Annotated in this window: 55 protein-coding genes (1 of these 55 cut by a window edge); 38 read left to right on the forward strand and 17 right to left on the reverse strand. The window is 68.3% G+C overall.

Annotation, left to right across the window (positions count from 1 at the left end):
• On the reverse strand, positions 1–464 hold a 464-nt coding region (locus BN976_RS34470; RefSeq protein ID WP_036373980.1), incomplete at its 3' end, for a DUF222 domain-containing protein.
• A gap of 145 nt (positions 465–609) precedes the next feature.
• Between BN976_RS34470 and BN976_RS22245 the strand changes: the two genes are divergently transcribed.
• The 9 genes from BN976_RS22245 to BN976_RS22285 all read left to right on the forward strand — a co-directional run bounded on the left by BN976_RS22245 (position 610) and on the right by BN976_RS22285 (position 9,304).
• A complete protein-coding gene (locus BN976_RS22245) occupies positions 610–1,701 on the forward strand; it encodes a homogentisate 1,2-dioxygenase (protein ID WP_011779136.1) in 1,092 nt (363 codons plus the stop codon).
• A gap of 2 nt (positions 1,702–1,703) precedes the next feature.
• The gene (locus BN976_RS22250) at positions 1,704–2,912 is read left to right on the forward strand and encodes an alpha/beta hydrolase (protein ID WP_036373992.1); all 1,209 of its coding nucleotides are present in this window, start codon (positions 1,704–1,706) and stop codon (positions 2,910–2,912) included.
• Positions 2,909–4,111: a CaiB/BaiF CoA transferase family protein gene (locus BN976_RS22255; RefSeq protein WP_011779134.1), complete on the forward strand. Its 1,203-nt coding sequence runs from the start codon at positions 2,909–2,911 to the stop codon at positions 4,109–4,111. The genes BN976_RS22250 and BN976_RS22255 overlap by 4 nt, the downstream gene beginning before the upstream one ends.
• Positions 4,108–5,013, forward strand: a complete 906-nt coding sequence (locus BN976_RS22260; RefSeq protein ID WP_036373995.1) for a hydroxymethylglutaryl-CoA lyase — start codon at positions 4,108–4,110, stop codon at positions 5,011–5,013. The genes BN976_RS22255 and BN976_RS22260 overlap by 4 nt, the downstream gene beginning before the upstream one ends.
• A gap of 6 nt (positions 5,014–5,019) precedes the next feature.
• The gene (locus BN976_RS22265) at positions 5,020–5,640 is read left to right on the forward strand and encodes a TetR/AcrR family transcriptional regulator (RefSeq protein WP_036373998.1); all 621 of its coding nucleotides are present in this window, start codon (positions 5,020–5,022) and stop codon (positions 5,638–5,640) included.
• 26 nt (positions 5,641–5,666) lie between these two features.
• Complete coding sequence (locus BN976_RS22270; RefSeq protein ID WP_036374001.1) at positions 5,667–6,905, forward strand: acyl-CoA dehydrogenase family protein; 1,239 nt, start codon at positions 5,667–5,669, stop codon at positions 6,903–6,905.
• A 28-nt stretch (positions 6,906–6,933) separates the two neighbouring features.
• Entirely contained in the window at positions 6,934–8,013 is a 1,080-nt protein-coding gene (locus BN976_RS22275) for a phosphotransferase family protein (protein WP_036374004.1), read from the forward strand.
• 92 nt (positions 8,014–8,105) lie between these two features.
• The gene (locus tag BN976_RS22280; RefSeq protein ID WP_011779129.1) at positions 8,106–8,435 is read left to right on the forward strand and encodes a DUF6285 domain-containing protein; all 330 of its coding nucleotides are present in this window, start codon (positions 8,106–8,108) and stop codon (positions 8,433–8,435) included.
• Positions 8,432–9,304, forward strand: coding sequence for a Vgb family protein (locus BN976_RS22285; protein ID WP_051558539.1), 873 nt, complete (start codon positions 8,432–8,434; stop codon positions 9,302–9,304). Before BN976_RS22280 ends, BN976_RS22285 begins: the two co-directional genes overlap by 4 nt.
• 7 nt (positions 9,305–9,311) lie before the next feature.
• Here the strand turns inward: BN976_RS22285 and BN976_RS22290 are convergent, their stop codons facing one another.
• Positions 9,312–9,941 carry a class I SAM-dependent methyltransferase gene (locus BN976_RS22290; RefSeq protein ID WP_036374007.1) on the reverse strand — a complete coding sequence of 210 codons (630 nt, stop codon included), beginning with the start codon at positions 9,939–9,941 and terminating at the stop codon, positions 9,312–9,314.
• Positions 9,942–9,982: 41 nt separating this feature from the next.
• On the opposite strand from BN976_RS22290, the gene BN976_RS22295 reads away from it, so the two are divergent.
• From BN976_RS22295 to BN976_RS22375, 17 genes are all read left to right on the forward strand, one after another.
• Entirely contained in the window at positions 9,983–10,384 is a 402-nt protein-coding gene (locus tag BN976_RS22295; protein ID WP_011779126.1) for a nuclear transport factor 2 family protein, read from the forward strand.
• A 102-nt stretch (positions 10,385–10,486) separates the two neighbouring features.
• Positions 10,487–10,906 (forward strand): Rv3143 family two-component system response regulator, encoded by a 420-nt coding sequence (locus BN976_RS22300; protein WP_036374010.1) that lies wholly within the window; start codon positions 10,487–10,489, stop codon positions 10,904–10,906.
• A 165-nt stretch (positions 10,907–11,071) separates the two neighbouring features.
• Positions 11,072–11,446 carry an NADH-quinone oxidoreductase subunit A gene (locus BN976_RS22305; RefSeq protein ID WP_036374012.1) on the forward strand — a complete coding sequence of 125 codons (375 nt, stop codon included), beginning with the start codon at positions 11,072–11,074 and terminating at the stop codon, positions 11,444–11,446.
• A complete protein-coding gene (locus BN976_RS22310; protein ID WP_011779123.1) occupies positions 11,437–11,991 on the forward strand; it encodes a NuoB/complex I 20 kDa subunit family protein in 555 nt (184 codons plus the stop codon). The genes BN976_RS22305 and BN976_RS22310 overlap by 10 nt, the downstream gene beginning before the upstream one ends.
• On the forward strand, positions 11,988–12,665 hold the full coding sequence (locus BN976_RS22315; RefSeq protein WP_011779122.1) for an NADH-quinone oxidoreductase subunit C: 678 nt from the start codon (positions 11,988–11,990) through the stop codon (positions 12,663–12,665). The genes BN976_RS22310 and BN976_RS22315 overlap by 4 nt, the downstream gene beginning before the upstream one ends.
• Positions 12,665–13,993, forward strand: a complete 1,329-nt coding sequence (gene nuoD / locus BN976_RS22320; RefSeq protein WP_011779121.1) for an NADH dehydrogenase (quinone) subunit D — start codon at positions 12,665–12,667, stop codon at positions 13,991–13,993. The genes BN976_RS22315 and nuoD overlap by 1 nt, the downstream gene beginning before the upstream one ends.
• Positions 13,990–14,751 carry an NADH-quinone oxidoreductase subunit NuoE gene (nuoE, locus tag BN976_RS22325; protein WP_036374015.1) on the forward strand — a complete coding sequence of 254 codons (762 nt, stop codon included), beginning with the start codon at positions 13,990–13,992 and terminating at the stop codon, positions 14,749–14,751. Before nuoD ends, nuoE begins: the two co-directional genes overlap by 4 nt.
• On the forward strand, positions 14,748–16,073 hold the full coding sequence (nuoF, locus tag BN976_RS22330) for an NADH-quinone oxidoreductase subunit NuoF (protein WP_011779119.1): 1,326 nt from the start codon (positions 14,748–14,750) through the stop codon (positions 16,071–16,073). Before nuoE ends, nuoF begins: the two co-directional genes overlap by 4 nt.
• A gap of 94 nt (positions 16,074–16,167) precedes the next feature.
• Entirely contained in the window at positions 16,168–18,663 is a 2,496-nt protein-coding gene (locus tag BN976_RS22335) for an NADH-quinone oxidoreductase subunit G (RefSeq protein WP_235622106.1), read from the forward strand.
• Positions 18,660–19,895 (forward strand): NADH-quinone oxidoreductase subunit NuoH, encoded by a 1,236-nt coding sequence (gene nuoH, locus BN976_RS22340; protein ID WP_011779117.1) that lies wholly within the window; start codon positions 18,660–18,662, stop codon positions 19,893–19,895. The genes BN976_RS22335 and nuoH overlap by 4 nt, the downstream gene beginning before the upstream one ends.
• Entirely contained in the window at positions 19,888–20,412 is a 525-nt protein-coding gene (gene nuoI, locus BN976_RS22345) for an NADH-quinone oxidoreductase subunit NuoI (protein ID WP_011779116.1), read from the forward strand. The genes nuoH and nuoI overlap by 8 nt, the downstream gene beginning before the upstream one ends.
• A gap of 9 nt (positions 20,413–20,421) precedes the next feature.
• Positions 20,422–21,147, forward strand: coding sequence for an NADH-quinone oxidoreductase subunit J (locus BN976_RS22350; RefSeq protein WP_036374018.1), 726 nt, complete (start codon positions 20,422–20,424; stop codon positions 21,145–21,147).
• Entirely contained in the window at positions 21,144–21,443 is a 300-nt protein-coding gene (gene nuoK, locus BN976_RS22355; protein WP_011779114.1) for an NADH-quinone oxidoreductase subunit NuoK, read from the forward strand. Before BN976_RS22350 ends, nuoK begins: the two co-directional genes overlap by 4 nt.
• A 7-nt stretch (positions 21,444–21,450) precedes the next feature.
• On the forward strand, positions 21,451–23,331 hold the full coding sequence (gene nuoL, locus BN976_RS22360; RefSeq protein ID WP_036374021.1) for an NADH-quinone oxidoreductase subunit L: 1,881 nt from the start codon (positions 21,451–21,453) through the stop codon (positions 23,329–23,331).
• Positions 23,325–24,905, forward strand: a complete 1,581-nt coding sequence (locus BN976_RS22365; RefSeq protein WP_011779112.1) for an NADH-quinone oxidoreductase subunit M — start codon at positions 23,325–23,327, stop codon at positions 24,903–24,905. The genes nuoL and BN976_RS22365 overlap by 7 nt, the downstream gene beginning before the upstream one ends.
• Entirely contained in the window at positions 24,902–26,473 is a 1,572-nt protein-coding gene (gene nuoN, locus BN976_RS22370; protein ID WP_036374024.1) for an NADH-quinone oxidoreductase subunit NuoN, read from the forward strand. The genes BN976_RS22365 and nuoN overlap by 4 nt, the downstream gene beginning before the upstream one ends.
• A gap of 13 nt (positions 26,474–26,486) precedes the next feature.
• The gene (locus tag BN976_RS22375) at positions 26,487–27,263 is read left to right on the forward strand and encodes an enoyl-CoA hydratase (RefSeq protein WP_011779110.1); all 777 of its coding nucleotides are present in this window, start codon (positions 26,487–26,489) and stop codon (positions 27,261–27,263) included.
• Between the two features lie 18 nt (positions 27,264–27,281).
• Here the strand turns inward: BN976_RS22375 and BN976_RS22380 are convergent, their stop codons facing one another.
• Positions 27,282–27,884 (reverse strand): TetR/AcrR family transcriptional regulator C-terminal ligand-binding domain-containing protein, encoded by a 603-nt coding sequence (locus BN976_RS22380; RefSeq protein ID WP_011779109.1) that lies wholly within the window; start codon positions 27,882–27,884, stop codon positions 27,282–27,284.
• Positions 27,885–27,949: 65 nt separating this feature from the next.
• On the opposite strand from BN976_RS22380, the gene BN976_RS22385 reads away from it, so the two are divergent.
• On the forward strand, positions 27,950–29,086 hold the full coding sequence (locus BN976_RS22385) for a phosphotransferase family protein (protein WP_011779108.1): 1,137 nt from the start codon (positions 27,950–27,952) through the stop codon (positions 29,084–29,086).
• Entirely contained in the window at positions 29,086–30,201 is a 1,116-nt protein-coding gene (locus tag BN976_RS22390; RefSeq protein WP_036374027.1) for an Rv3169 family protein, read from the forward strand. Before BN976_RS22385 ends, BN976_RS22390 begins: the two co-directional genes overlap by 1 nt.
• A gap of 3 nt (positions 30,202–30,204) precedes the next feature.
• Here BN976_RS22390 and BN976_RS22395 read toward each other — a convergent pair whose 3' ends face one another.
• Complete coding sequence (locus tag BN976_RS22395; protein ID WP_036374030.1) at positions 30,205–31,734, reverse strand: flavin-containing monooxygenase; 1,530 nt, start codon at positions 31,732–31,734, stop codon at positions 30,205–30,207.
• A 158-nt stretch (positions 31,735–31,892) separates the two neighbouring features.
• Here BN976_RS22395 and BN976_RS22400 point away from each other — a divergent pair, with 158 nt between their 5' ends.
• On the forward strand, positions 31,893–33,236 hold the full coding sequence (locus tag BN976_RS22400) for a flavin monoamine oxidase family protein (RefSeq protein WP_084182356.1): 1,344 nt from the start codon (positions 31,893–31,895) through the stop codon (positions 33,234–33,236).
• Here BN976_RS22400 and BN976_RS22405 read toward each other — a convergent pair whose 3' ends face one another.
• The gene (locus BN976_RS22405; protein WP_011779104.1) at positions 33,237–34,214 is read right to left on the reverse strand and encodes an alpha/beta fold hydrolase; all 978 of its coding nucleotides are present in this window, start codon (positions 34,212–34,214) and stop codon (positions 33,237–33,239) included.
• Between the two features lie 119 nt (positions 34,215–34,333).
• Here BN976_RS22405 and BN976_RS22410 point away from each other — a divergent pair, with 119 nt between their 5' ends.
• Together BN976_RS22410 and BN976_RS22415 are read left to right on the forward strand one after the other, a co-directional pair.
• Positions 34,334–35,308, forward strand: coding sequence for an NADPH:quinone oxidoreductase family protein (locus BN976_RS22410; protein WP_036374035.1), 975 nt, complete (start codon positions 34,334–34,336; stop codon positions 35,306–35,308).
• Between the two features lie 49 nt (positions 35,309–35,357).
• Complete coding sequence (locus BN976_RS22415; protein WP_036374037.1) at positions 35,358–38,153, forward strand: helix-turn-helix transcriptional regulator; 2,796 nt, start codon at positions 35,358–35,360, stop codon at positions 38,151–38,153.
• Positions 38,154–38,192: 39 nt separating this feature from the next.
• Here the strand turns inward: BN976_RS22415 and BN976_RS22420 are convergent, their stop codons facing one another.
• Positions 38,193–39,071 (reverse strand): alpha/beta fold hydrolase, encoded by an 879-nt coding sequence (locus tag BN976_RS22420; protein WP_036374310.1) that lies wholly within the window; start codon positions 39,069–39,071, stop codon positions 38,193–38,195.
• A gap of 87 nt (positions 39,072–39,158) precedes the next feature.
• On the opposite strand from BN976_RS22420, the gene BN976_RS22425 reads away from it, so the two are divergent.
• Positions 39,159–39,959 (forward strand): SDR family NAD(P)-dependent oxidoreductase, encoded by an 801-nt coding sequence (locus BN976_RS22425; RefSeq protein ID WP_036374040.1) that lies wholly within the window; start codon positions 39,159–39,161, stop codon positions 39,957–39,959.
• 9 nt (positions 39,960–39,968) lie between these two features.
• On the opposite strand, the gene BN976_RS22430 is transcribed toward BN976_RS22425, so the two are convergent.
• Positions 39,969–40,322 carry a hypothetical protein gene (locus BN976_RS22430; protein WP_036374048.1) on the reverse strand — a complete coding sequence of 118 codons (354 nt, stop codon included), beginning with the start codon at positions 40,320–40,322 and terminating at the stop codon, positions 39,969–39,971.
• Between the two features lie 110 nt (positions 40,323–40,432).
• A complete protein-coding gene (locus BN976_RS22435; RefSeq protein ID WP_036374051.1) occupies positions 40,433–40,972 on the reverse strand; it encodes a cysteine hydrolase family protein in 540 nt (179 codons plus the stop codon).
• A 125-nt stretch (positions 40,973–41,097) separates the two neighbouring features.
• On the opposite strand from BN976_RS22435, the gene gabT reads away from it, so the two are divergent.
• Genes gabT through BN976_RS22455 form a run of 4 tightly spaced genes read left to right on the forward strand, consistent with a single transcriptional unit; the run spans position 41,098 to position 46,259 of the window.
• Positions 41,098–42,450: a 4-aminobutyrate--2-oxoglutarate transaminase gene (gene gabT, locus BN976_RS22440; protein WP_036374054.1), complete on the forward strand. Its 1,353-nt coding sequence runs from the start codon at positions 41,098–41,100 to the stop codon at positions 42,448–42,450.
• A gap of 19 nt (positions 42,451–42,469) precedes the next feature.
• Complete coding sequence (locus BN976_RS22445; RefSeq protein ID WP_011779096.1) at positions 42,470–43,675, forward strand: acyl-CoA dehydrogenase family protein; 1,206 nt, start codon at positions 42,470–42,472, stop codon at positions 43,673–43,675.
• Complete coding sequence (locus BN976_RS22450) at positions 43,672–45,138, forward strand: aldehyde dehydrogenase family protein (protein WP_011779095.1); 1,467 nt, start codon at positions 43,672–43,674, stop codon at positions 45,136–45,138. Before BN976_RS22445 ends, BN976_RS22450 begins: the two co-directional genes overlap by 4 nt.
• On the forward strand, positions 45,135–46,259 hold the full coding sequence (locus BN976_RS22455) for a CaiB/BaiF CoA transferase family protein (protein ID WP_036374057.1): 1,125 nt from the start codon (positions 45,135–45,137) through the stop codon (positions 46,257–46,259). The genes BN976_RS22450 and BN976_RS22455 overlap by 4 nt, the downstream gene beginning before the upstream one ends.
• Here the strand turns inward: BN976_RS22455 and BN976_RS22460 are convergent.
• From BN976_RS22460 to BN976_RS22500, 9 genes are all read right to left on the reverse strand, one after another.
• The gene (locus BN976_RS22460; protein WP_011779093.1) at positions 46,201–47,706 is read right to left on the reverse strand and encodes a PucR family transcriptional regulator; all 1,506 of its coding nucleotides are present in this window, start codon (positions 47,704–47,706) and stop codon (positions 46,201–46,203) included. The genes BN976_RS22455 and BN976_RS22460 overlap by 59 nt on opposite strands.
• Positions 47,703–48,542, reverse strand: a complete 840-nt coding sequence (locus BN976_RS22465) for a gamma-glutamyl-gamma-aminobutyrate hydrolase family protein (RefSeq protein ID WP_036374060.1) — start codon at positions 48,540–48,542, stop codon at positions 47,703–47,705. The genes BN976_RS22460 and BN976_RS22465 overlap by 4 nt, the downstream gene beginning before the upstream one ends.
• Positions 48,539–49,255 carry a gamma-glutamyl-gamma-aminobutyrate hydrolase family protein gene (locus BN976_RS22470; RefSeq protein WP_011779091.1) on the reverse strand — a complete coding sequence of 239 codons (717 nt, stop codon included), beginning with the start codon at positions 49,253–49,255 and terminating at the stop codon, positions 48,539–48,541. Before BN976_RS22470 ends, BN976_RS22465 begins: the two co-directional genes overlap by 4 nt.
• Positions 49,256–49,972, reverse strand: a complete 717-nt coding sequence (locus BN976_RS22475) for an ABC transporter substrate-binding protein (protein ID WP_011779090.1) — start codon at positions 49,970–49,972, stop codon at positions 49,256–49,258.
• Positions 49,969–51,354 (reverse strand): glutamine synthetase family protein, encoded by a 1,386-nt coding sequence (locus BN976_RS22480; protein ID WP_036374064.1) that lies wholly within the window; start codon positions 51,352–51,354, stop codon positions 49,969–49,971. Before BN976_RS22480 ends, BN976_RS22475 begins: the two co-directional genes overlap by 4 nt.
• Positions 51,355–51,360: 6 nt before the next feature.
• Positions 51,361–51,549 carry a ferredoxin gene (locus BN976_RS22485; RefSeq protein WP_011779088.1) on the reverse strand — a complete coding sequence of 63 codons (189 nt, stop codon included), beginning with the start codon at positions 51,547–51,549 and terminating at the stop codon, positions 51,361–51,363.
• Positions 51,550–51,561: 12 nt separating this feature from the next.
• Complete coding sequence (locus BN976_RS22490; RefSeq protein ID WP_036374067.1) at positions 51,562–52,764, reverse strand: cytochrome P450; 1,203 nt, start codon at positions 52,762–52,764, stop codon at positions 51,562–51,564.
• Positions 52,765–52,873: 109 nt separating this feature from the next.
• A complete protein-coding gene (locus BN976_RS22495) occupies positions 52,874–53,626 on the reverse strand; it encodes a PDC sensor domain-containing protein (RefSeq protein WP_036374069.1) in 753 nt (250 codons plus the stop codon).
• Positions 53,623–54,378: a FadR/GntR family transcriptional regulator gene (locus BN976_RS22500; protein ID WP_011779085.1), complete on the reverse strand. Its 756-nt coding sequence runs from the start codon at positions 54,376–54,378 to the stop codon at positions 53,623–53,625. Before BN976_RS22500 ends, BN976_RS22495 begins: the two co-directional genes overlap by 4 nt.
• Positions 54,379–54,532: 154 nt before the next feature.
• On the opposite strand from BN976_RS22500, the gene BN976_RS22505 reads away from it, so the two are divergent.
• On the forward strand, positions 54,533–56,050 hold the full coding sequence (locus tag BN976_RS22505) for an APC family permease (protein ID WP_011779084.1): 1,518 nt from the start codon (positions 54,533–54,535) through the stop codon (positions 56,048–56,050).
• A gap of 10 nt (positions 56,051–56,060) precedes the next feature.
• Positions 56,061–56,937: the 5' portion of an aldehyde dehydrogenase family protein gene (locus BN976_RS22510; RefSeq protein WP_036374072.1), read on the forward strand. The gene runs 485 nt beyond the window's last position; only the first 877 of its 1,362 coding nucleotides appear in the window; it begins with the start codon at positions 56,061–56,063; the stop codon falls past the right edge of the window.

Consider the following 56,937-nt stretch of genomic DNA (forward strand, 5'->3'; position numbering starts at 1 on the left):
TTGCGGGCCAGCTGCCGATCCGCATGGGCGCGGGTGTCGACGTCGACCCATGCCGGCAGGTCTTTGTGGAACTTCGCGATGACCGCCACGTGCTCCTCGCTGAGCAGACCCTGGGCCTGGGCGGCGGCGGTCGCCTCCCACAACGGCGCAAGCAATTCCCCGGTCATGGCGCAGCGCGGGCCCAGCGTCTTGGCCCGCGACAGCCGCCGCCCTGCCTCAGCACCGGAGACCCGCAGAGAGGTGGTCAGGACCTTCTTCCAGGAGCCTTCCCCGAGCCGGTGGGGTTCGGTCTCGGCGGTCAGCCGGGCCAGGATCTGATTCTCGAGCGTCGGCACCCTCCGCAGCACCTGTGTCAACTGCGCCAGCAGTCCGATCAACTCACGATGAGACGCCCCCTCGGCAGCCTTCGACAACACCGCCACCTGCTCAGCGATCGCCGCGACTGCTCCCGACACCACATCCATACATCGAACACTAGTTCGATGCACCGACAAGTCCGGCGGGCGACGACCAAGGGATTCCCGAGACCCAAATCCGCGCCAGGCAGGCATTGACGGTCGACCCGACATAAAAGTAAAGTCACTTTTACTTCAATTCCGAGGAGATGGCGTGGAATCCTTTGTCCACCTTCGAAAAGGCAAGACTCCCAAGAGAATTCATGCCGACCTAGACGGCCTCAAGGACGACGAACTCGGCCGCGGAGGTTTTGTCGGACGCACCGCCAATATGTACCGGCGCAACGACCCGACCGCCTACCGCACCGTCGGCCCCCTGCGCCCCACCGACGTGCTGAGCAGCGAGCTCAAACCCAGCGACGCCACCGACGCGAACGGCGGCCCGTTGTTGATGTTCTCCAACGCCGACTGCCTGGTGCTGTTGTCGCGGCGATCCGAGCCGATGCCGTTCTTCGTCCGCTACGTCGACGGCGACCTGCTCTCGTTCGTGCACCGCGGATCGGGATCCCTCGAGACGGAGTTCGGGCCGCTGGATTACCGCCAGGGCGACTGGATCTACATCCCCAAGGCCTGCACGTGGCGGCAGGTGCCGTCGGAGGAGACGACGCTGCTGATGATCCAGGCGACCGACGAGTTCCGCGTGCCACCCGCCGGCACCCTGGGTCGCCACTTCCCGTTCGACCCAGCGCAGGTCGTCATCCCGGAGCCACAACCCATTGACGATGACGGCCGTGACGAGTACGAAGTGCGGCTGATCCATGAAGGTGGACCGACAAGCCTGTTCTACCAACACCATCCGCTCGACGTCGAGGGCTGGCGGGGGGACAACTTCCCCTTCACGTTCAACATCGACGACTACACGGTCGTCACCTCTGAGAGCGTGCACCTGCCGCCCACCGTGCACCTGTTCATGCAGGCCACCGGCGTCTACGTGATGAACTTCCTGCCCAAACCCGCAGAGTCGGTGCCGGGAACCGAACGCACGCCGTGGTACCACCGCAACGTGGACTACGACGAGATCGCGTTCTTCCACGGCGGATCCCTGTACGGGATCCCGATGCCGCCCGGGCTGGTGTCGCACGCCCCGCAGGGGGTGCACCACGGCGCGCCGGAGAAGGCGCGCGAACGTGCGCGACGAAAGTTCGACGACTATGACCGGGTGGACTGGTCGGTGATCGCCATCGACACCCGGCGCCGACTGATGCCGTCCGCCGAAATCCTCGCCAACGACCTGGGGCAGCACTAGAGATGACCAAATACGAATACGATCGGATCCCGTATCTGGTCGCCTATCAGAACAATTCGGGTGTCCGCGACGTCTACGGCGGCGTCGCCGAGTTGGTGGTGCTGGAGAGCTACCTGCTCAAGCCCAAGACCGTGGAGTCCGACACCGGAGCCGCTCCGGCGGCGACATCCGACACCGTGCTGGTGTTCATGCACCCGATCGGTGGCGGCGCATATCTGCCGATGATCAACGCGCTGGCCCGCGCCGGACACCATGTCATCTACTGCAACAGCCGGTTCCGCGGCACCGATTCGGCGCTGCTGATGGAGAAGGTCGTCGAAGACCTCGGGGAGTGCATCAAGGACGCCAAGAACCGGCTCGGCTACTCGAAGGTGGTTCTTGCCGGGTGGAGCGGCGGCGGCTCGCTGTCGGCGTACTACCAGCAGCAGGCGCAGAACCCCACGGTCACGGCGAGCCCGTCGGGCGACGGTCCGGACCTGACGAAGCTCGACCTGATCCCGGCCGACGGCATCATGCTGCTGGCGGCGCACATCAGCAGGCACGGCACTATGACCGAATGGCTGGACGCGTCGATCCTCGACGAGTCCGACCCCACCAAGCGCGACCCCGAGCTCGATCTCTACAACCCCGACAACCCCAACCAGCCGCCCTACAGCCAGGAGTTCCTGGAGCGCTACCGCGAAGCGCAGATCGCCCGCAACCGTCGGATCACCAAGTGGGTCAAGGAGAAGCTCTCCGAGCTGAGGGCAAACGGACGTCCCGATGACGAGTTCGCGTTCGTCGTGCACGGCACCATGGCCGACCCTCGCTGGCTGGACCCGACCGTCGACCCGAAGGAACGCACCCCGGGAACGTGCTACCTGGGCGATCCCCAGGTGGTGAACATGAGCCCGGTCGGGCTGGCGCGGTTCTGCACGCTTCGCAGCTGGCTGTCACAGTGGAGCTTCGACGACGCCCACGGCGACGCCGTCAAGTGCGGGCCAGACATCGCGGTGCCCGCGCTGGTGATCGGCAATCTCGCCGACGACGCCTGCACACCCAGCCACACCCGCAGGATCTTCGAGGCGATCGGGCATCAGGACAAGGAGATGCACGAGATCTCCGGAGCCAACCACTACTACGCGGGCCCCGATCAGCGGGACAAACTGCGCGAAGCGGTCGGCATCGTCACCGACTGGCTCAAGCGCCACGACTTCGCAGGTACCCGGTGACGACGGGTCCGCTCGACGGCATCCGGGTGATCGAGGTCGGCACGCTGATCTCGGGTCCGTTCGCGGGCCGGTTGCTCGGCGACATGGGTGCCGAGGTCATCAAGATCGAGCCACCGGGTGCCCCTGATCCGCTGCGCACCTGGGGCCAGGCCGAACTCGACGGCCACCACTTTTTCTGGACGGTCCACGCGCGCAACAAGAAAGCGGTGACGCTGAACCTGCGGGTGCCCGAGGGCCGGGAGCTGTTCCTGGATCTCGTCGAGCGCAGCGACGTGATCGTCGAGAATTTCCGGCCCGGAACCCTGGAGAAGTGGGGACTCGGGTACGACGTGCTGCGCGAACGCAATCGCGGCATCATCCTGGTGCGGGTGTCGGGTTACGGGCAGACCGGTCCCGACGCGCACAAGGCCGGCTACGCGTCGGTCGCGGAGGCGGCCAGCGGTCTGCGGCACATGAACGGATTCCCGGGTGGGCCTCCCCCACGTCTGGCGCTGTCGCTGGGCGACAGCCTGGCGGGCATGTTCGCCGCCCAGGGCGCACTGGCCGCGCTGTACCGCCGCTCCGTCACCGGCGACGGCCAGGTCGTCGACGCAGCGCTGACCGAGTCCTGCTTGGCGGTACAGGAATCCACCATCCCCGACTATGACGTCGGCGGCGTGGTGCGGGGGCCGTCCGGCACCAGGCTGGAGGGCATCGCGCCGTCGAACATCTACCCGACCGCGGACGGCAGCTGGGTGGTGATCGCCGCCAACCAGGACACCGTCTTCCGGCGCCTGTGCGCCGCAATGGGGCAACCGGAGCTGGCCACCGACGAGCGCTTCGCCAATCATGTTGCGCGGGGCCGCAACCAGGACGAGCTGGACAAGATCATCGGGGCGTGGGCCGCCGAGCGTCAGCCCGCCGACATCATCGCCACCCTGTCGGAGGCGGGGGTGATCAGTGGCCCGATCAACACCGTCGCCGAGGTCGTCAAGGATCCGCAGTTGCAGGCGCGCGGCATGATCGCCGACCACTGGGACGAACGCATCGGACGAAACGTCAAGGGTCCAGGGGTGGTCCCGGTGCTCTCCGAAACGCCGGGCACCATCCGCAGCGCCGGATCGTCCCGGCCCGGCGAACACAACGACGAGATCTACCGCGGCCTGCTCGGCAAAACCGATGCCGAACTCGAGCGGCTGCGGGCGGGAGGTGTGCTGTGAGTGAACTACCCGGACACGTCGACATCCGCGACGTCTCCCTGCGCGACGGTTTACAGATCGAGGATCCGATTCCGTTGTCCGCCAAGCTCGAACTGCTCGCCGCGATTGCAGCCACCGGGGTGCGCGAGATGGAGGCGACGGCTTTCGTGTCCCCGTCGAAGGTGCCTGCGCTGGCCGACGCGGCCGACCTTGCGGCCGAGCTGCGCGACTTTCCCGACATCGAATTCTCCGCGTTGGTCGCCAGTCCGAACGGTGCGAAGAGGGCCATCGCCGCGGGCCTGCGCTCGATCGAGTACGTGGTGTCGGCTGCCGACGGCCACAGTCGCGCCAACGTCGGACGGTCCTCTGCCGAGGCGACCGCGCAGATCCCCGAGATCGTCGCGATCGCCCACGACAGCGGTGTTTCCGTCGAGGTCATCGTCGCGACGGCATGGGACTGCCCGTTCGACGGGCCGACCGCGCCGCAACGGGTCGTCGACATCGTCACCGCGGCCGCCGACGGCGGCGTCGACCGGCTGGCCATCGCCGACACCATCGGCACCGCCACGCCGCGCCGAGTCAGCGACCTGATCGGCATGGTCCGTCCGCGCATCGTCGACATCCCGCTCGGCGCGCACTTCCACAACACCAGGGGCGCCGGTCTGGCCAGCGCGTACGCGGCGGTCAGCGCGGGAGTCACCAGGCTTGACGCGTCGGTGGGCGGACTGGGCGGGTGCCCGTTCGCGCCCGGCGCGAGTGGCAACATCGCCGTGGAGGATCTCGTGTACCTGTTGCGGGACAGCGGAATCCACGTCGACGTGGACCTCGAATCGGCGATCGAAGCTGCGCGGGTGGCGCAGGACGCGGTGGGCCACGAGCTGCCCAGCTCGCTGCTGCGGGCCGGCGACCGGATTCTGGGCTAGCCGACCGTGCCGCCTGGACCAGCGGAATCTCTGAGCGCCAAGGGCCGTCAGACCCGTGACGCGATCGAACAGGCGGCCCGCAAGTTGTTCGCCGAGCGCGGTTTTCACGGAACTACGTTGGGCGACATCACGTCCGCCGCCGGTAAGTCGCCCGCTGTGTTCTACCGCTACTTCGCCGACAAGGAAGATCTGCTGGCCGCGCTCGCAGAGTCCTTTCTGCACGACGTGGTCGCCCCGTCCGGCCTGAGCGTCCCGCTGCCCGAATCCCCCGATGACGACGCGTTCTTCACCATGGTCGTCACCGGGTACTGGACGATGTTCAAGCAGAACATCGGGATCATGATCGCAGTGGCCCAGCTCGCGGCCACCCAACCGCGCTTCGCACTGGTGCAGAACGAGTTCCGACGATTCGGCATGGATATCGTCGCCGCCTCGGTGCGCCGCGCCCAGGAGCAGGGCTACGGTCGGGAACTGAACGCCGAGCACACCGCGGCTGCGATCGCGCTACTGTTCGAGAACTTCACCACCGTCTTCGTCGGCGCCTCCGGACTCGACGTGGACATCGATGACGAGGCCGCCATCGCCACGCTGTCACGGATCTGGAAGAAAACTCTGTACGGATACTGAAAGACACGACGTTCAAAGGAGAACCGGTGGACTTCAACCTGCCCGAACATCTTCCCGCGCTGCTCGCCGAGATGGATGCGTTCATCGAGGCCGAGATCAAGCCGCTGGAACGGGAGAACATCCAGTATTTCGACCACCGTCGCGAGCATGCTCGTACCGACTGGGACAACGGCGGCGTCCCGCGCCGGGAGTGGGAGGATCTGCTCGACGAGATGCGCAGGCGCGCCGACGCGGCGGGCTGGCTGCGCTACGGCCTGCCGTCACAGTTCGGCGGCCGGGACGGCAGCAACATCGACATGGCGGTGATCCGGGAACACCTGGCCGCCAAGGGGCTGGGCCTGCACAACGACCTGCAGGACGAGTCGTCGATCGTGGGCAACTTCCCGCAGGTCATCATGATGGACCGGTTCGGCACCGAGGAACAGAAGAAGGAATGGACCGACGCCCTGATAACCGGTGCGCGGTCGATGGCGTTCGGCCTGACCGAACCCAATCACGGCTCGGACGCCACCTGGCTGGAGACCACCGCAGTGGCCGACGGCGACGACTGGATCATCAACGGCGCCAAGCGGTGGAACACCGGCGTGCACCGCGCGACGCACGACCTGATCTTCGCGCGCACCTCCGGTGAGCCGGGCCAGACGCGCGGCATCACCGCCTTCCTGGTGCCCACCGATGCGCCCGGGTTCTCGGTGCCGTACTACTGGTGGACGTTCAACATGCCCACCGACCACGGTGAGGTGGTGCTGGAGAACGTGCGGGTGCCGGCCGGGGCGGTGCTCGGCGAAGTCGATCGCGGCCTTGAGGTCGGGCAAACCTTCCTGCACGAGAACAGGATTCGTCAGGCGGCCAGCAGCCTCGGTGCGGCGCAGTACTGTATCGACCGTGCGGTCGCCTACGCCAACGACCGCAAGGTGTTCGGCAAGCCGCTCGCGGTGAACCAGGCCGTCCAGTGGCCTCTGGTGGAGCTGCAGACCGAGGCACAGATGGTGCGTCTGCTGGTCCGGTACGCCGCATCCGAACTGGACCGCAACCACCACATGGAGGTGTCCGACAAGGTGTCGATGGCCAACTACCGGGCCAACCGCCTGGTGTGCGAGGCCGCCGACCGTGCCATGCAGGTGTTCGGCGGCGTCGGCTACAGCAGGCACGAGCCGTTCGAGCATATCTACCGCCACCACCGCCGCTACCGGATCACCGAGGGGGCCGAGGAGATCCAGATCCGGAGGGTGGCGCAGCGACTGTTCGGATTCGGGCGGCGATGAGCGCTCGCGCGAAGAGCAGAGAACCCCGATGAGTGTCGAGTTGGCCCCAGCTCTCGAGGAGGTGCTGCGGCCGGTGCTCGGCGACGTCACCGTCGAGAACCTGCAGCGGCTGACGGGCGGGGCGAGCCGGACCACCTGGGCTTTTTCCGCGCACGCGAGGAGCAGATCAGGCACCGCGCACGCGAGGAGCAGATCAGGCACCGCGCACGCGAGGAGCGAATCAGACACCGCGCACGCGAGGAGCGAATCAGACACCGCGCAGACCGGCGGCGCGGGCCGGCCGCTGATCCTGCGCACCGGCGCCCGGGACGACATCCACGCCAGCATGGAGCTGGAGGCGAAGGTGCAGCAGCGCGCCGCGGCCGCAGGTGCACCGGTCCCGCACATCGTGACCGCCGACAATTCGCCGGCGGCCGTGGGTGCGCCGTACCTGATCTGCGATGCGATCGCGGGTGAGACGATCGTGAGGCGCATCTTCCGCGGGCTCGACGACGGCGGCCGGGCCCGCCTGCTGGAGCAGTGCGCGACGGCGCTGGCGGCGATTCACCGCGCCGACCCGGCAGGGATCGGCCTGACCTCACCCGACGACCTGGCCGGTTGGCGCTCCCGACTCGACGAGATCGGGGACACCACAGCCACTTTCGAGTGGACGTTCCGCCGGCTGGCCGATGCGCGCCCGGATCCGTCGCCGATGCGTCTGGTGCACGGCGACTTCCGGATGGGCAACCTGATCGTCGACGAGTCGGGTCTCGCCGCCGTTCTGGACTGGGAGCTCACCCACATCGGTGAGATCTATGAGGATCTGGCCTGGTTCTGCATCCGCGCCTGGCGGTTCGGCGCTCCCGAAACTCTCGGAGCCGGTGGGCTCGGCAGCGTCGAGACGTTCCTGCAGGCCTACGAGTCGGCCGCGGATACGTCGCTGGACCGCAACACGTTCCGTTGGTGGCTGACGGTCGCGACGTTGCGGTGGGGCGTCATCTGCCGTCACCAGGCCGAGCGGCATCTGTCGGGCGAATCGCCGTCGGTCGAGCTCGCCGCCATCGGCCGCCGCGTCAGCGAGACCGAGTGGGACCTGTTGGAGCTGTTGTCAGGAGGGGGTCCGCGATGAGCGCTCGCGCGAAGAGCCGAGGGCACCGATGAGCGCTCGCGCGAAGAGCCGAGGACACCGATGAGCGCTTGCGCGAAGAGCCGAGGGCCCCGATGACCCGCCGGCCCACCGCGGCCGAGCTGGTCGCCGCGGTCGCGGACTTTCTCGACAACGACGTGCGCGCCGTCGGGGGTCAGGTCGGCTTCCACTCCCGGGTCGCGGCCAACGTCTTGCGCATCGTCGAACGCGAACTCCTCGGCGCGACGAGCGAATCGGTGCGCGCAGCGCTGGAAGAGCTGGGGTTCGCTGACGAGATGTCGTTGGCGCAGGCCATTCGTGACGGCCGGCTGGACGATCGCGGTGACGAGGTGACCGAGTGTCTGCGGCTGATGGTGCGGCATCGGTTGTCGATCGACCATCCGGGGTATGACGACTCACGATGATCCCCCGCGTCACCTCGACCGCGCAGACCGACCTCACCGAAGGTGCTGACCCTTACGGCATCTGCGCCGCGGACGACGGTGCGCTCTGGGTCACCCTGGTGCACAGCGGCGCCGTTGTCCGGCTGAGTGCCGATGGCGGGCGCCGCGACTACCCGATCGGGGCCCAGGCGCGTCCCTCGGTGGTCACGGTGGGACGCGACGGGACAGCGTGGTTCACCCGCACCGGTGACGACCGCATCACTGCGCTGGACCGAAGCGGCGCGATGACGACGTTCGAGCTGGCTTCCGGCAGCGGCCCCTTCGGCATCTGCGTCGGCGCCGACGGCGCCGTGTGGTTCACCGAATCCACAGGTGACCGGCTGGGCCGCATCGACCCCGACGCGACGGTCAGCTACGTCGCGCTGCCCGAAGGCTGCTTCCCGGCATTTGTCGCCGCTGGTGCCGACGGCGCCGTCTGGGCCACGCTCAACCACGCCGACGCGGTGGTCCGCATCCTGCCGTCGGCCGACCCCGAGGTGATCGACATTCCGACACCCGGCGCAGCGCCGGTCGGGATCACCTGGGGTGGTGACGCGGTGTGGTTCGTCGAGATCGCCACCGGTCGCATCGGGCGGATCGGTGACGACCGCCTGGTCACCGAGTTCGCACTGCCCGATCCGGCGTGCCGCCCGCACGCGATCACCGGGGGCCCGGACGGCTGCTGGTTCACCGAGTGGGCCACCGACCGGGTGGGGCACATCGGGCGGGACGGCACGGTCGAGGAGTACGACCTGCCGTCGTCGGTATCCGAGCCGCACGGCATCACCGTCGCGCCGGACGGTGCGGTGTGGGTGGCCGCCGAGAGCGGCTCGGTCGTGCGACTCGGCTGAGCCGGATTCAGAGCCTGCGGATCCGCGCCGACCAGGCAGGTTCGTCCACGACCGTTCCGGCAGGCAGGTTCAGCGCTTCGGTGTGCGCGTCGATCGCGACGCCGCGGTAGGTGGTCTCGGTCAGCGCTTCCACCTCCCAGCCCGCGCCGAACGCGGCGCGGATGGTGTGTTCGCTGACCTCCGGCCCGAAGCCGCGGCCCGAGTCCGACAGCGCCAGCAGATGGACAACCGAGCCCGGCCGGGTGGCTGCGTGCAGGCTGCGCACGTAGGTCGCCCGGTCGGCGTCGTCGAAGATGTGGAACAGGGCGCTGTCGACGATCGTGTCGTAGGTCGGGTCCGGGCCCAGGTACAAGGCGTCGGCGAGCTCGAAGCGGGCGTCCACGCCCTGGGCTTCGGCGTTGTGTCGGGCCTGCTCGACGGCGGTGGGGGCACCGTCGATGCCGAGCACGTCATACCCGGCCCGGGCGAGCAGGATGGTGTGTTCCCCGGTGCCACATCCCACGTCGAGCACGCGGCCGCCGATGAGCCCGGCCTGTTCCAGCTCGACGATCGCCTGTTGCGGCTCGCCGATGACCCACGGCGGGGTCTGGTTCTTGTAGAACTCGTCGAAACGGGAGAGTCTGGGGGTCAGGTCCATGTCCCCAGTGTTCAACCTGAACCGGAGTTGAGGTCAACACGATGCCCGAAACCGACACCCGCGTGGTCGGCGACGTCGCCGACAGGCTGTTCGATGCCATCGAGCGCAGCGACATCGCCGTGGTCGCGCAGCTGTTCAGCCCGGGTATCGCGGTGTGGAAGAGCGGGGACACCAGGGACAACAACCATGCCCGGTCGGTCAAGATCATCAGGTGGTTCGTCGACGCCACCGTCAATCGGCGATACGAGGTGCTGGACCGACAGATGTTCGACGGCGGCTTCGTGCAGCAGCATGTCCTGCACGCCGCCACCCCGGCCGGGGCGACGATCGCGATGCGCGTGTGCATCGTGATCAAGGTGGGCGGCGACGGTTTGATCAATCGCATCGACGAGTACTTCGACCCGGCCGAGATCGCTCCCCTGTTGTCACACACGTCGTCGTGACCCGTCATGTGGGCTGCCGAACCGACATCGGAACCGCCGGTGAGGCAGCCCTTTTCGGCGACTTGATCAACGAGCCGTCGCCTCCCGGCTAACATCGCGCCCATGGCTGCGCCATCCTCCGAGTCGTCGCGCGCGCAGGATCCGCTGCGGATCCTCGTCTACAGCGACAATCCCCGGACCAGGGAACAGGTCCGGCTCGCGCTGGGCAGGCGCATCCACCCCGAACTCCCCGAGCTGAGCTACCTCGAGGTGGCCACCGGGCCGATGGTGATCAGGCAGATGGACGAGGGTGGCTTCGATCTGGCGATTCTCGACGGCGAGGCCGCCCCGGTGGGCGGCATGGGAATCGCCAAGCAGCTCAAGGACGAGATCGACGACTGTCCGCCGGTGCTGGTGCTGACGGGGCGGGCCGACGACGCGTGGTTGGCGCGATGGTCGCGCGCGGAGGCGGCGGTGCCGCATCCGATCGATCCGATCCGGCTGGGCGACGCCGTCGTGTCGCTGCTGCGCCCCTCCGCGTAGCCATCCGAACAGCGAAATCCGCTGGTACGCATGCCCATTGGAGGCAATGCGGGATCGCCGCATGACGCCACTAGCGATACTAATCAAAATGTGTAGCTTGCAACGCAAACAGGGCTAGGCTGTGTGGTAGCTCACATCGACGGCCCCGAGGAGCTGCTGCGCAGTATGAATCTGTACACGCCAATCCTGGTGCTTGGTGCGATCGCCGCTGTGTTCGCCGTCGGGTCTGTGGGGATCGCCCTGCTGATCGGACCCAGGCGCTACAACCGTGCCAAGCTCGAAGCCTACGAATGCGGGATCGAGCCGATGGCGGCGACCGATCCCGCCGCCGCCGCGGTCGGACAGAGATTCCCGATCCGCTACTACGTGACGGCGATGTTGTTCATCGTGTTCGACATCGAGATCGTCTTTCTCTATCCGTGGGCGGTCGCGTTCGACAACCTCGGCCTGTTTGCGCTGGTGGAAATGCTGCTGTTCATGGTCATCGTGTTCGTGGCCTATGGCTATGTGTGGCGGCGGGGAGGGCTGCAATGGGATTAGAGGAACGCCTGCCAGGCGGGATTCTGCTGTCCACGGTGGAGAAGGTCGCCGGCTACGTGCGTAAGGGTTCGCTGTGGCCGGCGACGTTCGGCCTCGCCTGCTGCGCCATCGAGATGATGGCCACCGCGGGGCCGCGTTTCGACATCTCGCGGTTCGGCATGGAGCGGTTCTCCGCGACACCGCGCCAGGCCGATCTGATGATCGTGGCGGGCCGGGTCAGCCAGAAGATGGCCCCGGTGCTGCGCCAGATCTATGACCAGATGGCCGAACCGAAGTGGGTGCTGGCCATGGGCGTGTGCGCCTCCTCCGGTGGGATGTTCAACAACTACGCGGTGGTGCAGGGCGTCGATCATGTGGTGCCGGTCGACATCTATCTGCCGGGCTGCCCGCCCCGCCCGGAGATGCTGTTGCACGCAATCCTCAAACTGCACGACAAGATTCAGCAGATGCCGCTCGGCGTGAACCGCGAGGAGGCCATCCGGGAAGCCGAGCGGGCGGCGCTGGCGGTCACCCCGACCATCGAACTGAAAGGCCTTCTCAGGTGACGGGCGACGACGAGCCCGATCCCGAGGTGATCGGGGTACGGCGCGGCATGTTCGGTGCCAAGGGCAGCGGTGACACGTCGGGCTACGGCCGGCTGATCCGCTCCGTCGCGTTGCCGGGCAGCTCACCGCGTCCGTACGGCGGCTACTTCGACGACGTGGTCGACGCGCTGGAAAGCGCGCTGGGGCACGACGTGTTCGCCGAATCGGTCGAGCGGGTGGTGGTGTACCGCGACGAACTCACCCTGGAGGTGCACCGCGACCGGCTCGTCGACGTCGCGCAAACCCTGCGCGACGACCCCGACCTGCGTTTCGAACTGTGCCTCGGCGTCAGCGGCGTGCACTACCCCGATGACGCCGATCGCGAACTGCACGCCGTCTACCCGCTGATGTCGATCACGCACAACCGCCGTATCCGCATCGAGGTGGCAGCCCCCGACAGCGACCCGCACATTCCGTCGCTGTTCCGGGTGTACCCCACCACCGACTGGCACGAGCGTGAGACCTACGACTTCTTCGGTCTGATCTTCGACGGTCATCCCGCCCTGACGCGCATCGAGATGCCCGATGACTGGGTGGGCCATCCGCAGCGCAAAGACTATCCGCTGGGCGGGATTCCGGTCGAGTACCACGGCGCCGAGATCCCGCCGCCCGACGAACGCAGGGCATACAGCTGATGACCACCTCACAGCAGCCGCCCGAGCGGGTGGTCGTCGTCGGCGGCCAGGACTGGGACCAGGTCGTCGCTGCCGCACGACAGAACGCCGCCGAGCACGCCGGCGAGCGGATCGTCGTGAACATGGGCCCGCAGCACCCGTCGACACACGGGGTGCTGCGCCTGATCCTCGAGATCGAGGGCGAGATCATCGTCGAGGCCCGCTGTGGGATCGGCTACCTGCACACCGGCATCGAGAAGAACCTCGAGTTCCGCAACTGGACGCAGGGTGTCACGTTCGTGACGCGAATGGATTACCTGTCACCGTTTTTCAACGAGACGGCGTACTGCCTCGGCGTGGAGAAGCTGCTGGGCATCACCGACGCGATCCCCGAACGGGCCTCGGTGATCAGGGTCATGATGATGGAGCTCAACCGCATCTCCAGCCACCTGGTCGCGCTCGCCACCGGGGGTATGGAACTCGGCGCCATGACCGCGATGTTCCTCGGATTCCGGGAACGTGAGTTGATCCTGTCGGTGTTCGAGACGATCACCGGTCTGCGGATGAACAACGCGTACATCCGACCGGGTGGGGTGGCCGCCGATCTTCCCGATGAGGCGCTCCCCCAGGTCCGGGATCTGCTCACCCTGCTTCCGAAGCGACTGCGCGACATGGAGGATCTGCTCAACGAGAACTACATCTGGAAGGCCCGCACGCAGGGCATAGGCTATCTCGATCTCACCGGGTGTATGGCGCTGGGTATCACCGGCCCGGTGCTGCGTTCCACCGGTCTGCCGCACGACCTGCGCAAGGCGCAACCGTATTGCGGTTACGAGACATACGACTTCGACGTCGTCACCGACGACCAGTGCGACTCCTACGGCCGGTACCTGATCCGGGTCAAAGAGATGCATCAGTCGATCAGGATCGTCGAGCAGTGCGTGCAGCGTCTGGAACGCTCCGTGGGTGCGCCGGTGATGATCACGGACAAGAAGCTGGCCTGGCCCGCCGACCTGAAGGTGGGCCCAGACGGGCTCGGCAACTCCCCCGAACACATCGCCAAGATCATGGGTCATTCGATGGAGGGCCTCATCCACCACTTCAAGCTGGTGACCGAGGGTATCCGGGTGCCGGCCGGCCAGGTGTATGTGGCGGTCGAGTCGCCGCGCGGCGAACTGGGGGTGCACATGGTCTCCGACGGCGGCACCCGGCCGTACAGGGTGCACTACCGGGACCCGTCATTCACCAATCTGCAAGCGGTGGCGGCGATGTGCGAGGGCGGCATGGTGGCCGACGCGATCACCGCGGTGGCGTCGATCGATCCGGTGATGGGCGGGGTGGACAGGTGAGCGTCTTTCTGGAGTTGGGACAGCGGCCCGACGAGCCGGGTCCCCCGATTCACGGCCCTACGGCCTACCCCGCCGAGGTCACCGAGCGGCTGGCGGCCGACGCCGCGACGATCATCGGCCGCTATCCGCAGTCGCGGTCGGCCTTGCTACCCCTGCTGCATCTGGTGCAGGCAGAAGACGGCTACCTCACCCCGGCCGGAATCGCTTTCTGCGCAGGACAACTGGGGCTCACCCACGCCGAGGTCACTGCCGTGGCGACGTTCTACTCGATGTACCGGCGCGAGCCGACCGGCGAGTATCTGGTCGGTGTCTGCACCAACACGCTGTGCGCGGTGATGGGCGGTGACGCAATCCTGGAGAGCCTTGAGAGTCATCTGGACATCGCGCCGGGCCAGACCACTGCGGACGGCACGATCACACTCGAGCACGTCGAATGCAACGCCGCGTGTGACTACGCCCCGGTGGTGATGGTCAACTGGGACTTCTTCGACAACCAGACCCCTTCTTCGGTACGCGATCTCGTCGACTCCCTCCGCTCGGGTGAGAAGCCGACGCCGTCGCGCAGCGGAGCCCTGTGCACGTTCCGCGAGACCGCGAGAATCCTTGCCGGGCTGTCAAACCCGGGCGACGCCCCCGACGCCGGACGCGTGGGAGCGGCGACGCTGGCCGGGCTGCGGGTCGCGCACGAGCGCGCCATGGCGGCACCGGATCACGGTGCGCCGCCGGATACCGATCCGAAGGCGGCGGACGACCGATGACCGCGCTGACCCCGGTGCTGAGCCGGTTCTGGGACGAGCCACAGCCGTGGTCGCTGGACACCTACCGCAGGCACGGCGGCTACCAGGCGTTGGACCGGGCGCTGGCCATGACCCCGGATCAGGTGATCACCACCGTCAAGGACTCCGGGCTGCGCGGCCGCGGCGGTGCGGGTTTTCCCACCGGCACGAAGTGGTCGTTCATCCCCCAAGGCGACGAGGGCCCGGCGGCCAAGCCGCACTATCTGGTGATCAACGCCGACGAGTCGGAACCTGGTACGTGCAAAGACATTCCACTGATGCTGACCACTCCGCACTTCCTGGTCGAGGGTGCGATCATCGCCGCGTACGCGATCCGCGCCCACCATGCGTTCATCTACCTGCGCGGCGAGGTGGTGCCGGTGCTGCGGCGGCTGCAGGCCGCGGTCGCCGAGGCTTACGCCGCAGGACATCTGGGCAGCGACATCCACGGCTCCGGCTTCGATCTGGAACTCATCGTGCATGCAGGCGCGGGCGCCTACATCTGCGGCGAGGAGACGGCACTGCTGGACTCGCTGGAGGGCAGGCGCGGACAACCCCGGCTGCGGCCGCCGTTTCCCGCCGTCGCGGGTCTCTACGCGTGCCCCACCGTGGTCAACAACGTCGAGTCGATCGCGAGCGTGCCGCCGGTCCTGCTCAACGGTGTCGACTGGTTCCGCTCGATGGGGTCGGAGAAGTCACCCGGATTCACGCTGTACTCCCTGTCCGGTCATGTCACCACACCCGGACAGTACGAGGCGCCGCTGGGGATCACGCTGCGCGAGTTGCTGGAGTACGCGGGCGGGGTGCGCGCCGGTCACGAACTGAAGTTCTGGACACCGGGTGGATCGTCGACGCCACTGCTGACCGCCGAACATCTGGACGTGCCCTTGGATTACGAAGGCATGGCCGGTGTCGGGTCGATGCTCGGCACCAAGGCGTTGCAGATCTTCGACGAGACCACGTGTGTGGTGCGGGCGGTGCGCCGCTGGACCCAGTTTTACGCGCACGAATCCTGCGGCAAATGCACGCCGTGCCGGGAGGGCACCTACTGGTTGGCGCAGATCTACGAGCGGCTGGAGACCGGCGCGGGCACCGAGGCCGACCTGGACAAGCTGCTCGACATCTCCGACAACATCTTCGGCAAGTCGTTCTGCGCGCTCGGTGACGGCGCGGCCAGCCCGATCATGTCCTCGCTCAAACACTTTCGCGCCGAGTACGAGGCGCACCTCGACCCTGTCGGCAAGGGGTGCCCGTTCGACCCGTACGCATCGATGCTGGCCGCACCGGAAGGGGTGGGCGCATGACCCCGCGTCTTCTCCGCGAGCAGACACAATCTCGCCCTGTGGGAGTCCAAACCATGCGAGTTTGTGTCTGCTCGCGAGAGGAAGGGGTGGGCGCATGACCCTGGCCGAACACAGCAACGACGCACCGCCCGTCGAAATGGTGACGCTGACGATCGACGGCAACGAGGTGACGGTGCCCAAGGGCACCTTGGTCATTCGCGCGGCCGAACTGATCGGCGTTCAGATCCCCCGCTTCTGCGACCATCCGCTGCTCGATCCGGTCGGCGCCTGCAGGCAGTGCCTCGTCGAGGTCGAGGGCCAACGGAAACCGATGGCGTCCTGCACCATCACGGTGGCGCCGGAAATGGTGGTGCGCACCCAGTACACGTCCGAGGCCGCCGACAAGGCCCAGCAGGGCGTGATGGAGCTGTTGCTGATCAACCACCCGCTGGACTGCCCGGTCTGCGACAAGGGCGGTGAATGCCCGCTGCAGAACCAGGCCATGTCCAACGGCCGCCCCGAAACCCGCTTCGAGGACGTGAAACGCACGTTCCCGAAACCGATCAGCATCTCGTCGCAGGTGCTGCTCGACCGGGAGCGCTGCGTACTGTGCGCCCGGTGCACCCGGTTCTCCGATCAGATCGCCGGTGACCGCTTCATCGACCTGTTGGAACGCGGCGCCCTCCAGCAGGTGGGCATCGCCCCGGGCGAACCGTTCCAGTCGTACTTCTCCGGCAACACCGTGCAGATCTGCCCGGTGGGCGCGCTGACCGGGACGGCCTACCGGTTCCGTGCGCGCCCGTTCGACCTGGTTTCCAGCCCAAGCGTGTGCGAACACTGCGCGTCGGGGTGTGCACAGCGCACCGATCATCGCCGCGGCAAGGTGCTGCGCCGGCTGGCCGGCGACGATCCCGAGGTCAATGAGGAATGGAACTGCGACAAGGGCCGGTGGGCGTTCACCTACGCCACCGTCGGTGACCGCATCACCACGCCGCTGGTGCGCGACGACGGAGCGCTGCGCCCGGCGTCGTGGTCGGAGGCTCTCGGCATTGCCGGGGCGGGGCTGGCGGCCGCGGTGGGCAGTGCCGGGGTGCTGGTCGGCGGCCGGGTGACCGCCGAGGAAGCCTACGCGTACGCCAAGTTCGCCCGAATCGTACTGGGCACCAACGATATCGACTTCAGGACCAGACCGCACAGCGCTGAGGAGGCCGATTTCCTCGCCGCCCACGTCGCGGGCCTGCCGATGACCGTCACGTACTCGGATCTGGAAAAGGCGCCAGCGGTGCTGCTCGCCGGTCTTGAGCCCGAGGAGGAGTCACCGATTCTCTACCTGCGGCTGCGCAAAGCCGTACGCAGGCACGGGCTGCAGGTGCTGTCGGTCGCAGCACTGGCCACCCGCAGTCTCGGCAAGCTGTCGGGCCGGCTGATCCGTTCTTCCCCGGGCGCCGAAGCAGCCGTGCTGGGCCGCCTCGCCGGGGACGAGTTGCTGGCGATGCCCGGTTCCCTGCTGCTGGTCGGCGAACGCCTCGCCACGTCCCCGGGTGCGCTGTCGGCTGTCGTCCGGCTGGCCGAATCCACCGGCGCCCGTATTGCGTGGGTGCCGCGGCGCGCAGGCGACCGCGGTGCCGTGGAGGCGGGTGCGATGCCGAACCTGCTGCCGGGCGGGCGACCGGTCGGCGACGCGGCGGCGCGCAGGCAGACCGCCGAGGCATGGAACGTCGACGACGTCCCCGACGTCGTCGGCCGGGACACGTCGGCCATCCTGGCCGCCGCGCGCGCCGGCGCGTTGAACGCTCTGCTCATCGGTGGCGTCGAGCTCGCCGATCTCCCCGACCCCGACGCCGCGCTCGCCGCCGTCGATGCCGCACCGTTCGTCGTGAGCCTGGAACTGCGCCACAGCGAGGTCACCGAACGCGCGGACGTGGTGTTCCCGGTGGCGCCGGTGGTGGAGAAGGCCGGCTCGTTCGTCAACTGGGAGGGGCGGATTCGCCCCTTCGAAGCCGCGCTGCGGACCAACGCCGTCTCGGACCTGCGGGTGCTCAACTTCCTCGCCGACGAGATCGGGGTTGACCTCGGGGTGACGACGGCCGCCGAGGAGCGCGCCCGCCTCGGGCTGTGGGCCGGGGATCGTGCCCCGTCCCCGCGGCACGATCCGGCACCGCACCATCCGGACAGTGGCCAGGCCGTGCTCGCCGGGTGGCGCATGCTGCTCGACGACGGGCGACTGCAGGACGGCGAACCCCACCTCGCCGGCACCGCCCGAACGCCGGTGGCGCGGCTGTCGGAAGCCACCGCCGCCGAGATCGGGGTCGCCGGGGGCGAACCGCTGACGGTGAGCACCGACCGCGGCGCGGTCACGCTGCCGCTGGAGCTGGCCGACATGGACGACCGCGTGGTGTGGCTGCCGCTGAACTCTCCCGGCTGCCATGTGCACCGGGCGCTGGGCGTGACGACGGGCGCGGTGGTGTCGATCGGTCGCGGCCAGCATGGCCAATCCGGACGCGGCGAGCATGGCCAATCCGGACGCGGCCAGCATGGCCAATCCGGACGGAGCCAGCATGGCCAATCCGGACGGAGCCAGCATGGCCAATCCGGACGGAGCCCGCGATGACCTATCCCGACCCGACTCTGTTCGGCCACGACCCGTGGTGGCTGGTCCTGGCCAAATCTCTCGGTATCTTCGCGTTCCTGCTGCTCACCGTGCTGGCGGCGATCCTCATCGAACGAAAGGTCCTCGGCCGCATGCAGTTGCGGTTCGGCCCCAACCGGGTCGGTCCCCACGGGCTGCTGCAGTCGCTGGCCGACGGGGTGAAGCTCGCCCTGAAGGAGGGTCTCGTCCCGGCGGGGGTGGACAAGTGGATCTACCTTGCCGCACCGATCATTTCGGTGATCCCGGCGTTCATGGCGTTCGCCGTGATCCCGATGGGCGGTGAGGTGTCGGTGTTCGGCCACCGCACGGCGCTGCAACTGACCGACCTACCCGTCGCGGTCCTCTACATTCTGGCGGTCACCTCGATCGGCGTGTACGGCATCGTGCTGGCCGGCTGGGCGTCCGGATCGGTCTACCCGCTGCTGGGCGGGCTGCGTTCGTCGGCACAGGTCATCTCCTACGAGATCGCGATGGCGCTGTCGTTCGCCGCGGTGTTCATCTACGCGGGCACGATGTCGACCTCCGGCATCGTCGCCGCCCAGAACGACACCTGGTACATCGTCCTGCTGCTGCCGTCGTTCCTGGTGTATGTCACCGCGATGGTCGGCGAGACCAACCGCGCGCCTTTCGATCTGCCCGAGGCCGAGGGCGAACTAGTCGGCGGATTCCACACCGAGTATTCGTCGCTGAAGTTCGCGATGTTCATGCTCGCCGAATACGTCAACATGACCACCGTGTCCGCCCTGGCCACCACGTTGTTCTTGGGCGGCTGGCATGCGCCGTGGCCGATCAGCATCGCCGACGGCGCCAACAGTGGATGGTGGCCGCTGTTGTGGTTCACCGTCAAGGTGTGGTTGTTCCTGTTCTTCTTCATGTGGTTGCGCGCCACGCTGCCACGGATGCGCTACGACCAGTTCATGGCGCTGGGCTGGAAGATCCTGATCCCGGTGTCGCTGGGCTGGATCATGATCGTGGCCATCACCCACTCGCTGCGCGACCAGGGCTACCAGGCGCCGGCAACTGCGGCGATCGGTCTGGCGGTCGCCGCGGTGATCCTGCTGGCACTGCTAGGCCGGAGCAGGCTGCGCGCCAGAAGAATTCGCCCCGAACCCATTCGACCGGCCGGTGACGGCGCCTTCCCGGTGCCGCCGCTGCCGGTGAAAACCCGTGCCCTGGAGGACGCAGATGCCTAAGTTCCTCGACGCTGTCGCCGGATTCGGCGTCACCTTCGGCTCGATGTTCAAAAAGCCGGTGACGGAGGAGTATCCGGAGAAGCCCGGCCCCGTCGCCAAGCGCTATCACGGACGGCACCAACTCAACCGCTACCCCGACGGTCTGGAGAAGTGCATCGGATGCGAACTGTGCGCCTGGGCCTGCCCGGCGGACGCCATCTTCGTCGAGGGCGCCGACAACACCGAGTCTGAACGTTATTCGCCCGGGGAGCGCTACGGCCGGGTGTATCAGATCAACTACCTGCGGTGCATCGGCTGCGGCCTGTGCATCGAAGCCTGCCCCACCCGGGCACTGACGATGACCAACGACTACGAGATGGCCGACGACAATCGGTCCGACCTCATCTACGGCAAGGACAAGCTGCTGGCCCCGCTGGAGCCCGGGATGGAAGCCCCGCCGCATGCGATGGCTCCGGACAGCACCGACGACGACTACTACCTCGGCAACATCAAGCCCGCCGCCCGGGACGCGAGATGAGGAGCAGCCATGGGTGAAGCGGTCCTGTTCTGGGTGTTCGCCGTCGTCTCGGTGACCGGCGCACTCGGCGTCGTCGCCGCACCCAAGGCGGTCTACTCGGCGATCTCCCTGGCGACCACGATGATCGCGCTCGCGGTGCTCTACATCGCCCAGGACGCCCCGTTCCTCGGGGTGGTCCAGATCGTCGTCTACACCGGCGCGGTGATGATGCTCTTCTTGTTCGTGCTCATGCTGATCGGGGTCGATTCGTCCGAATCGTTGGTGGAAACCCTTCGCGGGCAGCGGGTGGCGGCCATCGTCGTCGGACTCGGCTTCGGCGTCCTGTTGGTCGCCGGCATCGGCAACGTGTCGGCGACCGGATTCGTCGGACTCGATCAGGCGAACGAGGACGGCAACGTGGAGGGCCTGGCGGCGTTGATCTTCACGAAGTATCTGTGGGCGTTCGAGCTGACCGGCGCCCTGCTCATCACCGCGGCGCTCGGCGCGATGGTGCTCGCGCACCGGGAACGCTTCGAGCGGCGGAAGACTCAGCGCGAACTCGCCGCCGAACGGTTCGCCCCGGGCGGGCACCCGACCACGCTGCCCAACCCCGGCGTGTACGCACGACACAACGCCGTCGACGTTCCCGCCAGGCTGCCCGACGGGTCCGGCTCGGAACTGTCGGTCAGCGCAATCCTGCAGGTGCGGCCGGTGCCCAGCGACTCGGACTCAGAATCAGCAGGTGAGCGCCGATGAGTCCCGACAACTACCTGTACCTGTCGGCGCTGCTGTTCACCATCGGCGCGGCCGGTGTGTTGTTGCGGCGCAACGCCATCGTGATGTTCATGTGCATCGAGCTGATGCTGAACGCCGCCAACCTCGCCTTCGTCACGTTCTCCCGCATCCACGGACACCTCGACGGTCAGGTGGTCGCGTTCTTCACCATGGTGGTCGCGGCATGCGAGGTCGTCATCGGCCTCGCCATCATCACGATGATCTTCCGGACCCGGCGCTCCGCCAGCGTCGACGCGGCCAACCTGCTCAAGCATTGAGGTTCGCATGACTGCACCCGTGTGGCTCCTGATCGCACTCCCGCTGGCCGGTGCCGCGATACTGCTGTTGAGTGGGCGGCGTTCGGACCGGTGGGGGCATCTGCTGGGGACAGCCGCCGCGATCGCGTCGTTCGTCTGCGCCGCACTGCTGTTCACCGACATGCTCGGCCGTGACGGCGAGAACCGGTCGGTCCAGGAATCGCTGTTCTCCTGGGTGCCCGCGGGTGAACTGCGTGTCGACTTCGGGCTGCAACTGGACCAGCTGTCCATGTGCTTCGTGCTGTTGATCACCGGTGTCGGCTCGTTGATCCACGTCTACTCGATCGGCTATATGGCCGAGGATCCCGGGCGGCGGCGGTTTTTCGGCTACCTCAACCTGTTCCTCGCGGCGATGTTGCTGCTGGTGCTCGCCGACAACTACCTCGGCCTGTACATGGGCTGGGAGGGTGTGGGCCTGGCGTCCTACCTGCTGATCGGCTTCTGGTCGCACAAGCCGTCGGCGGCCACGGCCGCCAAGAAGGCGTTCGTCGTCAACCGGGTCGGCGACGTCGGGCTGGCAGTGGCCTTGATGGTGATGTTCGCCGCCGTCGGAGCCGTCGGCTTCACCGAAGTGTTCGACGCTGCACCGCAACTCGGTGAGGGCACGCTGACGGTGCTCGGGCTGATGCTGCTGCTGGCCGCGTGCGGCAAGTCGGCCCAGGTGCCGCTGCAGTCCTGGCTCGGGGACGCGATGGAGGGTCCCACCCCGGTGTCGGCGCTCATCCACGCCGCCACGATGGTGACCGCGGGCGTGTACCTGATCGTGCGCTCGGGCCCGGTGTTCGACCTCGCTCCGCACGCGCAGACCGCCGTCGTGGTGGTCGGCGCCGTCACCCTGCTGTTCGGTGCGGTGATCGGTTGCGCGAAGGACGACATCAAGAAGGCGCTGGCCGCGTCGACGATGAGCCAGATCGGCTACATGGTGCTGGCCGCCGGCCTGGGGCCGGCCGGGTACGCGTTCGCGATCATGCACCTGCTGACCCACGGCTTCTTCAAGGCGGGGCTGTTCCTCGGTGCGGGTTCGGTGATGCACGCGATGGACGACGAGGTGGACATGCGCCGCTACGGCGGCCTGCGCACGGCGCTGCCGGTCACGTTCGTCACCTTCGGACTCGGCTATCTGGCGATCATCGGGATCCCGCCGCTGGCCGGGTTCTTCTCCAAGGACGGCATCATCGAGGTCGCGCTCGGTGCCGGCGGCGCCAAGGGCGTCATCCTTGGTGGCGCAACGATTCTCGGTGCCGGGATCACCGCGTTCTACATGACCCGGGTGATGTTGATGACGTTCTTCGGCGAAAAGCGTTGGGCCGAGGACAATCACCCGCACGAGTCGCCCGCCGTGATGACCTGGCCGATGATCCTGCTCGCGATCGGCTCGGTGACGGCCGGCGGCGCATTGGCCATCGGTGGCACCCTGGAGCACTGGTTGGAACCCGTGGTCGGCGCGCATGAAATCCACCACGTCCTGCCCGTCTGGGTGGTGACGGTGATCGTGCTGTCGGTGGTCGCGGTCGGCATCGTCGTCGCCTACCGGATGTACGGATTCCGCGCGGTTCCCGAGCAGGTGCCTGCCGGTTCGGCGCTGACCGTCGCGGCCCGTCGGGATCTGTACGGCGACGCGTTCAACGAGACGGTTCTGATGCGTCCGGGCATGTCCCTGACCCGTGGACTGGTCGAGCTCGACGACGACGCAGTCGACGGTGCGGCAGGCGGGCTGGCGGCAGGCGTCTCCCGAATCTCTGAAGGGTTGCGACAGTTGCAGACCGGGTTCGCGCGCTCCTATGCGCTGTCCATGCTGGCGGGTGCGGCGCTCGTCGTTGCGATGATCCTGGCGGTGAACCTGTGGTGACGTCGTTTCCGGTGCTGACCGCGCTGTGGGCCGTCCCGATGGTGGGCGCAGTGGTGGTGATGCTGCTGCCCGCCGCCGCGCGCGGCCTGGCGAAATGGGTTGCGCTGTCGGTTTCGTTGATCGTGCTTGGCGTCGCCGCGGTGATCGCCGTGGGCTTCGACCCTGCCGGTGACCAGTTCCAGTTCGTCGAGAACTACCGCTGGATACCGTCTTTCGGTACCGGCTACATCCTGGGCGTCGACGGCATCGCGCTGGCTCTGGTGGTGCTGACCGCGGTGCTGCTGCCGCTGCTGATCATGGCGGGCTGGAACGACGCCCGCGACGAGCTGAGCTGGGGCGGCCGGTCGGTGCACATCTACTTCGCGCTGATCCTGGCCGTCGAGGGCATGGTGCTGATCTCGCTGGTGTCGCTGGACATCCTGCTGTTCTACGTGTTCTTCGAGGCGATGCTGATCCCGATGTACTTCCTCATCGGCGGCTTCGGCGGCGCCGACCGGAGCAGGGCGGCGGTGAAGTTCCTGCTGTACAACCTGTTCGGCGGCCTGATCATGCTCGCCTCGGTCGTCGGCCTGTACGTGGCGACCGCAGGAAGTGACGCGTTCGACGCGGGCACGTTCGACTTCCGTGCGATCGTGGCCGCCGTCGCGGGCGGCGAGTTCGTCGTCAACCCGGTGGTGATGCACCTGCTGTTCGGCGGGTTCATGTTCGCTTTCGCGGTCAAGGCACCGCTGTGGCCGTTCCACCGCTGGCTTCCCGACGCGGCGGTCGAGGCCACCCCGGCCAGCGCGGTGTTGATGATGGCGATCATGGACAAGGTCGGCACTTTCGGCATGATCCGTTACTGCCTGCCGCTGTTCCCGGATTCCGCAAGCTATTTCAGCGGGTTGATCATCACGCTGGCGGTGATCGGCATCGTCTACGGCGCCGTCGTCGCGATCGGCCAGACCGACGTCATGCGACTCATCGCGTACACGTCGATCTCCCACTTCGGCTTCATCATCCTCGGCATCTTCGTGATGACCACGCAGGGGCAGTCGGGTTCCACGCTGTACATGGTCAACCACGGCATCTCGACGGCGGCGCTGTTCCTGATCGCCGGTTTCCTGGTGTCGCGCCGCGGTTCCCGGCTCATCAACGCCTACGGCGGTGTGCAGAAGCTGGCACCGGTGCTGGCAGGTACATTCCTGGTGGCCGGCCTGGCCACCCTGTCGCTGCCCGGGCTGGCGCCGTTCATCAGCGAGTTCCTGGTCCTGATCGGCACATTCACCCGGTATCCGGTGTTCGCGGTGCTGGCAGCGAGCGCGCTGGTGCTCTCGGCGATCTACGTCCTGTGGATGTACCAGCGGATGATGACCGGGCCTGCCCCATTGTCGCTGGTCGAGGGTGAACACAAGATCCGCGATCTGGTGCCGCGCGAGATCGCCGTGGTGGCGCCACTGATCGCGCTGCTGCTGGTGCTGGGCGTGTATCCGAAGCCCGCGCTCGACGTGATCAACCCGGCGGTGACCCACACGCTGACCACGATCGAGCAACCCGATCCGGCACCCCGGATGGCGGAAGGCCCGGTGCGATGAACATCCCGACTCCCACCGTCGAGTACGGCCTGATCTCTCCGATGCTCATCGTGCTCGCCGCCGCCGTCCTCGGTGTGCTCGTGGAGGCGTTCGTGCCCCGCGGTCGGCGCTACGCCGTGCAGGTGACGCTCAGCATTGCGGCGCTGGTGGCGTCGTTCGTCGCTGTGGTTCTGGTCGCGCGGGACCTGCACGGCGGCAGCGGTTCCGAAGCCGTGATGGGCGCGATCGCCGTCGACATGCCCGCGTTGTTCCTGCAGGGCACCATCCTCGTTGTCGGCGTGCTGGGCATCCTGCTGATCGGTGAGCGGCAGATCTCCGCGCCGGGGCCCGACACCGAAGGCAGAGGGCTGGAGGCGTTCACCCCGCAGGCGTCCGCGGTCCCGGGCAGCGTGGCCGAGAAGCTGGCCACCAGGGCCGGCGTCATCCAGACCGAGGTGTTCCCGCTGACGCTGTTCGCCATCGGCGGCATGCTGCTGTTCCCGGCGGCCAACGACCTGTTGACGATGTTCATCGCCCTTGAGGTGTTGTCACTTCCGCTGTACCTGCTGTGCGGGCTGGCCCGGCGGCGCCGTCTGCTGTCGCAGGAAGCCTCGCTGAAGTACTTTCTGCTGGGGGCCTTCTCGTCCGCGATCTTTCTCTACGGCGCGGCGATGCTGTACGGATATGCGGGCACCCTGCAGCTTGACGGCATCGCCGACGCGGTCGCTGCGGGTACCGGCCGAACGTCGCTGGCGTTGATCGGCATCGCGCTGCTGCTCGTCGGCGTGTTGTTCAAAGTCGGCGCGGTGCCGTTCCATTCGTGGATCCCCGACGTGTACCAGGGCGCACCCACACCGATCACGGCGTTCATGGCGGCGGCCACCAAGATCGCGGCGTTCGGCGCGATGTTGCGCCTGTTCTACGTGGCGCTGCCCGGGCTGCGCGACGACTGGCGGCCGGTGCTGTGGGCGATCGCGATCTTGACGATGGTGGTCGGCACCGTCACCGCCGTCACCCAGAACGACGTGAAACGCATGCTGGGCTACTCCGCGGTCGCGCACAGCGGGTTCATCCTGACCGGTGTGATCGCCGGCAGCGCGGCCGGGCTGTCGTCGACGTTGTTCTACCTGTTCGCATACGGGTTCTCCACCGTCGGTGCGTTCGCCGTGGTGAGCCTGGTTCGCGACGCCGACGGCGAAGAGGACAGCGCGATGGCGCGCTGGGCCGGCCTCGGCAAGCGTTACCCCGTGGTGGGCATCGTCTTTTCGCTGTTCCTGCTGGCGTTCGCCGGAATCCCGCTGACGAGCGGATTCGTCAGCAAGTTCGCGGTGTTCAAGGCCGCAGGCGAGGGCGGCGCGATCCCGCTCGTCGTCGTGGGCGTCATCGCCAGCGCGATCGCCGCATACTTCTACGTGCGGGTGATCGTGTTGATGTTCTTCACCGACCGCCCCGACGACGCGCCGACGGTCGTCGTGCCCAGCGCGTTGACGACCGCGGTCGTCACCGTCACCGCGGCCGTCACGTTCGCCCTCGGGGCGCTGCCGCAACCGCTGCTGGACCTGGCGAACGCTGCCGACCGGTTCCTCTGATACCAACGTAGCCATGACTGCAGAACTGGTGCTGACCGCCGACCACGACGGCGTGCGGGTGATCACGCTGAACCGCCCGGCCGCCAGGAACGCGCTCAGCCGCGACCTGATCCGCGCGTCGTACGCAGCGTTGACCGCCGCCGACGCCGACGAATCCGTGCGGGCGGTCGTCCTCACCGGCGCCGATCCCGCGTTCTGCGCCGGGGTGGACCTGAAAGAGGCCGCCCGCGACGGCCTTTCGTACTTCGCGGAGTTCCGGTCGCAGAGCTGCATCGCCGCGGTGGCCCGGATGCGCACCCCGGTGGTCGGGGCCATCAACGGCGCCACGTTCACCGGCGGCCTGGAGATGGCGCTGGGCTGCGATTTCCTGATCGCCTCGGAGCGCGCGGTGTTCGCCGACACCCACGCGCGGGTCGGGATCCTGCCCGGCGGCGGGATGACGGCATACCTACCGCAGGTCGTCGGCGCGGCGATGGCCCGGCGCCTGTCGATGACAGGCGAGGTCGTCGACGCCGCACGCGCCGAGCGGATCGGGTTGGTCACCGAGGTGGTGGTCCACGATCGTCTGCTGGACCGGGCGGTGGAGTTGGCCACGCAGATCGCCGAGGTGCCGCGGCCGACGATGCGCAGCCTCAAGGAGATCTACACGACGGGTGCTGCGGCGGTGACGGATCCGGCGCTGGCCGCCGAGGAGGAGATCGCGTTCGCCCAGCACCGCGACCTGGACGGGCTCGGTGACCGGTTCAGCGCGGTGGCGCAGCGCAACAAGGAACAGATCCGCCCCAGCTGAGCGAGCAGGCTTGCAGGGTCAGGCCATCACACCGTGCAGCAGGATGTCGGTCGTCCTGTCCACCCAGGCGGGGGCGGTGAGATCGTCGGGCGCCTGCAGCAGCGCCAGCAGCGTCGCCCCGCCGATGAGGTTCACCAGCTGGTCCGGGTCGACGCCGGCGCGCACCTCGCCGCGTTCGACGGCGTCGTGCAGCCGGTTGCGCACCGCGGCGAACAGATCGGTGAAGCGGGCACCGACCCGGCCGGCGAGGTCGGCGTCGGCGGACAGGTCGGCGATCAGGCCGGGAAGGGCGGACCGCACCACGGGGCTGGTGAACACGTCGCGCGCCGCTTCGATCATCGCGCGCAGGTCGGCGGCGATGTCGCCGGGCGGCGTCTGGATGGCGGTCGGCGTGACGGGGAAGGCGGCCTCGTGGACGAGCTCGGCCTTGCTCGACCACCTCCGGTAGAGCGCCGTCTTGGTGGTGCCGGCCCGCTCCGCGACGGCGGCCATCGTGACGTTCGAATAACCGATTTCGACAAGTAGATCCGCGGTGGCGCGCAGTATGGCAGCGTCAATGCGCGGATCCCGCGGACGTCCTGCGCCCGGGGTCTTGTCACCCGGCGACGGGTCTGTATTCATATCGCTACCCACGGTATCGTATTAGAGCCGTGCCACGACCGCGCCGTGGCGGGAAGGACCCCTCTGTGACCAGCGAACCAGCCGTCGACAACGTGGACCGGCTCCAACGTTCCAGTCGTGACATGTCGAACGTCCCGGCAGCCCTGTCGCAGTGGCTGTCCACATTGATTCCGGACATTACGCCCGAGATCACCGTGGAAAGCGGCATCGACGCCAACGGGATGTCCTCCGAGACGATTCTGTTGCGCGGGCGGTGGCTGCAGGCCGGTGACCCGGTCGAGCAGCGATGGGTGGCCAGGGTCGCGCCCGCCGAGGCGGACATCCCCGTGTTCGAACACTACCGCCTCGATCACCAGCACGAGGTCATGAGACTGGTCGCCGAGTTGACCGACGTCGCGGTGCCGCCGGTGCGCTGGCTGGAACGCCGAGGCGACGTGCTGGGCCGGCCGTTCTTCCTGATGGACCGCGTCGAGGGCATCGTGCCACCCGACGTGATGCCCTACACCTTCGGCGACAACTGGCTTTTCGACGCCACCGCCGAACAACAGCGGCAACTGCAGGACCGCACCGTGGAGGTGCTGGCCAAACTGCACTCGATTCCCAACGCGCAACAGGTCTTCGGCTTCCTCCAGGACGTGGACCCGCCCGGGCCGACGGCGCTGCACCGCCATTTCGGTTGGCTGAAGAACTGGTATGAGTTCAGCGTTCCCGACATCGGCCGTTCACCGCTGGTCGAACGGGCCTTGGCATGGCTGGAGGACCGCTTTCCCGAGGACGTCGCCGCCGCCGAACCTGTTCTGGTGTGGGGTGATTCACGCATCGGCAACGTTATTTACCAGGACTTCTCCCCCGTCGCCGTCCTCGACTGGGAGATGGCCACGGTCGGGCCGCGCGAGTTCGATGTCGCGTGGATCAGCTTTGCGCACATGGTCTTCCAGGAACTCACCAAGCTCGCCGGGCTGCCGGGAATGCCGGACTTCCTCCGCGAGGACGACGTCCGCGAGACCTACCGCGAACTCACCGGCGTCGAGATCGGCGACCTGCACTGGTTCCATGTGTACTCGGCGGTCGTCTGGTGCTGCGTGTTCATGCGCACCGGCGCCCGGCGCGTGCACTTCGGTGAGATCGAGAGGCCCGCGGACATAGAAACCCTGTTCTACCACGCGTCACTGCTCAAGCGACTGATCGGAGAAACCGACTGATGCTCGGACCGATGGACGAATACCCGGTGCACCAGGTGCCCCAGCCCATTGCCTGGCCCGGGTCCTCGGATCGCAATTTCTACGACCGGGCCTACTACAACGCCCACGACCGCACCGGCGACATCTTCGTCATCACCGGCATCGGCTACTACCCGAACCTCGGCGTGAAGGACGCGTTCCTGCTGGCAAGGCGCGGCGACACCCAGACGGCGGTGCACCTGTCCGACGCCATCGACCAGGATCGACTCAACCAGCACGTCGGCAACTACCGCGTCGAGGTGATCGAGCCGCTGCGTAAGCTGCGCATCGTTCTCGACGAAACCGAAGGCATCGCAGCCGATCTCACCTGGGAGGGGCTGTTCGACGTGGTCCAGGAGCAGCCGCACATCATGCGGCGGGGCAACCGGGTGACGCTCGACGCACAGCGCTTCGCCCAGGTCGGCACGTGGAGCGGCCTGCTGTCGATCGACGGCGAGGACATCGCCGTCGACCCGGCCCGCTGGATCGGCACCCGCGACCGGTCCTGGGGCATCCGCCCCGTCGGCGAGGCCGAGCCGGCGGGCCGACCCGACGACCCGCCGTTCGAGGGCATGTGGTGGCTGTACGTGCCGATGGCGTTCGACGACTTCGGCATCGTGATCATCATCCAGGAGGATCCGCAGGGCTTCCGCTCACTGAACGACTGCACGCGCATCTGGAAAGACGGCCGTGTCGAACAGCTCGGGTGGCCGCGGGTCAAGATCCACTACCGCTCCGGGACCCGGATCCCCACCGGCGCCACCATCGAGGCCACCGCGTTCGATGGCAGCCCACTCCGCTTCGCGGTGGAATCCAAACTGCCGGTGCCGATTCACGTCGGCGGCGGCTACGGCGGCGACTCCGACTGGCTGCACGGGGTGTGGAAGGGCGAGGGCTTCACCGAGCGCCTCACCTACGACATGACCGATCCCGCCATCGTCGGGCGCGCCGGATTCGGCGTCATCGACCACGTCGGCCGCGCGGTGTGCCGCGACGCCGACGGGACCGAGCGTGAGGGCTGGGGCCTGTTCGAGCACGGCGCACTCGGCCGTCACGACCCGTCGGGCTTCGCCGACTGGCTTACCGTCGCCCCCTGAGGATCACCCGACGACCTTGCCTTCCAGTAGATCCTCACCCGGGATGTCGCTGCTGGAAGGCGATTTCGATGCCGCACGCCCGAAGACCATCGACTCCTCGATCCGGTCGACCCGGTGGTCGATGGCGTCAAGCACGTAGTTGTGCCGCACGTTCCAGGGCCGGTGCGTACCCGATTTCGGCAGCACGTGCACCGCGCGGTGCACGTATCCGGCGTTGATGTTCCACGCGGGCTTCTCCGGCATCGATGTTCCCCCCAGGTGCGGGTAGGCGTGGGTGTAGCCGTGGGAGTCCATGTACGCCAACAACTTCGCCACCGCACGGGCGGTGAGGTCGGCACGCAGCGTCCAGGACGCGTTGATGTAGCCCACACACCACGCCATGTTCGGCACGTCCTCGAGCAGATGCTCCTTGTAGACGAACCGGTCCGCCGGTTTGACCTCGTCGCCGTCCACGCTGATCACGACGCCGCCCAGCGCCTGCAGCTGGATGCCGGTGGCGGTGACGATCACGTCCGCGTCGATCCGCTTGCCCGACTGCAGCACTATGCCGTTGGCATCGATGTGGTCGACCCGGTCGGTCACCACCTCGGCGCGCCCCTTGGCGATGGCGTCGTAGAAGTCACCGGACAGGATCAGGCAAAGACGCTGGTCCCACGGGTCGTAGCTGGGGTTGAAGTGCGTGTCGACGGGATAACCCTCGGGCAGATAGTGCTTGGCCACCGCGCGGATGATCTTGCGGCTGAATCGCGGAGCCTTACGGGCGATCCCGTAGACCGACACGATGAAAAGCACGTTGTACAACCACGCGAGCCGGTAGCCGAGCTTACGCGGCGGCACCCTGCGCAGCAGGTTCACCACCGGGTTGATCCGCTGCCCGGACAGCAGATACGTCGGTGAGCGCTGCAGCATCGTCACGTGCCCGGCCTGTTTGGTCAACGACGGGATGAGGCTGATCGCGGTGGCCCCACTGCCGATCACCACAACGTTCTTGCCGGCGTAGTCGAGGTCCTCGGGCCAGTGCTGCGGGTGGACCACCGTGCCGGAGAAGCTGTCCAGGCCCGGGAAATCCGGACGGTACGGGTGGTCGTAGTCGTAATAGCCGGTGGCGAAGAACAGGAACCGGGTGCGGTAGGTGTGCGGCACCCCGTCGTGCTCGGTCTGCACCGTCCAGGTGTCGGTCCCCGAATCCCAGTCCGCCGAGATCACCCGGGTGTCGAACCGGATGTGGCGGTCGATGCCGTGCTTGTGCGCGGTCTCGGTCAGGTAGCTGCGGATGTCCTCACCGTCGGCGACGTTCTCGGGCCTGGTCCACGGTTCCCACGGAAACGACAGCGTGAAGATGTCGCTGTCGGAGCGGATCCCGGGGTAACGGTGCAGGTCCCAGGTACCTCCGATGCGGGAGCGTCGCTCCAGCAGCGTGTACGTCAGCTGGGGATTCCGCTCCTGGATGCGGTATGCGGCCCCGATTCCCGAAATTCCCGCTCCGATGATCAGAACGTCGGAGAACTCCGTCTCCGAATGGCGCTGGTCCACCAGCAACCTCCTTTGGTCCGCTCACGTACCACCCTAGGACTCAGCCCCCCGGCGCGTCGACGATCTGGGCCGACGAATCCCGCGAATTCGGCGCGTTTGACGACACTAGGGGTGCGTTTGCGCGCCGGATCCGCCGTGATGCGACGAGGATGGGGGCCATGGCCGATGTCGTGGTGGTGGGGGCGGGATTCGCGGGTTTGTCGGCGGCACGGGAACTGACCCGTCTCGGTCACGAGGTCGTCGTCGTCGAGGGGCGCGACCGCGTCGGCGGGCGCTCCTACACCGGAACCATCGCGGGCGTACCCGTCGACCTCGGGGCGACCTTCGTGGGCCCGACGCAGGACGCGGTGCTCAAGCTGGCCGACGAACTGGGTTGCGAGCGGGAGCCGACATTCGGCCGCGGCAAGAACCTGATCCGCTGGCGCGGTTCGGTGCGGTCCTACCGCAGCACCGTCCCGCGGCTGTCGATCATCGAGTTGCTCGACGTGTCCAGGATTCAGTGGCGCTTCGAGCGGGTCTGCCGGAAGGTTTCCGTCGACCAGCCGTGGCGTTCCCCGGTCGCGGCCGAGCTCGACGCGGTCTCGCTGGACGGGTGGCTGCGCTTGGTGCATGCGGGCGCGTCCACCCGCGACCTGATGGCCATCGTGGCCCGGGTGACGTGGGGCGCCGAACCCGACGCGGTGTCCATGCTGCACGCCGTGCGCTACGTCAAGGCGGCCGGCGGCCTGAGCAGGATGCTCGACGTGAAGGGCGGCGCCCAGCAGGACCGGTTCCTGGCCGGAACCCAGCAGATCGCGCTGCGGATGGCCGAACAGCTGGGCGACCGCGTGGTGCTCGGCGCGCCGGTGCGGCGCATCGCGCGCCACCCCGATCACTCGCTGACCGTCGGCACCGACCGCGCCGAGTACACCGCCGCGGCGGTCGTCGTCGCGATACCGCCCGCGCACCGCGGGGCCGTCGAGTTCGACCCGCCACTGCCCGCGGACTACGGCGAGCTGAACCGGCACTGGCCGCAGGGCCATCTGAGCAAGGCATACGCGGCATACGAGACCCCGTTCTGGCGCACCAACGGCTGCTCGGGTGAAGCGCTGTCGGACGAGGGACCCGTCTTCATCACGTTCGACTGCAGCCCCGGCGACGGCGGCCCCGGCGTGCTGCTCGGCTTCACCGATGCCCGCACGTTCGATCCACTGCCGCCCGAGCAGCGACGCGAGGTCGCGCTGGCCGGGTTCACCGCGTTGTTCGGCGAAGCCGCGTCACGTCCGCTCGACTACCTCGACCACTGTTGGGGTGCAGAGACTTTCGCGCCGGGCGGGCCGACTGCGGCGGTGCCGCCGGGGGCGTGGACCGCCCATGGCCGCTGGCTGCGCGCCCCGGTCGACGGCATCTTCTGGGCCGGCACGGAGACGGCGGACACGTGGACGGGGTTCCTCGACGGCGCGGTGCGTTCGGGGTTGCGCGCCGCCACCGACGTGCATCAGGAGCTGACCCGCCGATCCTGACTACCCCGTCGCGCCGGTCGCGTCGCCCTGCCCGGTCACCGACCGGACCAACCACCGCAGATGGTCGTTGACGTCGTCGGGTCGCTCCAGGATCGCGCAGTGCCCGCCGGGCACCTCGACGAATCTCGCCAGGTTCGGCGCGGTGGCCGCGATCCGGCGGGCCGACGCCATCGGCAGCAGACGGTCCTTGGTGCTGCCGATCACCAGCGTCGGCACCGTGAGGTTCTTCAGTGCGATGTGCCGCGGGCCGAGGTGGTCGACCAGGACACGGGCCCATCCGCCGCGCCCGGCCGGCGAGGTCGAGTTGAACAGTTCGAACACGAAGTCGGCGATGGCGGGGTCGGCGTCGCGGCCGACGGCGATCGAGGAGACGAACCGGCGGTTGGGGCGGTCGACGGCGCGGACCAGCGGCACCCCGCCGAACCTGCGCAGCACCTCGCCGGCGGCGCGCACCCTGACGTCGGCCAGCGCGGGCGGGACCGGCAGCAGGTTGACGTTGCGCAGCAGGTCACCGGTGGTGGTGTTGATCAGCGCGACGGCGTCGGCGCGCTGCTCGACGCGGTGCGGCAGCCGCTCCGACCACGACGAGATCGCGATGCCGCCCATGGAATGCCCGGCGATCACGGCACGCTCCCCGGGCGCCAGGGTGGCCTCGAGCACCGCGTCGAGGTCGCCGGCCAGGTAATCGAGGCTGTAACCGCCCCGGCGGGGCGGGATCGCGCTGCGGCCGTGGCCGCGGTGATCGAACGCGATCACCCGGTGGTCGCGTGCCAGCTCGGCGATCTGATAGGCCCACACCCGCAGGGAGCAGGTGATCCCGTGCGCAAGCACGATCGGGTAGCCGTCCTCGGGTCCGAACACCTCGGCGTGCAGCCGGACGCCGTCTTTGGACCGCACATCGACGATGCGTCCCGGCGGCAGTGCCTGGGCGGGGGCGAATCCCCGGCTCCGAGATCGGGTGCTGGTCCCTGGTGCCATGCGCTGCTCCTGTGGTCTCGGCGACGGTGCCGGGTACGTGACTGTACTCCGGAGACCGCCGGTTCCCGCCGAACCGGGTGTGGGTTAAATGGTCTGCCGAGACCACCAGGAGGCCGGGAATGCGTGCGATACAGATAGCCGAACTCGAGGGGCCGCAGGCCGCCGCGCTCGTGGAGATCGACGAGCCCACGGGCGACGACGGCACGGTGCTGGTGGATGTGTACGCCGCCGGCGTGGCGTTTCCGGACGCGCTGCAGTCCCGCGGGCTCTACCAGTACAAGCCTGCGATGCCCTACACCCCCGGCGCCGAGGTCGCCGGCGTGGTGCGCAGCGCGCCCGCGGGCGCACACGTGCAGCCGGGCGACCGGGTGGCCGGCCTGACGATGCTGTGCGGTGCGATGGCCGAAGTGGTTGCGCTGCAACCTGAACGGGTCTTCAAGCTGCCGGACTCGGTGTCGTTCGAGGCCGGGGCCGGAATCCTGTTCAACGACCTGACGGTGCACTTCGCGTTGCGCACCCGCGGCCGGCTGCAGCAGGGCGAGACGGTGCTCGTGCACGGCGCGGCCGGAGGTATCGGGACCTCGGCGTTGCGGCTCGCGCCGGCGTTCGGGGCCTCCCGCACCATCGCCGTGGTCAGCAGCCAGGAGAAGGCGGAGGTGGCCCGCGCCGCGGGCGCCTCCGAGGTCGTGCTCGTCGACGGGTTCAAGGACGCGGTCAAGGAGCTCACCGGCGGACGCGGGGTGGACATCGTGGTCGACCCGGTCGGTGGCGACCGCTTCACCGACTCGCTGCGCTCGCTGGCGCCCGGCGGCCGGTTGCTGGTGGTCGGCTTCACCGGTGGGGAGATCCCCACGGTCAAGGTGAACCGGCTGTTGCTCAACAACGTCGACGCCGTCGGAGTCGGCTGGGGTGCCTGGACGATGACGCACCCCGGCTTCCTGCAGGAGCAGTGGGCCGAACTGGAACCGTTGCTGGCCTCGGGGGCGGTGGCCGCACCCGAGCCGGTGGTCTATCCGCTGGAACGGGCCGCGGAGGCGATCGCGTCGCTGGAGAACCGCTCGGCAAGGGGCAAGGTCGTCGTCGCGGTCAGATAGCACGTCGGGTCGATGCGTCGCGGTTCGATGGCCGAATGCCGCCGAATTGATGCGCTCGGCTTTGCCCGCTGGGATGATGAGCCCTGTGTCCGGCGCTAGCGAGCGATCAATCGACGATCCGCACGTTGCTGGCTTCCTCGCCACCGCGAGATCGCAACCGGCCGGGCTGGTGATCGAAGGCGAGGCCGGGATCGGCAAGACCACCCTCTGGCTGACCGTGCGGCAGCGGGCGGGCGACCTCGGTTTCCGGGTGCTCACGGCGCGGGCGGGGCAGGCCGAATCTGTGATGGCGTTCGCGGCCCTGGCCGACCTGCTCGACGACGTCGGGGACGAGGTCTTCGCGGCGCTGCCCGGTCTGCAGCGGCTCGCGCTGGACCGGGTGCTGCTGCGAGCCGGCGGGGACGGCCCGCCGACGGATCAGCGGGTGGTGGCCGCCGCGTTCGTCTCGGTGCTGCAGGCGTTGGCCGGGGAATCCCCGGTGCTCATCGCCATCGACGACGCGCAGTGGCTCGACAGCTCCAGCCGCGCCGCGATCGAGTTCGCGGTGCGCCGGCTGCGGGGCCCGTTCGGTGTGCTGGTGACCGAGCGGTGCGCACCCGGGGAGGGCGCGACCGCGGGCTGGTTGAAGCTGGACAGGCCGGACGCGCTCGAACGCGTCTACGTCCGCCCGATGACCACCGGGCAGCTGCACTCGCTGATCTCCGAACGCCTCGGCCGCACACTGGCCCGCCCGTCGATTCTTCGGATCGCCGAGATCTCCGGGGGCAACCCGTTTTTCGCGCTCGAGCTGGCCCTTGCGCTCAGCGACGGGCAGGGCGCGGGTGAACCGCCGCTGCCTGCCACGCTCGCCGATGTGGTGCGGCACCGGATCGGACGGCTCGACGAACAGACCAGGTCTGTGTTGCTCAGCATCGCCTGCGTGGCCGATGCGACCGTGGAGCTGTTGGCCCGCGCCCACGACGTGACCACCGAGGAGGTGACCGAGCGCCTCGAGCGCGTGGAGTCGACCGGCATCATCACGGTCGAGGGCAACCGGGTGCGGTTCACCCATCCCCTGCTCGCCAGCGGCGTGTACACCGATGCCGGGCCGACGGCGCGGCGCGCGATGCACCGCACGATGGGGGCGCTGGAGTCCCAGCCGGAACTGAAGGCCCGGCATCTGGCGCTGGCATCGGCCAGCGGTGACGACGAGATCTTCACCGCCCTCGATCAGGCCGCCGACTCCGCGCGGGCCCGTGGCGCGCCTGCGGCGGCCGCCGAGCTGATGGACCTGGCCATCGGGCTCGGTGCCGACGACCCGTTGCGCCGGATGAAATCCGCCGAGAACCACTTCCTCGCCGGCGACACCGCCAAAGCCGCCGCCGCACTCGGCCGCATCGACACGATCGAACCGCCGGTCCTGCGCGCGCTGGCGGCCAGCCTGCTCGCCACCGTGCGCATGTACGAGAACGAGCACACCGAGGCGGTCGAACTGCTGCGCGGCGCACTGGACGACGGTGCGGGCAACGTACCGATCCTGGTTCAGGTACTGCTGCGACTGTCGTTCGCGCTCAACAGCATCGGCGACCTCGACGACGCGGCCCGGTATGTCCGCGACGCGGTCAAGCTGGCGGAGGAACTCGGTGTACCCGGGATCATCAGCGCCGCGCTGGCGTGGTCGGTCCACGTGAACATCCAGTGCGGCCGCGGGCTCGACGAGGAATCGCTGCGGCGCGCCATGGAGCTCTACGACAGCACCCTCGATGTGCCGATCATCTTCCGGGCGCCGTTCGTGCATGCGCTGGTGATGTCATGGACCGGCCGGCTCGAACAGGCGCACCGGGAACTGACGGCGATGCGGGCGGTCTGCGTAGAGCGCGGCGCCGAGAGCGACATGATGGCCATCGCCGGGTTCCTGGCGATCAATCATCTGTGGCGGGGTCAGATCGCCGAAGCCGAGGCGGAGGCCTCCGAAGCCGTGGAGCGCGCCGAACAACTCGGCGGAGACGACGTGTTGATCATCCCGATGACGGTGCGGGGGACGCTGGCCGCCTACGCCGGCCGGGTGGAGGACGCCCGAGCGGATGCGCGGTGGGTGCTCGACGCGGTCAAGAACCGTCAGACCTCCCACATCGCCGACTGGCCGGGGATGACGCTGTGCTTTCTGGAGGAGTCACTCAGGAATCACCGGGAGGCGCTGCAGGCGCTGGACGCGAAGTTCCTCGACCCCAAACAGATGCGGTCCACGGAGCTGATGTACGCCTGGCACCTGCCCGATGTCATCGAGGCGATGGTCGGCGTCGGACGGCTCGACGAGGCCGAATCGCTCACCGGCGCGCTCGAACAGAACGGGATCGAACACGACCGGCACTGGATGAAGGCGGTGGGGATGCGTTGCCGTGCCATGCTTCTGGCCGCCCGTGGTGACGTCATCGCCGCCGAGCAGACCGCGCACCGCGCGATGGCCGAGCATGACCGTCTCCCGATGCCGTTCGAACGGGCCAGGACGCAACTGCTGTTGGGACAGCTGCAGCGGCGGCTACGCCAGAAGAACACGGCCGCAACGAATCTGAACGAGGCGCTGCGGACATTCGAAGAGATGGGCACCCCGCTGTGGGTGCGGCGGGCCCGTGCCGAGTTGGCGCGCGCCGTCGTCGCCCCTGCCGAAGGCCTGAGCCAGTTGACGCCGTCCGAGCAGCGGGTCGCCGAGATGGCGGCCTCGGGCGCAACCAACAAGGACATCGCGTCGGCGATGTTCATCAGCGCCAAGACCGTCGAGCACAATCTCACCAAGATCTACCGCAAGCTGGGCATCAGCTCGCGCGCCGAGTTGGGCAGGCGGATGGACCGCGCGGGCGAACCCTAGGCGGTCCCGGTTCGGGTCCCGGTGCGGGTCAGTGGGTCGTCACGGTCGGGCGATCTCGGAGCGGGCCAGGAAGTCCAGCACCGCGTCGGCGAACAGGTCGTTACGGTCCCCGGCCACCATGTGGCCGGCACCCTCGACGTCGACGAACGCGATCTGTGGGAAGCGTGCCACGAATGCGTCGGCGCGCTCCCGGCTGACCAGGTCGCTGACCTGACCGCGCACCAGCAGCACGGGCACTCCGTCGGCAAGGATCGCCTCGACCGCCGAATGCAGCCGCTCGGTGTCGGTGACCTCGATCGGCGGGTTGGCCGCAGATCCGTCGATGAACTGCGGATCCCAGTGCCAGTACCAGCGTTCTCCCCTGCGCCGCAGATTGTTTCGCAGGCCGTCGAGGTCAGCGGGCCGGGGTCGGTGCGGGTTGAACTCGGCGATCATGTCGGCGACCTCATCGAGCGAACCGAATCCGTCGACCATCCTGTCGGCCATGAACGCGTGGATGCGCTCGGCCCCCGACGGGTCCATGTCGGGCACGATGTCGACGAGCACCACCGCCGCGGCGATACCGCGGGCCAGCTCGCCCGCGAGCAGCATCGAGGTGATGCCGCCGAGCGAGGCGCCGACCAACACGGGCCGCGGCGGCAGCCGGTCGAGGATCTCGCGCACGTCGGCGGCGAAACTGGACACCCGGTAGTCACCGTCGGGCGACCAGTCCGATTCGCCGTGGCCGCGCATGTCGACGGTGACGGCCTGCCAGCCGCGGTGCGCCACGGCCGCGGCCGCCCTGCCCCAGGACCGGCGGGTCTGCCCGCCGCCGTGCAGAAACACCACCGCCCGGGCGCGCGGGTCGCCCAACCGGTCGGCGACGATGCGCACGCCGCCGTGCCCGTCGGTGAGGAACTGCTCCGGCGCAGACGTCATCTCCGGATGGTATGTGCTCACCCGCACCGCGGGCGCGCCCTGAGCGATCGGGAACCGGTCGGCCTTGCGGTGGGCCATACTGTGCCGATGCACAATCGCCTGCTCGGCAAGGGTGTTCTGGTAACCGGCGCGGCGTCCGGCATCGGGGAGGCCACGGTGCGGCGACTGCTCGACGAGGGCGCCTCGGTGGTGGGCTGCGACCTCGCACCCGGGCCGCCGTCCGACCTTCCCGGCGACATCGGCTACGTCAGCGGCGACGTGCGGGACACCGCGACGGCCGAGCGCGCGGTGGCCGCGGTGATCGAGAGAACCGGCCGGCTCGACGGCGTGGTCCACTCGGCGGGTGTCGGCGGAGGCGGCCCCATCCACCTGCTGCCCGATGCGGAGTGGGACCGGGTCCTCGACGTCAACCTCAAGGGCACCTTCGTGGTGCTGCGCGCCGCGCTCGCACAGATGATCACCCAGGACCGGGTCGACGGTGAGCGCGGCGCGATCGTGACACTGTCGAGCATCGAGGGCCTGGAGGGCACCGCGGGCGGCAGCGCCTACAACGCCTCCAAGGGCGGGGTGGTGCTGCTGACCAAGAACGCGGCGATCGACTACGGGCCCAGCGGGATTCGCGTCAACGCGATCTGCCCGGGGTTCATCGAGACCCCGTTGTTCGAGTCGGTGATCGGCATCCCGGGGATGGAAGGTCCGCGCGACGGACTGCGCCACGAGCACAAGCTGCGGCGCTTCGGCCGGCCGGAGGAGGTCGCCGCGGTCGCGGCCTTCCTCGTCTCCTCAGACGCCGCCTTCGTCAGCGGGCAGGCCATCGCGGTGGACGGCGGCTACACGGCCGGGCGCGACCACCACGTCACCGAGTTGATGGGCCTCGGCGGGCCGTAGCCTCCGGCGTCACCACAACACGGCGATGGCCGCGGCCGCGAAGGCCAGCGCGCCGACCGCGAAGAACAGCGGGCGCGGCACCGGGTCGCCGGTGCGCCGCTGACGCGCGCTGCCCATGCCGAGCAGGCCGCCGAGGATCAGCAGGATCACCAGTTTGATCCCGATCTTCGGGTAGTTCAGTTCGATTCCCGCGGGCCACGGCGCCGCCAACGCCAGGCCGGTAAGCAGCGATACCAGCAGGCCGTAGTCCATCACCCGGGTGGTGCGGAAACGACCGGCGGCCGCTTCGGCCACCCAGGCGCCGAAGGTGACGGCGAAGCCGACGATGTGCAGCAGAACAACTACGTCGCGTAGTACCTCCATGCCGTGAGGCTACCGCAGCCATGGCCCGTCGACCCCGGAACAACGCGTCGCATGCACGGCGTGCCGGCAGGCACCCGGCAGCAGTTCGTTGCGCACCCGGGTTCACACCGTCAGGGCAGGCATTCGGTGGACTTGGACAGCTCGGCCTTCATGTTGCGCCGCATCATCTCCAGCGCCGCCTCACCGAGCTGCGAGTCGATGTGCGCCACCGCATCCGGAGGCACCACCACGTCGTAGTGCCGGACGTATCCGTCGAGCGCGGTGTAGAGGATGCACTGCTCGGTGACCTGTCCGGTCAGCACGATCCTCCGGACGCCCAACCGGCTGAGGAGGTAGTCCAGCGGTGTCGCGTAGAACGCGCTGTGGCGCACCTTGGTGAGGAACCGGCTTTCGGATGCGGGCACCAGCGGACGCACCAGTTCCGGACGCGCGCCCTCGAGTGCGGCCCGCACGACATCGGAGTGGGTGGCCGTGAAGTCGCCGTAGTTGTCGTTGACGTAGACCAGGTCGACGTCGTCCCGCTCGGCGGCCCGCGCCACCAGCTCGGCGATCGGATCGACGACCTCGACCACGTTGTCGGCCAACTGTTCGGCGTCGGGGTGTGTGTAGGTGTTGAACATGTCGATCACGAGCAGCGCGGTTTCACTCATGGCCTATTGATATCCACGCGGCGGCGAATTAATCGGGGCCCGCATCGCCGATCGGTATAACGGCACGCGCACAGTTGTCCATCACGGACACGTACGCGACGGGTCGGCCTTCCTACGCTTGGCTCATGACAACTTCGCTGGTCGGTGGCCCCGCGCTCCCGCAGGCCCGCCGGATGGTGACCGACATCCCCGGGCCCCGGTCCGCCGAGCTCGCAGCGCGCCGCAGCGCCGCCCTGCCGGCCGGGTTGGCCAGCGCTGCGGGCGTCTACGTCGCCACCGCAGGTGGCGGTGTGGCCGTCGACGTGGACGGCAACTCCTTCATCGACCTCGGCAGCGGGATCGCGGTCACCACGGTCGGCAACTCCGCGCCCGCGGTCGTCGAGCGCGCCACGGCGCAGCTCGCCCGTTACACCCACACGTGTTTCCTGGCCACCCCGTACGAGCCGTACATCGAGGTGGCCGAGACGTTGAACCGGTTGACGCCCGGCAGCCACGACAAACGCACCGCGTTGTTCAACACCGGCAGCGAGGCGGTGGAGAACGCCGTCAAGTACGCCCGTGCGGCCACCGGCCGGTCCGCGGTCGTGGTGTTCGACCACGCCTTCCACGGACGCTCGCTGCTCACCATGACGATGACCGCCAAGAACCAGCCGTACAAACACGGCTTCGGGCCGTTCGCCCCCGAGGTGTACCGGGCGCCGATGGCCTACCCGTACCGGTGGCCGTCCGGGCCGCAGCACTGCGCCGAGGAGGCGTTCGCCCACTTCGCGCAGCTGGTCGACGCCCAGCTCGGAGCCGACGCGGTGGCCTGTGTGGTGGTCGAGCCGATCCAGGGCGAGGGCGGCTTCATCGTCCCCGCCGACGGGTTCCTGCGCGCGGTCGCCGAGTTCTGCCGCGAGCGCGGCATCCTGCTGGTGGCCGACGAGGTGCAGACCGGGATCGCCCGCACCGGCGCGTGGTTCGCCTGTGAGCACGACGGGATCGTGCCCGACCTGATCACCACGGCGAAGGGACTGGCCGGCGGTCTGCCACTTGCCGCCGTCACCGGACGCGCCGACGTGATGGACGCCGCGCACCCGGGCGGGATCGGCGGCACCTACAGCGGCAATCCCGTCGCGTGCGCAGCCGCGCTGGGGGTGTTCGAGGAGATCGAGAGCGGGCGGCTCGTCGAGCGTGCCCGGACCATCGGCGAAGCGATGGTCACCGCGCTTGAGGACATCGCGGCCGGCACGGACGTGATCGGCGAGATCCGCGGCCGCGGTGCGATGATCGCCGCCGAGCTCGTGGTGCCCGGCACCCGCGAGCCCAACCGCGACGCCGTCGCCGCCATCTCGCGCCACTGTCACCTCAACGGCGTATTGACCTTGACCGCAGGTACATTCGGCAACGTGATGCGATTCCTGCCGCCGCTGTCGATCTCCGACGAGCTGCTCACCGAAGCCTTCGACGTTGTCCGCGACGGATTCGCGTCGCTGTAACCCACCAGGAGTTGACCCGATGACCACCACCGCAGCGCCCCAGAAGGCCGTCTACTCTCCGCTGGAACTGTTCGACACCGCACGGCTCCTCGATCACGACGAACGCGAGATCGCCGCCACCGTACGCAAATTCGTGGATACCGAGCTGAAGCCGAACATCGAGGGCTGGTTCGAGTCGTCCACCCTGCCCAGGGAACTGGGCAGGCGGTTCGGCGAACTCGGCGTGCTCGGCATGCATCTGGAGGGCTACGGGTGCGCGGGAACCAACGCGGTGAGTTACGGATTGGCGTGCCTGGAACTGGAAGCCGGCGACAGCGGGTTCCGCAGCTTCGTCTCCGTCCAGGGCTCACTGTCGATGTATTCGATCTACCGGTACGGCTCCGACGAGCAGAAGAACGAGTGGCTGCCGCAGCTGGCCTCAGGCGAGGCGATCGGGTGCTTCGGGCTGACCGAGCCCGATTTCGGTTCCAACCCCGCCGGTATGCGCACCCGCGCAAGGCGCTCTGGCGCCGGAGAAAACGCGGACTGGGTGCTCAACGGCACCAAGATGTGGATCACCAACGGCAACCTGGCCGATGTGGCGACCGTGTGGGCGCAGACCGACGAGGGCATTCGCGGGTTCCTGGTCCCCACCGACACACCGGGTTTCACCGCCAACGCGATTCACCGCAAACTCTCGCTGCGGGCGTCGGTGACCTCCGAACTGGTACTCGACAACGTCCGGCTGCCCGCGTCGGCGCAGCTGCCGGACGCCGTCGGCCTGAGCGCTCCCCTGTCATGTCTCAACGAAGCTCGCTTCGGCATCGTGTTCGGTGCGCTCGGCGCGGCCCGCGACAGCCTGGAGACCACCATCGCCTACACCCAGACCCGCGACGTGTTCGACAAACCGCTGGCCGGCTATCAGCTCACGCAGGAGAAGCTGGCGAACATGACAGTCGAGCTGGGCAAGGGCATGCTGCTGGCCATCCATCTCGGCCGCATCAAAGACGCCGAGGGCGTGCGTCCGGAACAGATCAGCCTCGGCAAGCTCAACAACGTGCGCGAGGCCATCGCGATCGCCCGCGAATGCCGGACCCTGTTGGGGGGCAGCGGGATCACACTGGAGTATTCACCGTTGCGCCACGCCAACAATCTGGAGTCCGTGCTGACCTACGAGGGCACGTCGGAGATGCACCTGCTGTCCATCGGCAAGGCGCTGACCGGCCACGCGGCGTTCCGCTCATGACGGGCCCGGCGTCGGTTCGGCATCTGATCGATGGTGAATGGCTACCGGGCGGCGGTGACGCGTTGGTCAGCGTCAATCCCGCCCGCCCCACCGTGGTGGTTGCCGAAGGCTCCTGTGCGGTGGCCTCAGACGTCGACGCTGCCGTCGGCGCGGCGGCCGCGGCCGCACCCTCCTGGGCCGCGACCGGGATGCACCAGCGCGGTGCCCGCCTTCTGGCCGCCGCGGAGATCGTGGAGCGCAACGCCGAACGGTGGGGCCTCGAGCTCGCCACCGAGGAAGGCAAGACGCGCGCCGAAGGCGTGGGTGAGGTGCGTCGCGCCGCACAGATCCTGCGGTACTACGGCAACGAGGGCGACCGCCAGGCCGGTGAGATCTACTCCTCCCCGCGGCCCGGTGAGCAGATCCTGGTGACCCGCAAACCGCTCGGCGTCGTCGGCGTCGTCACGCCGTTCAACTTTCCCATCGCCATCCCGGCGTGGAAGATCGCGCCCGCACTGGTCTACGGCAACACGGTCGTGTGGAAGCCGGCGAGCACCGTTCCGCTGCTGGCGCTCCGGTTCGCGGAGGCGCTGACCGACGCCGGCCTGCCACCCGGTGTGCTCAACCTGGTGGTCGGAGGCGCCGACATCGGCGACGCCATCGTGAACCACCCCGGCATCGACGGGATCACCTTCACCGGGTCGACGGGCGTGGGCCGCCGGATCGCGGCCGCGGCTGCCGCCCGCGGCGTGCCGGCACAGGCCGAGATGGGCGGCAAGAACGCGGCCGTGGTGCTCGACGACGCCGATCTCGATCTCGCGGTCGAGCAGGTGATGCTGGGAGCGTTCCGCTCCACGGGCCAGAAGTGCACCGCCACTTCGCGATTGATCGTCACCGCCGGGATCGCGGATGCGTTCTCCGAGGCGCTGCTGGCGCAGGCCCGCGCGCTGCGGGTGGGCGACCCCGTCGATGACGCGACCCAGATGGGTCCCGTGGTCAGCGACTCGGCGCAGCAGTCGATCACGGCGGGCATCGACACCGCCGTGACCCAGGGTGCCACCGTGCTGACCGGCGGGCGGCCCTACCAGGACGGCGCGCTCGCCGAGGGGTACTTCGTCGCACCCACGGTTGTCGAACTCGGCGCCGCGCCCGTCGACGTGTGGACCGACGAACTGTTCGGCCCGGTGCTGGCGATCCGGCGCGCCACCGACGCAGAGGAGGCGTTCGCACTGGCCAACGACAGCGAGTTCGGTTTGTCAGCAGCGGTCTTCACCCAGGACATGACGCGGGCGCTGCAGGCTGTCGAGCGGATCGACGTCGGAGTCCTGCACGTCAACTCCGAGTCGGCCGGCGCCGATCCCCATGTGCCCTTCGGCGGCGCGAAGAAGAGCGGGCTCGGACCCAAGGAGCAGGGCGGCGCCGCGCGCGAGTTCTTCACCCACACCACCACGGTGTATCTGCGCGGTGGTAGGGCGGGTTCGTGACCGGCGCGCTGGACGGCGTCGTCGTCGTCGACTTCAGCCGGGTGCTCGCCGGGCCGTACGCGACGATGATGCTGGGCGACTTCGGCGCCGAGGTCATCAAGGTGGAGCGCCCGGGCGTCGGCGACGACACCCGCCAGTGGGGCCCTCCCTATGATTCTTCCGGGGTGGCAACGTATTTCAATGCCGTCAACCGCAACAAGCGCTCCGTGGTGCTCGACCTGTCAACTCCGGACGGGCGTCAGCAGGCCCGCGACCTCGTCGCAGGTGCGGACATCGTCATCGAGAACTTCCGGCCGGGCACGATGGAGAGACTCGGGCTGGGCTACGAGGACCTGCGCGCGGTCCGGCCCGACGTCATCTACTGCTCGATCACAGGTTTCGGCCGCGGCGGCGGCGCGGCACTGCCCGGTTACGACCTGCTGGTGCAGGCGGTCGGCGGCCTGATGAGCGTCACCGGGACAGAGCCCGGTGACCCCACCAAGGCCGGGGTGGCGCTGGTCGACGTGCTCGCCGGACTGCATGCGCTCAGCGGGATTCTGGCCGCACTGCACCATCGCGACCGCACCGCGGAGGGGCAGCGCGTCGACACCGATCTGCTGTCGGTGCTGCTGTCGTCGATGGTCAACCAGGCCTCCGGCTTTCTGGGTGCGGGGGTGGTGCCCGCCATGATGGGCAACCGGCATCCCAGCATCGCGCCGTATCAGACGTTCGACACCGCCGACCGCCCGATCGCGGTGGCGGTGGGCAACGACAAGCAGTTCAGGGCGTTCAGCACCGCAATCGGACAGCCCGAGCTGGCCGACGACCCGCGGTTCGTCACCAATCCCGCGCGCGTCGCCAATCGTGATGCATTGTGCGCGTTGATCGTACCGGCATTGAAGGCACACGGGGCCGATCACTGGTATGCGAAGCTGACGACCGTCGGCGTGCCCGCCGGCCCGATCAACGACCTGTCCGAGGCGTTCGCGTTCGCCCGCGGCCTGGGCATCGACGCCGCGGTCCAGGTTCCCGGCAGTCCCGCACCGCAGGTCGCCAACCCGGTCACCATGTCGGCCACCCCGGTCAGCTATCGCAGCGGCCCGCCGGCGCTCGGCGATTCTCCAATAGCTGAAAAGCCCTGAGCGCCAGCCACAGTTGAGCTCGCGAATCGGCCGAGGTCAGATCGTCGCCGAGCAACTGGTGGATGCGTCGCATCCGGTTGCGCAAGGTGTGACGGTGGACGCGCAGCTCTGCCGCGGCGGCCTCCATCTGCCCGTTGTGGCGCAGAAAAGCCGCCAGGGTCGCGATGAGGTCCTCGTCGTTACCGGCCAGCGGATCCAATACCGCTGCCAGGAAACGTAATTCGCGAGAGGTGCGACCGTCGAGCACCGCCGCGAGCGGGCCGAGATCCGCGTACTCGGTGAACTCACCGACGGAGGAGTGCGCGGCTACGCGCGCCTGCTCCAGCCCTGTGCCGACGTCGGCCATCGGGACCACGCGGCTGGATCCCCCGCCGGGCGCGCCCCGACCGCGCAGCAGCGTGCGGATGCGCGCCCGACTCCCGTCCGCGGGCAGCACGATCACGATCTCCGTACCCGTCGCGGCCATCAGGTACGGCCCGGTGTCGGCCAGCGGTCGGCTCAGCTCCTCCTCTGCGGCCAGCACCGGGCCGATCCCGTGCAGGACGCTCACGACGACGTCACCGTCCGGCGTGAAACCGAAGTAGCGCAGCAGACCGTCGTCGACGGCGCCCCGGCCACCGAGAAGTTCCCGGGTCACCGCGGAGCGAAGCCGCTGTTCGGCATCCTGGACCCGGGCGGGCTTCTCCAACGCGATGGAGATCAACGAGACCGCATGCGAGACAAGCAGTCGCCCCGAATCGGAGAGCGGCCCGGCGGAACGCACCACCAGGTACCCGCGGACAGCCTGGGCGGCCCGCAGCCGCTGGATGGTCAGCAACGCGTCGCCGTCCGGGATGACCGCAGCGCCGCGATTCCGTGCCTGCCCCACGGCCTCCGACAGCGCCGAGATGAGCTGCGGGTCGGCGGTTCCGCCGGCCGCCAGATCCCTGCCGTCGGTGGAGACGGCGACGACGACCGCGGACAGGCATTCGGCCAGTGCGCCGACCACGCCGGGGATGCCGCCGCGCAACGTGGCTCGGGCCAGCACCTCCTGCTGGTCGACGACCCGCTGCACCGATTCCAGTTGGTCGGCCTTGACGGCGTCGATCACGACACGGGCGATCGCGATGAACGGTGTCGATGCCGGAACCCGGAGGACCGGAACACCGTGCTCGTCGCCGGCGGCGAGCACACCCGCGGGCACGGCGGTCAAGGTGGTGCCGGTGTCGACGGCCAACGCGGCCGTCCCGGCTGCCGCCAGGCGTGCGACGTAGTCGGCCTGGGCCGCGGCGTCGGCGCCGATGTTGATGCCCGTCGTCATCACCAGCTCACCGCCGGCGAGATACGGGGTCGGGTCGGCCAGCTCGATGGCGTGCGCCCACGCGATGGGACGGTCGGCGGCCTGCGCACCGGCAACCAGTGTCAGGCCGAGGTTCTCGTCCTGACAGAGGCTGCGCGCCGTGATCACCCCTGCGACGCTACCGCGGCCGTGTTCTCCCGGGAGCGCTCCGCGGCCGTGCTCTCCCGGGAGCGCTCCGCGGCCGTGACGAACGCACCGAACAGCCGCATCCGGTCCGCTTCGGGACCGTCGTCGTCCTCCGGGTGCCACTGCACACCGAGGTAGAACTTGTCCGGATCCTCGACTCCTTCGGTGATCCCGTCCAGCGCGCGGGCCGCCACCACGAGGCCACGACCGAGCGTGTCGACCGCCTGATGGTGTCCGGACCGTCCGATCACCCGGTCAGCGCCGAGGATGGAAGCCAGCCTGGTCCCCGGCATGATGTCGATCGGTTCGTCGACGAACTCCGGCTCACCCGGTGCCCCGTGATGCAGCGCATAGTCGACGATGTCGCCGATGATCGTGCCGCCGCGGGCGACGTTGAGCAGTTGGGAGCCTCGGCAGATACCGAAGATCGGCCGGCCGGCGGCCTCGGCCGCGGCGATGACGGCGAACGCGTCGCGGTCGGCACGCGCGTCGACCCCGTAGGACTTCGGATGCCGTGCGCCCCCGCCGTAGCAGGTGGGGTCGATGTCGCCGCCGCCGAGCAACAGAAGGCCGTCGAAGTCGGCTGCGGCAGAAGGATTTTCCAGCGTGGCGCTGGTGTCCCAGAGTTCGTAGGACGCACCGAGTTCGATCAGGGTGTTCAGCGCGACGCGGGTGAAGCGCCGGATCAAAGCGATGTCCTCGGCGCTGATGTCGGGGTAGTTCAGCGAGGCGAGAACACAGACGTGGGCGCGCGGGGTCTCCGGGGCGGGACGTTCCGGGATCACGTCCTGTCGGCGCACCCGGTCGACGGCGGTCATCTGCTCGATTCCTTTCGTTTGCGGGCGCGGTCCACCAGGTCGGCGAACAGCGCCGCGTCGGTGATGGAGTCGGCGTGGCGGTCCTCGGGGTGCCACTGGACGGCCACCACGTCGGCGCGGCGGTGCTCGACCGCCTCGATGACGCCGTCGGCGGCGAGCGCGCAGACCACCAGGCCCGGCGCCAGCCTGTCGACGGCTTGATGATGGTAGGACGACACGTCGATACTCTGCGTTCCCACGATGCCGTGCAACCGGGTACCCCGCTTGACGTGTACCTGATGGATGGCGTTGTGGTGCACGGTGTCCGTTTCGACGACGTGCTGGATCAGGGTGCCGCCGAGCGCGACGTTGAGGATCTGCATGCCACGACAGATCGCCAGGGCCGGCATGTCGAGATCGATCACGGCCCGGATGACACCGAGGTCGAACTCGTCCTGGAACGCCACGACTCCCGTCGTCTCTGGCGCGGGCTCCGCGCCGTAGCGCCGAGGTTCCACGTCGGCGCCGCCGGGCAGCAGCACCCCGTCGAAACGCGCGAGCCTGCGCGGCATTTCAGTCAGCGGGTCGGCCGCAGGCCCGTGCAGCACCACCGGCTCGCCGCCGCCCGCCCACACCGCCTCGCAGATCGCCTCTGCGGCCAGAGTCGCCGAGAAGCGCAGGATCGGCACCTGCGCGGCGCGGCGACCGACCACCGCCACCAGCGGTCGGCTCACTCAGTCCCCCGCGAACGGGTAGTCGAGGGTCGGCAGCCACTCCTCCCAGACCTTGCGCAACCGGCCGGATTCGATGAGCCGGCCCAGCGCCCCGTCGATCTCGGCGAGGGTGTCGGGCCGGTCCTTGGCCACTGCGATACCCCACCGGTTGCCGGTCTGGACGGTGAATGCCAGCTCGTAGTCGGGATGCGTGGCGCCCAGTGGGACGAACACGACATCGTCGTCGACCACGGCGTCGACCTCACCGGCCAGCAGCGCGGCCAGCATGTCGGCGTACACGTCGTCCGACCCCGCGCCGAAGGCGATCGGCTCAGCCCCGGTGAACGTCTGGGCCAGCGCCATATTGGTGCTGTTCTCGATCGCGGCGACCTTGCGTCCGACCAGGTCTTCCGGAGCATGGATGCCGGAGCCGCGCCGGACCAGCACGCCCTCGTGGAAGATCGCGTAGGGACGGGTGAAGTCGACCTGCGCCTGCCGCTCGGCGGTGATGCCCTGCCCGCACAGCACCGCGTCGGCGTCGCCGCGCTGCACGGCCGGGATCATGTCCACCCACGGCACCCGGACCCATTCGATCGGACGGCCCAGTTCGGCCCCCAGCACCTCGGCGACACCGGGTTCGTACCCCTGCCTGCCGTTCTCCGGGGTCCACAGCGAGAACAGCGGCGGCGCCTCGGCGTCCAGGCAGGCCAGTCTCAGCGGATTCGAAGGCCCGGTCACGGCGTGTCATTCCAATACATCTCGCGCTCCCATTCGGTTACATGTCCACAGAAACGAGCCCACTCATCGGCGTGGTAGTCGACGAGCAACGCCGAAAGGTCGGGGCCGAAAGCCTGATTCAGCACCTCGTCGGCCCGGAACGCGCTGATCGCCTCGCCCAGCGTCAGCGGCAGCGCGGGGAACCGCCCGTCGACCGGCGCGTCGTAGGACGACCCCTGAGTCGGCTTCCCGGGGTCGGTGGCGTTCTTCATGCCGTCCTCGCACGCCGCGAGGATCACCGCGTGGGACAGGTACGGGTTCACGGCGGCGTCGGGCAGCTTGTATTCGAGGCGGCCGACCGCCGACAACCGGACGGTGCAGGTCTTGTTGTCCAGACCCCAGTTGATCCGGGACGGGGCGAACTGTCCTGCGTCCCAGTATCGTTTGTACGAGTTCACCGTCGATCCGTTGATCAGCATGGCACCGGCAGAGTGCGCCAGCAGCCCGCCGAGCGCGTGCCGGCCGACTTCGGACAGATGCAGTTCGGTGACGCCGGGTTCGGCGAGGACGTTGACGTCGTCTCGCCACAGGCTGAAGTTGTGGTGGCACCCGTTGCCCATCATGCCGGTGGCCGGCTTGGGCATGAAGCTGGCGTGGATGCCGAGTTCACGGGCCACCTGTTTGCAGATCTGCCGGTACGTCGTGAGCCGGTCTGCGGTCAGATCGGCGCGGTCGTACATGAAGTTGAGTTCCACCTGGAACTCGTCCTCGTAATCCCCCTCGATCATGTCCAGGCCGAGCGCCTGCGCGTACTCCACAACCTTCTTGACGATCGGCCGGTTCCGCTCAAGGTGCTCGATGTGATAGGCGGGGCTGGACCCGGGCCGGAAATGGGCCTCCAACCCGTCACCCTGCCAGGTCATCTCGGGTTCACAGCCGGTGCGCAGCTCCAGCCCGGTCCGGTCGGTGAAGCCGCTGAGCATCCGGCGCAGCAATCCACGGGTGTCGCAGGCGAACTCGGCACCGGCACGTTCGGCGAGGTGATCCGGTTCGTAGAGCCGGCAGAACACCCGCGCGAAGCTGGTGTCCCACGGCAGCACCGCGAACGTCTCGAGGTCCGGGATCGCGGTGTATTCGGGCGCGTTCACCCCACCGGCCAGCAGCACGCCTTCGCGGGTGCCCTGCAGGTTGGCGATCGCGGTCTGGTGCTGTTGCACACCACGGATCGCGAGACGCTCGAAATGCCTTGCGGGAGCGACCTTACCGACGACCCGGCCGGTGACGGTGACCGCCTGGAAGTACACGAATTCGACGCCGCGTTCGGCGATGGTGGACAGCACTGCGGCGAGCTCCGGGCTGCCGGCATTCGCTTCGCGGTGCGTGTCGAGAGGGGTGATCGTCATGGGAGGTCAATCCTTGATGAAGATGGCCTGGGCGGGGCAGACGTCGGCGGCGTCTTCGACATAGCTGCGCTCCGAATCATCGGGATTACCGTCATACTCCAGGTGCCCGTCGTCATTGAGCGAGAAGACTGCCGGTGCGGCGATGACGCACTGGCCGTGGTCCTGACATTTCGCGAGATCTACGGTGACGTGCATTCGGTGTTCCTTTCAGGGGGCGGGCGTGAAGCCGATGGGTAGCGTGATCGGGCCGGTGTTGCCCGAGTCCGGCAGCCAGGTGGCGCCGGGGAGTTCGTGCGGGTCGAGCATTCTGCGGGCCAGCAGCGGCAGCGCCTCGCTCATATCGGAGCGCGCCACGAAGTGGCCCAGGCAGTGGTGGACGCCGCCCCCGAAACCGAAGTGCGGTTTGCGTTCTGCGGTGATGTCGAATCCGGGTTCGAAGACCCGCGGGTCGGTGCCCGCAGACTCGCTGTAGAGGTGCACCGTGGTACCCGCGGCGAGTTCCACACCTTCGTACTCGAAGTCCTCCAGCACCTCCCGGGTGACCCACCGCACCGTCGGGTTGACCCGCATGACCTCCTCGACGGCGTTGCCGCCGAGTTCGGGCCGCTCGGCGAGCAGCCGCCACTGATCGGGGTGCGCCATGAAGGTCTGCATGGCCAGGCCGAGCTGGTTGCGGGTGGTGTCAAAGCCACCGAAGATCAACAGCACCATGGCATCCCGCAGCTCGGTGTCACTCAACCGGCCGTCCTCGGGGCGAGATGCGTTGACCAGTGTCGTGACGAAGTCCTCCCGCGGGCTGGCCCTCCGGTCGGCGATCAGCTCGTCGCAGTACTCGTAGAGATGCGCCAGTGCCGCCTCGATCCTGGGCAGGTCGTCCAGGATGGTGACCCCGAGGGCGAGCCCGATCGTCGCCGACTCTGTGGCGATGACCTTCCATTCACTCTCGGGCAATCCGAGCATGATCGCGATGACGCGGGCCGCGTAGGGCTCGGCGAACTCGCCGACGAACTCGCATCGACCCGGTTCCGCGAAGCCGTCGATCAGCTCTGCGGCCAGCGCCTGAAATCTCGGGACGAGCCCGCCGATGAGCTTGTTGGAGAACGCGGGGTTCATCAGGCGCCGCAGCCGGTGATGCTCCTCGCCCTCCTTGTTCAGGATCCAGCCCGCGAACCAGTCGGCGAACGGGCCCTCGGTGACTCCGTTGTGGGCCGGCCACGCGGCGCTGCCCTGCCGCAACTTCGGATGCTTGAGCAGTCGGTTCACCTGCTCGTAGCGCAGCACGGCCAGGCCGTACTCCGTGGTCGCGTACCAGCTGCGCTCGCGGGCGGCATGTACCTCGGCCGAGGTGATCGAGAACCCCGGATCGGTGACTGCGAACGCTGGGACAGAACCGACAGTGGCCGACGACATCAGTGCTACCTCCGAGTGAGCGACCGAACAGTCACTAAATCCTCTAGAACTAGATGCTTAATGTCAACGGGTAGCGGCAAGTTGCCCGTTAAATGTCGGTAACGCGACGTTAAGCCTGCAGCCGAGACCGGTCAGTGTCGTTCTCGGGCCAGGCGATGGCCACCACCCAGCCGGTGCCCAGTGGCATCTCGGCGACGTCGCGGAAGGACGACGGATCAGCCGTCGAGCCGACCGCCGGCATGGCGGGCAGGCGGGATCCGACGAACCAGCGGGGCGTGTTCGCAGCGATGACCCGGCGCTCGGTGTTGACGACGACCGCGTCCTCGTCGGCCTGGCCCAGCACTTCCAGAAGCTTGCGCTCGACCTCGCCGACCACCAGATCGGCGCCCGCGATTCCCAGGAAGATTCCGTCGGCCACCACCGGGATCGTCGCGGTGATCGTGTACATGTCGGATCCGCTGTAGTCGACGTACGGCCCGTACGCGACCCGTGCCTGCCCGCGCTTGGCCAGTTGATACCAGTCCATCTGGAGGTAGTCGTAGACGTCGATGCTCGTCGGGTCGAAGTTGAGCCGCAGCCGCGCCACCCGGTCGTTGTTGCGTTGCCACCACGCCATATAGCGCTCCAGGCCGTCGACGACGAACGGTGCGGCGATGAAGCCCATGCCCCAGACGGCATGCTCCCGTTGCAGGCGTTCGGCGAGGCTGCGGTGCAAGGTGCTGAAATGCGCCTCGCTCAGGGTGGCCCGCGGCGGCAGGCACCGCAGCACCTCATCGGCGATCTGACCCAGCAACTCGTAAATCGGTTCGAGCGATCTCGACGCATCCTCGGCCAGCCGCCGGGCCGGCGATCCCGTTGTCATGAGGCTGATCCCGATGCGCTGAGTTCTCCGGTCGACAGGGCGAGGTTGATCGATGTGACGCGGGCGAGCTGTCCCATGACATGGGCTTCGGCGAGTCTGCGCGCCTCGTCCGCCATCTCCGAGGCGACCGCCGCGGCGATCGCGTGCTGTTCCTCGACATGGGCGGCCACGTCCAGCGAAGGCCCGATCGGCAGCCAGACCAGCCCGGCGGCCTCGGCCTGGAGGTTGGCCTCGCGCCGCGCCAGCCGCGCTGACTGCGACGCCATGGCCACCTGGATGTGGAAGCGGCTGTCGGCCCGGATGCGGTCACCCAGTGTGGCGGCCGCGCCGAGCTGATCGGTCAGGGCGAACAGCCGGCGGACCGCGTACGGCGCCGCACGCTCGGCCGCCAGTCGCGCCGCCTGCCCGGAGACCGCGGTGTGCTCGTCGAACAGGTCGCGCAGGTCGGAGGCGCTCATCGCCGCCAACCTCGCCGTCAGCTTGTCCACCGGCGGGCCCGCCGGGCGGCGCACGAACGACCCGCCGCTGCGGCCGCGCCGCGTCTCGACCAGTTCTTGTTCGCGCAGCGTCGCCAGGGCTTCGCGCACGGTCATCGGCGCCACCCCGAACTGGGCGGCCAGGTCGACCTCCACCGGGAGACGTTCACCGTCGTCGAGCAGACCGAGGTGAATGGCCTCGGTGATGCGCTGCACGATCTCGTCGGCACGGCCCACCGGCGCCTCGGCGGCAACGAGCGGCGACAACGACGACACCGGGGCTCCTCTCGCGTCCGTCCGGCAGGCCCGACGTCGGCAATCTACCCGAATGGAGACCAATTCTGCCGTTTCTGTTGCCGCTTAAACAATAGGACTGTAGTTTTTCGCTCACTCGGGTTCCTGCACGTACCCGCCAGCAGAAAGCAGGCTGATGTCAACTACGCAACCCACCTCGGACGCCCGCGGCCGCAATGAGGGCGATGGCTTCTACGACTTCCACGACAAGGACGACGCTGCACACCTGCACGCACTCGGGTACAAATCTGAGTTCAAGCGGGACATGAGTCCGTGGGCCAACTTCTCACTGGGCTTCACCTACCTGTCCCCTGTCGTCGGCATCTACACCCTGTTCGCGTTCGCCCTGGCGACCGGCGGGCCGCCGATGATCTGGAGCCTGGTGATCGTCGGCGTCGGACAGTTGCTGGTCGCGCTGACGTTCTCCGAGATCGTTGCGCAGTTCCCCGTCGCGGGCGGCGTCTACCCGTGGGCACGACGGCTGTGGGGGCGCCGGTACGCCTGGATGACCGGGTGGGTCTATCTGGTGGCCCTGCTGGTCACCATCGCGTCGGTGGCCTACGGATCCGGTCCGTTCATCGCCGCCACGTTCGGCATCGACGCCACGGTCAACAACGTCATCGCGTTCTCCCTTCTGTTGCTGGCGGTGGCCACGGCCATCAACTTCATGGGCACGAAAGTCCTTGCCAAGGCCGCGATCATCGGATTCAGCGCGGAGATCATCGGCGCGCTCGTCGTCGGTGGCTGGCTGCTGATCGCGCACCGCGAGCACAACATCGGGATCATCTTCGACAGCTTCGGCGCCGGCGGTGACGGCGACTACATGTGGGCGTTCGCCGCCGCGGCGTTGATCGGGCTCTACCAGTACTACGGCTTCGAGGCGTGCGGTGACGTCGCCGAGGAGGTCCCCGACCCCGGCCGGCTGATCCCCAAGGCGATGCGCCGCACCATCTACATCGGCGGTGCCGCAGCCACTTTCGTGTGCCTGTCGCTGATCCTCGCCGTCGCAGACATCCCCGCCGTGATCGCAGGCGAAGACACCGATCCGGTGAGCACCGTCCTCGGTGAGGCCTTCGGTCCGGTGGGGTCCAAGATCATCCTGGTCATCGTCCTGATCTCGTTCCTGTCGTGCGCGATGAGCCTGCAGGCCGCCGCGAGTCGGCTCGCGTACTCGTACGGCCGTGACGAAATGATCATGGGCAGTTCGCTTCTCAAGAAGTTCTCACCGACGCGCCACGTCCCGCCGTATGCGCTGTTGTTGGCCGCCGTGGTGCCCGCCGTGATCATCGTCGGGTCGAAGTTCTCCACCGACGCGATCACCAAGATCATCAGCTTCGCCGCACTGGGCATCTACATCGGCTTCCAGATGGTGGTTCTGGCCGCGCTCCGGGCACGCCTCAAGGGTTGGGTGCCCAGCGGGAAGTACTCCCTCGGCAAGTGGGGCCTGGCCGTCAACATCGCCGCCCTGGTGTACGGCGTCACGGCGATGATCAACATGGCGTGGCCGCGGACCCCCGACGCACCGTGGTACGACAACTGGATCGTGGCGCTGTCGGCCGCGGTGGTCATCGGAATCGGCCTGGTGTACATGGTTGTCCACCCTCTGCACGACAAGAGCACCGCACCGTACGCTGACGCCATCCCCACCAAGTGAAGGGCACGTCTTGACCGCCACACAGCCGCCGTACCGAACTTTGAACCCTGCGACGGGTGAAGTCCTGGCCACGTTCGACACCGCAACCGACGACCTGATCGCCACGGCGATCACGGCGGCCGACGACGCCTACCGGGCCTGGCGGGAGCAGCCGTTGGAGGCCAGGGTCGACGTCGTCCGTCATGTCGGCCGGCTGTTGCGCGAGCGCGCAACGGAACTCGCCGAGCTGGCGAAACTGGAGATGGGCAAGAAGCTCGACGAGGGCACCGGCGAGGTGGAGTTCTCCGCGTCGATCTTCGAGTTCTACGCCGACCACGCAGCGGCACTGCTGGCCGATCAGCGCATCCCGTCGTTCTCCGGCGGTACCGCGGTGGTGCAGCGCCGGCCGGTCGGAGTGCTGCTCGGCGTGATGCCGTGGAACTTTCCGGTATATCAGGTCGCCCGGTTCGCAGCGCCGAATCTGGTTCTCGGCAACACGATTCTGCTCAAGCATGCCGAATCGGTGCCGCAGTGTGCGCTGGTGATCGCCGACGTCATGCGCGACGCCGGTGTGCCGGAAGGGGTGTACACCAATCTGTTCGCCTCCTTCGACCAGGTGGAGACGATCATCGGCGACCCCCGCGTGCAGGGGGTGTCGGTGACGGGGTCCGAGCGCGCCGGCGCGGCGGTCGCCGCGACGGCCGGCCGGTCGTTGAAGAAGTGTCTGCTCGAGTTGGGTGGTTCGGACCCGTTCATCGTTCTCGACGGGGATTCGAAGCAACTCGCCCGCACCGCGTGGGAATTCCGCGTCTACAACATGGGGCAGGCGTGCAACTCGAACAAGCGGATGATCGTCACCGATGACCTGTTCGACGACTTCGTCGCCGAACTGGTCACTCTGGCAGGCG

The sequence above is a fragment of the Mycolicibacterium austroafricanum genome (genome assembly GCF_000612725.1).
Taxonomy (GTDB): Bacteria; Actinomycetota; Actinomycetes; order Mycobacteriales; family Mycobacteriaceae; genus Mycobacterium; species Mycobacterium austroafricanum.

Excerpts from the sequence above, each read along its gene's own strand:
- BN976_RS22250 (WP_036373992.1), top strand. The coding sequence starts at position 1,704 with ATGACCAAATACGAATACGATCGGATCCCGTATCTGGTCGCCTATCAG.
- BN976_RS22275 (WP_036374004.1), top strand. The coding sequence starts at position 6,934 with ATGAGTGTCGAGTTGGCCCCAGCTCTCGAGGAGGTGCTGCGGCCGGTG.
- BN976_RS22280 (WP_011779129.1), top strand. The coding sequence starts at position 8,106 with ATGACCCGCCGGCCCACCGCGGCCGAGCTGGTCGCCGCGGTCGCGGAC.
- BN976_RS22285 (WP_051558539.1), top strand. The coding sequence starts at position 8,432 with ATGATCCCCCGCGTCACCTCGACCGCGCAGACCGACCTCACCGAAGGT.
- BN976_RS22290 (WP_036374007.1), bottom strand. The coding sequence starts at position 9,941 with ATGGACCTGACCCCCAGACTCTCCCGTTTCGACGAGTTCTACAAGAAC.
- BN976_RS22295 (WP_011779126.1), top strand. The coding sequence starts at position 9,983 with ATGCCCGAAACCGACACCCGCGTGGTCGGCGACGTCGCCGACAGGCTG.
- BN976_RS22300 (WP_036374010.1), top strand. The coding sequence starts at position 10,487 with ATGGCTGCGCCATCCTCCGAGTCGTCGCGCGCGCAGGATCCGCTGCGG.
- BN976_RS22305 (WP_036374012.1), top strand. The coding sequence starts at position 11,072 with ATGAATCTGTACACGCCAATCCTGGTGCTTGGTGCGATCGCCGCTGTG.
- BN976_RS22310 (WP_011779123.1), top strand. The coding sequence starts at position 11,437 with ATGGGATTAGAGGAACGCCTGCCAGGCGGGATTCTGCTGTCCACGGTG.
- nuoD (WP_011779121.1), top strand. The coding sequence starts at position 12,665 with ATGACCACCTCACAGCAGCCGCCCGAGCGGGTGGTCGTCGTCGGCGGC.
- nuoF (WP_011779119.1), top strand. The coding sequence starts at position 14,748 with ATGACCGCGCTGACCCCGGTGCTGAGCCGGTTCTGGGACGAGCCACAG.
- BN976_RS22335 (WP_235622106.1), top strand. The coding sequence starts at position 16,168 with ATGACCCTGGCCGAACACAGCAACGACGCACCGCCCGTCGAAATGGTG.
- nuoH (WP_011779117.1), top strand. The coding sequence starts at position 18,660 with ATGACCTATCCCGACCCGACTCTGTTCGGCCACGACCCGTGGTGGCTG.
- nuoI (WP_011779116.1), top strand. The coding sequence starts at position 19,888 with ATGCCTAAGTTCCTCGACGCTGTCGCCGGATTCGGCGTCACCTTCGGC.
- BN976_RS22350 (WP_036374018.1), top strand. The coding sequence starts at position 20,422 with ATGGGTGAAGCGGTCCTGTTCTGGGTGTTCGCCGTCGTCTCGGTGACC.
- nuoK (WP_011779114.1), top strand. The coding sequence starts at position 21,144 with ATGAGTCCCGACAACTACCTGTACCTGTCGGCGCTGCTGTTCACCATC.
- nuoL (WP_036374021.1), top strand. The coding sequence starts at position 21,451 with ATGACTGCACCCGTGTGGCTCCTGATCGCACTCCCGCTGGCCGGTGCC.
- nuoN (WP_036374024.1), top strand. The coding sequence starts at position 24,902 with ATGAACATCCCGACTCCCACCGTCGAGTACGGCCTGATCTCTCCGATG.
- BN976_RS22375 (WP_011779110.1), top strand. The coding sequence starts at position 26,487 with ATGACTGCAGAACTGGTGCTGACCGCCGACCACGACGGCGTGCGGGTG.
- BN976_RS22380 (WP_011779109.1), bottom strand. The coding sequence starts at position 27,884 with ATGAATACAGACCCGTCGCCGGGTGACAAGACCCCGGGCGCAGGACGT.
- BN976_RS22390 (WP_036374027.1), top strand. The coding sequence starts at position 29,086 with ATGCTCGGACCGATGGACGAATACCCGGTGCACCAGGTGCCCCAGCCC.
- BN976_RS22400 (WP_084182356.1), top strand. The coding sequence starts at position 31,893 with ATGGCCGATGTCGTGGTGGTGGGGGCGGGATTCGCGGGTTTGTCGGCG.
- BN976_RS22405 (WP_011779104.1), bottom strand. The coding sequence starts at position 34,214 with ATGGCACCAGGGACCAGCACCCGATCTCGGAGCCGGGGATTCGCCCCC.
- BN976_RS22410 (WP_036374035.1), top strand. The coding sequence starts at position 34,334 with ATGCGTGCGATACAGATAGCCGAACTCGAGGGGCCGCAGGCCGCCGCG.
- BN976_RS22415 (WP_036374037.1), top strand. The coding sequence starts at position 35,358 with ATGCGCTCGGCTTTGCCCGCTGGGATGATGAGCCCTGTGTCCGGCGCT.
- BN976_RS22420 (WP_036374310.1), bottom strand. The coding sequence starts at position 39,071 with ATGACGTCTGCGCCGGAGCAGTTCCTCACCGACGGGCACGGCGGCGTG.
- BN976_RS22425 (WP_036374040.1), top strand. The coding sequence starts at position 39,159 with ATGCACAATCGCCTGCTCGGCAAGGGTGTTCTGGTAACCGGCGCGGCG.
- BN976_RS22430 (WP_036374048.1), bottom strand. The coding sequence starts at position 40,322 with ATGGAGGTACTACGCGACGTAGTTGTTCTGCTGCACATCGTCGGCTTC.
- BN976_RS22435 (WP_036374051.1), bottom strand. The coding sequence starts at position 40,972 with ATGAGTGAAACCGCGCTGCTCGTGATCGACATGTTCAACACCTACACA.
- gabT (WP_036374054.1), top strand. The coding sequence starts at position 41,098 with ATGACAACTTCGCTGGTCGGTGGCCCCGCGCTCCCGCAGGCCCGCCGG.
- BN976_RS22445 (WP_011779096.1), top strand. The coding sequence starts at position 42,470 with ATGACCACCACCGCAGCGCCCCAGAAGGCCGTCTACTCTCCGCTGGAA.
- BN976_RS22450 (WP_011779095.1), top strand. The coding sequence starts at position 43,672 with ATGACGGGCCCGGCGTCGGTTCGGCATCTGATCGATGGTGAATGGCTA.
- BN976_RS22465 (WP_036374060.1), bottom strand. The coding sequence starts at position 48,542 with ATGACCGCCGTCGACCGGGTGCGCCGACAGGACGTGATCCCGGAACGT.
- BN976_RS22480 (WP_036374064.1), bottom strand. The coding sequence starts at position 51,354 with ATGACGATCACCCCTCTCGACACGCACCGCGAAGCGAATGCCGGCAGC.
- BN976_RS22485 (WP_011779088.1), bottom strand. The coding sequence starts at position 51,549 with ATGCACGTCACCGTAGATCTCGCGAAATGTCAGGACCACGGCCAGTGC.
- BN976_RS22490 (WP_036374067.1), bottom strand. The coding sequence starts at position 52,764 with ATGTCGTCGGCCACTGTCGGTTCTGTCCCAGCGTTCGCAGTCACCGAT.
- BN976_RS22495 (WP_036374069.1), bottom strand. The coding sequence starts at position 53,626 with ATGACAACGGGATCGCCGGCCCGGCGGCTGGCCGAGGATGCGTCGAGA.
- BN976_RS22505 (WP_011779084.1), top strand. The coding sequence starts at position 54,533 with ATGTCAACTACGCAACCCACCTCGGACGCCCGCGGCCGCAATGAGGGC.